Below are 55,198 nucleotides of genomic sequence, written 5' to 3'. Positions count from 1 at the left end.
GACGCTCCTGCGCCTCATGGGGGAGATGGTCGCGGACGACCGGGGACTGGCGACCAGCATCGGCCGCGAGAACGAGCCGTTCGGGCTCGCCGAGGCATCCGTCGTCGCGGGGGACTACGACGCCGGCGGCTCGCAGGCGCGCGTGGGCGTGCTGGGTCCGACCCGCATGGACTACCCCACCAATCTCGCGGCGGTCCGTGCCGTCGCGCACTATCTGACGCGTCTGCTCGAAGAAGACGAGAAGTCGCGCTGAACGAATCGGCCTCCGGGCCGGAGAGGTGATTGTGGCTGACCACTACGAGGTCCTGGGTGTCGCGCGCGACGCGAGCCCCGAGGAGATCAAGAAGGCGTACCGCCGACTGGCGCGACAGCTCCACCCCGATGTGAACCCGGGAGAGGATGCGTCCGAGCAGTTCAAGCTCGTGACGCACGCGTACGACGTGCTGAGCGACCCCGACCAGCGCCAGCGGTACGACCTCGGTGGCGACTCCGGGGCGTTCGGCGGCGCCGGGGCCGGGTTCGGCGGCTTCAGCGACATCTTCGAGACGTTCTTCGGCGGAGGCGGCGGGGGCACGCGTGCCGGACGGCCGCGCTCGCGTCGCGAGCGGGGCCAGGACGCCCTCGTGCGCGTCGACCTGACCCTCGGCGACGTCGTCTTCGGCGTGCACCGCGACATCGAGGTCGACACGGCGGTGCTGTGCGAGACCTGCCAGGGCTCGTGCTGCCAGCCCGGCACCCAGCCGGTGACCTGCGACATCTGCCACGGCTCGGGGCAGATCCAGCGGACCGTGCGGAGCCTGCTCGGCAACGTCGTCACGTCGCAGCCCTGCACGACCTGCCAGGGCTACGGCACGACCATCCCCTACCCGTGTTCCACGTGCCAGGGCCAGGGCCGCGTCCGCGCGCGCCGCACCGTGTCGATCGACATCCCCGCCGGCGTCGAGACGGGACTGCGCCTGCAGCTGCCCGGATCGGGCGAGGTCGGCCCCGCGGGCGGCCCCAACGGCGACCTGTACCTCGAGGTGACGGTCGCGCCGCACGACGTCTTCAGCCGTGACGGCGACGATCTGCTCGCGACCCTCGAGGTGTCGGTGATCGACGCGATCCTCGGCACGAGTGTGACGATCGATTCGCTCGACGGCCCCGTCGACCTCGAGATCCGCCAGGGTGTCCAGGCGGGCGACGAGCTGACCATCCGCGGGCGCGGCATCACCCCGCTCCGCGGCGAGCAGCGCGGCGACCTCCGCGTCGCCGTGCAGGTGGTCACCCCGTCGCACCTCGACCCCAAGTCGCGGGCCCTCGTCCAGGAGCTCGCCAAGCGCACGCGCCCCGCGCCGCCGCACCTCGCCGAGTTCCACCCGGGCCTGTTCTCCAAGCTCCGCGGCAAGTTCAAGCGCTGACCGTGGCCCTGCACTTCCTGATCGAGGATGCCGGTGCCGCCCGCCCGGGCGACGTCGTCCGGCTGACGGGCGCCGAGGCGCACCACGCGGCCGCCGTGCGCCGCATCCGGGTCGGGGAGGGGGTGACCGTGGGCGACGGCCGCGGCCTCTGGCTCACGGGAACCGTCGCCTCGGTCGCACCGAAGGAGGTCGTCGTCGAGGTCGTCGAGCGGCGGGAGCACCCGGCGCCGTCGCCGCGCACGGTGCTCGTGCAGGCGCTCGCGAAGGGTGATCGCGACGAGCTCGCGGTGCAGGCCGCGACCGAACTCGGCGTCGACGCGATCCTCCCGTGGCAGGCAGCCCGGTCCGTCTCGCGGTGGGACGGCGCGAAGGTCGCCAAGGGCGTCGCACGCTGGGAGTCGATCGCCCGCGAGGCGGCCAAGCAGGCCCACCGTGCCTGGCTGCCCGAGGTGGGCGACCCGGTGACGACGCGGCAACTCGTCTCGCAGGCCGAGTCGGCACGGATGCTGGTGCTCGAACCCACGGCATCCGCTGCGCTCTCCGCGGTCGACCTCGACGCCGCAGACACCCGTGACGTGCTGCTCGTCGTCGGTCCCGAGGGTGGGATCTCGCCCGACGAGCTCGACGCGTTGCAGGCCGCGGGCGCGACCCTCGTGCGGCTCGGCGACACGGTTCTGCGCACCTCGACCGCCGGTCCCGCAGCGCTCGCGCTGGTCAACCGGGCGCTCGGCCGCTGGTGAGTCGGCACCGGCCGACGCCGGGAGCCGCTGACTAGACTGGGGGGATGAGCGAGTCGTCGGTGTTCACCCGCATCCTCCGGGGTGAGATCCCCTCCGAGATCATCGCGGAGACCGAGAACGCGTTCGCGATCCGCGACATCGCCCCGCAGGCTCCCGTGCACCTGCTCGTGATCCCCAAGAGCGAGCAGTACCGCGACGTCGTCGAGCTCGCCGCGGGCGACCCCGCCCTGCTCGCCGAGCTGGTGGGGCTCGCGAACAGCCTGGCCGCCGAGCACGCCGACGGCGACTTCCGCCTGATCTTCAACACCGGCCCCGGCGCCGGTCAGACCGTCTTCCACGTCCACGCCCACGTGCTGGGCGGCGGGCTCAGCGAAGGGAGCCTCGGTGGCTGACAGCACCGAACCCACCGTCGACCGCATCTACGCGGACGGCGTCGCGATGGTGCAGCTGCTGGGTCCTCAGGACCGCCTGCTGCGCACCGTCGAACGCGAACACCCCGACGTGCAGGTGCACGTCCGCGGCAACGAGATCACGCTCACCGGCGAGGGCGACGCCGTGGCGCGTGCCCGCGAACTCGTCGACGAGCTCATCGGCATGGCGCGGGCGGGGCAGGGCCTCGACCCGAGCGACGTCACCCAGTCGAGCCGCATCCTGCGGGACAACGGCGGGATGCGTCCCTCCGAGGTCCTCGGCGAAGCCATCCTCTCCTCGCGCGGCAAGGTCATCCGTCCGAAGACGCTCGGCCAGAAGGAGTACGTCGACGCGATCGAGGAGAACACGATCGTCTTCGGCATCGGCCCCGCCGGCACCGGCAAGACCTACCTCGCGATGGCCAAGGCCGTCCAGGCGTTGCAACGCAAGGAGGTCAGCCGCATCATCCTGACCCGTCCCGCCGTCGAAGCGGGGGAGCGTCTCGGATTCCTGCCGGGCACGCTGACCGACAAGATCGACCCGTACCTGCGGCCGCTCTACGACGCGCTGAACGAGATGATGGACCCCGAGCTCGTCCCGAAGCTCATGGCGTCGGGAACGATCGAGGTCGCCCCCCTCGCCTACATGCGCGGGCGCACCCTGAACGACTCCTTCGTCGTCCTCGACGAGGCGCAGAACACGACGCCCGAGCAGATGAAGATGTTCCTCACCCGTCTCGGGTTCGGCACGCGAATGGTCGTCACGGGCGACATCACGCAGGTCGACCTGCCGCAGGGCGCGTCGGGCCTCCGGCTCGTCACGCGGGTGCTCAAGGACATCGACGACATCCACTTCGCGCGCCTGACGAGCGACGACGTCGTGCGCCACACCCTGGTGGGCCGCATCGTCGACGCCTACAGCGCGTACGACGAGGAGAAGCTCGCCGCACGCCGTGAACGCGACGAGGCGAGCGAGTTCGCGAACCGCGCCGAGCGCCGCGCGGGCCTGCGGCCCGCCGGACCCCGCGACCGACAGCCCAAACGAGGACGATCATGACCATCGAGATCACCAACGAGTCCGGTGTGGAGGTCGACGAGACCGTCCTGCTGCGCCTCACCGAGCACAACTTCGCCGAACTGCACGTCAGCCCCGACGCGGACGTCGCGATCCTCCTCGTCGACGAGGGCGCGATGGAGGCGCTGCACGTGCAGTGGATGGACGAGCCCGGTCCGACCGACGTGCTGAGCTTCCCCATGGACGAGCTGCGCCCCGGGACCGAGGAGGCGCCCACTCCTCCCGGGCTCCTCGGCGACATCGTGCTGTGCCCGCAGGTCGCCGAGACCCAGGCGCAGGCGGCGAAGCACTCCACGATGGACGAGCTCATCCTCCTGACGACGCACGGACTGCTCCACCTGCTCGGCTTCGACCACGCCGAGCCCGAGGAGGAGCGCGAGATGTTCGGACTCCAGAAGGAACTCATCGGCGCGTTCCACTCCAGCGAGCGCCGCCGGCGCGCATGACCGAGATCCTCCTCCTCGTCGCGGCGGGCCTGCTCGTCGCGCTCGGCGGGCTGATGGCCTCGCTCGAGGCCGCGCTCGACGTGACGGGTCGCGCCGACCTCGCCGACCTCGCCGACGAGGCGCGCTCGGGAACGGCCCTGCGGCGGATCGCCGCCGACCCCGACGCCCACCGCACGGCGGTCGTGTTCATCCGCATCCTCGTCGAGACGGCGGCCGCGGTGCTCGTGACGGTCGCGTTCACGCTGATCTTCGACAACATCTGGTGGGCGATGCTCGCCGCCGTCGTCCTCATGACGATCGCCTCCTTCGTCCTCGTCGGCGCCTCGCCGCGCGCCGTCGGGCGTCAGCACGCGAAGGGCTTCCTGCGGGCCTGCGCCCCGCTCATCCGCGGCGCGCGCATCGTGCTCGGGCCCCTCGCGCACCTCCTCGTCCTCGTGGGGGACCGGCTGACCCCCGGCATCCACCGGGGTGCTTCGTTCGCCTCCGAGGAGCAGCTCCTCAGCATGGTCGACGAGGCCGCCTCGCAGGACCTCATCGAGGCGGACGACCGCGACCTCATCCACTCCGTGTTCGACTTCACCGACCGGTTCGTGCGCGCTGTCATGGTGCCGCGCACCGACATGGTGACGATGGATGCCGCGGCCACGACGCAGCAGGCGATGACGCTCTTCCTCGACAAGGGCGTCTCGCGCATCCCGATCGCCGACGGCGAGGCCGACGACATCACCGGTGTCGTGTACCTGAAGGACCTCGTCCAGTTCGCCTACCGCGACGAGACCGCGTGGCGCGGCGTCCCGGTCGCCCAGATCGCCCGACCGGCGGTCTTCGTGCCCGAGTCGATGCGCGCCGAGACGCTGCTGCAGCAGATGAAGCGCGAAGCCGTGCACGTGTGCCTCGTCGTCGACGAGTACGGCGGGGTGTCGGGGCTCGTCACCCTCGAGGACCTCATCGAGGAGCTCGTCGGGGAGATCGCCGACGAGTACGACCTGCGCACGAGCGAGGTCACGGACCTCGGCGACGGCCGCTTCCGCGTGAGCACGCGCCTCGGGCTCGACGAGGTCGGCGACCTCTTCGGCATCGAGCTCGAGGACGACGACGTCGACTCGATCGGCGGCCTGTTCGGCAAGGCGCTCGGCAGCGTCCCGGTGCCGGGCGCCCGCGTCGAGCACAGCGGCCTGATCCTCACCGGCGGCACCTCCCTCGGTCGCGGCCGCGGTCTCGCCACCGTGTTCGTCGAGCGCGCCGAGAGCCTGGAGGCCGCCGAGAGCGCCTTCGCACCCACCACCGGAGAGATCCGCGTCTCGCGGGGATCGGAGTGACCGTGACCGACCGTTCCGGTTTCGTGACGTTCGTCGGACGCCCCAACGTGGGCAAGTCGACGCTGACCAACGCCCTCGTCGGCGAGAAGGTCGCGATCACGAGCGACAAGCCGCAGACGACCCGAAAGGCGATCCGCGGCATCCTGAACCGCCCGAGCGGACAGCTCGTCATCGTCGACACCCCCGGCATCCACAAGCCGCGGACGCTGCTGGGCCAGCGCCTCAACGACCTCGTCGAGCAGGTGCTCGGCGACGTCGACGCCATCGGATTCCTCGTGCCGGCCACCGAGAAAGTGGGACCCGGCGACCGGCGGATCGCGGCATCCCTCGACGGATACGGTCGCGCGAAGAAGGTGGCCATCGTCACGAAGGTCGACATCGCAACCCGCGAGGAGATCACCGAGCGCCTCATGGAGGTCGACGCGCTGCGCGAGGACTGGGCCGCTGTCATCCCGCTCTCGGCCGTCACCGACGACCAGCTCGACGTGCTCGCCGACGAACTGCTGAAGCTCATGCCCGAGGGCCCCGCGCTCTACCCCGAAGGGGTCGTCACCGACGAGAGCGTCGAGGATCGGATCGCCGAGATCATTCGCGAGGCGGCGCTCGACGGCGTCCGCGACGAGCTGCCCCACTCCATTGCCGTGACGGTCGAGGACATCTCGGCCCGCGAGGACAGTGACCTGACCGACGTGTACGCGAACATCGTCGTCGAGCGCGACAGCCAGAAGGCCATCATCATCGGCCGCGGCGGGTCCCGTCTGAAGGAGGTCGGGGCGCGGTCGCGAGCGGGCATCGAGCCGCTCGTCGGCGGCCGCGTGTTCCTGTCGCTGCGCGTCCGGGTGGCCAAGGAGTGGCAGCGCGACCCCAAGCAACTGGGGCGCCTCGGATTCTGACCGGCGACGGCGCCGGCATCTCACGGAAGGACGACGGCATGGCACAGGCATGGTTCGCGACGGGGCCGGAGGGTCTGTCGCAGTGGGAGCTCCGCGAGGTCGAGGTGCCGGCACCGGGCCCCGGCGAGGTGACCATCCGGGTGCACGCCGCCGGGATGAACCCCGCGGATGTGAAGTACCCCACTCGTCCTGGCGCGTCGTTCCCCTTCCCGATCGGGTACGAGGTGGCCGGCGAGATCACCGCGCTCGGTGCCGACACGCGGATCGGCTCGGGCGCGGCGACGGTCGGCGACGAGGTGCTCGCGTTCCGCGTCAGCGGCGGGTACGCGACCGAGGTGACGGTCCCCGCCGAGAAGGTCTTCGCGAAGCCGTCGAGCCTCACGCATCCCGAAGCCGCGAACCTGCTCCTGGCCGGGGCGACGGCCGCCGAACTGCTCGAGCTCAGCGGTGCGCGAAGCGGCGACACGGTGCTGTTCCACGCCGCCTCCGGCGCGGTCGGCGTGAGCTTCCTGCAGCAGGCGGCGATCCGCGGTGTCCGCGTGGTCGGGACGGCGAGCGAGCGGAACGCCGACGTCGTGCGGCGCTACGGCGGCATCCCGATCGCGTACGGCCCGGGTCTCGTCGACCGGGCGAAGGATGCCGCGGCGGGCGCCTCCTTCGTCGCGTCGCTCGACGGGGTGGGGACCGACGAGGCGATCGAGGCCTCGCTCGCGCTCGTCGAGGACCGGACCCGCATCATCACGATCGTCCGTCGCGACCTCGAGTCCGAGGGCATCGTCGCGATCGGCGGCATGCTGCGCGCGAGCGCGGCCTTCCGTGACGCCGTCCGCGGCGAGCTCGTCGACCTCGCGCAGCGCGGACTGCTCGAGGTGCCGGTCGCCCGCACCTTCCCGTTCGCCGACGCGGTCGAGGCGGCGCGTTTCCTCATGGAGGGGCACCCGGGCGGCAAGCTCGCGTTGCTGCCCTGACGGAGAGCGACGCCGCTCAGTCGACGGAGCGCAGCGCGGACCGGACGATCACCTTGCCGGGACCGAAGTCCTCGTTCGCCGCGCGCTGCCAGGTGCCGTCGTCCCAGATCACGTCGACGTACACCCAGCCGTCCTGTTCGTACGAACCGAGGTAGCCCGAGCCGAGGGCATCGGGCACGATCGACTGGATCGTCGCGGCGTCCTGAGCGGATGCGGCGCCCGCCTTCCCGCCGGTGGGGTCGGGCAGTGCGATCGGGTCGAACAGTGCGAGGGGGACGGGTGTGTCGCGGACGGTGAAGCTCTCGCCGTCGTAGACACCGCGCACCGCGTACGTCCCCCAGGTCGTGCCGCCGGCAGAAGCCGCGTCCGTGAGGCCCTCCCAGGACCATCCGACGAGGGGGATGCCGCTGCACTGCGGCGGCGCGGACTCGGCGACGGCCCCCAGGCACAGCTTCGCCGTCGTCCCGTCGTCGAGGACGGTTCCCTGTGCGAGCACCTCGCCGGTCGGGTTCTCCGGTGTCAGCGCGGCGAGGGCGGCCCCGGGAGGCGCAGCGGAGCCGCCCGCATCAGCCGCGGCGGCGCAGGAGGTGAGCAGCAGGGTGGCGCCGGCGAGCAGGACGGCGGCGGATCGGCGGAGCGTCATACCGGGAGAGTGTCGGGGCCGCGGCATCCGTCTCGGATGTCGGCGCTTCGGATCGGGGTGTAACGTGTCGGTATGCGCTTCTGCGGCCTCCTTCTTCGTCGCCGCGACGAGTCCTCGATCTAGGACCAACTCGTCGCGGAGGTTGTCGTGGGTCCGCACCAGTGACGAGAGAAGAAGCACCCATCATGCGAAACACCCAGAAGCCCTCCGGCGCCCCGATCCACAAGTACCGCCCGTTCCACGAGCAGATCCGCGTCGAGCTGCCCGATCGCACCTGGCCGGGCAAGCGCATCGAGGTCGCGCCCCGCTGGTGCGCCGTCGACCTGCGCGACGGCAACCAGGCGCTCATCGACCCGATGAGCCCCGAGCGCAAGCGGATCATGTTCGAGCTGCTCGTGAAGATGGGCTACAAGGAGATCGAGGTCGGCTTCCCGAGCGCGAGCCAGACCGACTTCGACTTCGTGCGCCAGCTGATCGAAGAGGACCTCATCCCCGAGGACGTCACGATCCAGGTGCTGACGCAGGCCCGCGACCACCTCATCAAGCGCACGTACGAGTCGATCGCCGGTGCCAAGCAGGCGATCGTCCACCTGTACAACTCCACGAGCGTGCTGCAGCGCGAGGTCGTCTTCCGCACCGACCAGCAGGGCATCATCGACATCGCCCTCGAGGGCGCCCGCCTGTGCCGCGAGTACGAGAAGACGATCCCCGAGACGACCGTCTACTACGAGTACTCGCCCGAGAGCTACACGGGCACCGAGCTCGAGTTCGCCGTCGACGTCTGCAACCAGGTCATCGAGGTCTTCGAGCCGACTCCCGAGCGCAAGGTCATCATCAACCTGCCGGCGACCGTCGAGATGGCGACGCCCAACGTGTACGCCGACTCGATCGAGTGGATGAGTCGGCACCTGGCGCACCGCGAGAACGTCATCCTGTCGCTGCACCCCCACAATGACCGCGGCACCGCGATCGCCGCGGCGGAGCTCGGCTACATGGCCGGGGCCGATCGCATCGAGGGATGCCTCTTCGGCAACGGCGAGCGCACGGGCAACGTCGACCTGGTCGCCCTGGGGATCAACCTGCTGACGCAGGGCATCGACCCGCAGATCGACTTCAGCGACATCGACCACGTCAAGCGCACCGCCGAGTACTGCAACCAGCTGCCCGTGCCCGAGCGGAGCCCCTGGGCGGGCGACCTGGTCTTCACCGCGTTCAGCGGGTCGCACCAGGACGCCATCAAGAAGGGCTTCGAGGCGATGGAGGCGCGTGCCCAGGCGGCGGGCGTCTCGGTCGACGAGATCGAGTGGGCCGTGCCGTACCTGCCGATCGACCCGAAGGATCTGGGACGCTCCTACGAGGCCGTCATCCGGGTCAACTCGCAGTCCGGCAAGGGCGGTGTCGCGTACCTGCTGAAGACCGACCACGCGCTCGACCTGCCGCGCAAGCTGCAGATCGAGTTCTCGGGGGTCGTGCAGGCGAAGACGGATGCCGAGGGCGGCGAGGTCTCGAGCCGTCAGATCTGGTCGATCTTCTCCGACGAGTACCTGCCCGCTGCCGCCGCCGACGAGAAGTGGGGTCGCTTCGAACTGCTGTCGACCCGTACGCAGAGCGACATGTCCGGGGAGGTCGCGCTCGAGGTGACGCTCCGCGACGGGGACGAGCGCGTCGCGGCGACGGGCGCCGGCAACGGTCCCATCGCGGCTTTCCTGAAGGTGCTGGGCGAGCGCGGTTTCGAGATCTCCCTCTACGACTACGTCGAGCACACCCTGGGCGCCGGCGGCGACGCGCACGCGGCCGCGTACGTCGAGCTGCAGGTCGGGGACCAGCGCCTCTGGGGCGTCGGCATCGACGGTGACATCTCGACGGCGAGCCTGAAGGCGGTCGTCTCGGCGGTCAACCGGGCGATCCGCAGCCGCGTGTCCGAGAGTGAGCTCGCCGGCGTCTGAGTCCGCGCGGTCGCCGTCGGGACCGGATCACGGTCTGATGATCGGGATGGTCGAGGTCTCGACGGCGACCTTGCGCCGGTAGAGGGCGCGCTGCTCCGGCAGCGAGATGTCGAACGCGACGGCGAGGACCCGGATGACGGCGGTCACCGCGATGCAGGTGATCGCCGCCGGCACCGCCGCGACGCCGACGAGGTCGAGGACGGCCAGGACGGCGCATCCCACCGCTGCAGCGACGGCGTAGAGCGAGCCGACGTGCATCATCGCGACGGGGAGACCCATGAACACGTCGCGCAGGAGGCCCCCGCCGACCGCCGCGCACGCGCCGACGAAGACGGACGGGATGAGGGGGAGGCCGAGCGCCAACGCCTTGGTCGTCCCCAGTGCGCCGAACATGCCGATCGCGACGGCGTCGAGCGCCACGATGACGGCGTTGAGCCGCTGGAAGAGGTTCGCCAGCAGCATCCCGACGAGGGCCGCGGCGGTGACGGTGATGAGGTATCCGTCGCTCTGGAGGGCGACCGGTGTCGTGTTCAAGAGCAGATCGCGGATCATGCCGCCGCCGAGGCCCATGACGACGCCGATGATCGCGACCCCGAGCAGATCGAGTCGGCGCTGACCCTGGAACCCCGAGGCGAACAGGGCGCCCTGTACGCCGCCGAGCCCGACGGCGGTCAGGTCGGCCCAGAGGGGGATGAGGAACTGCGGCTCGGTCACGCCTTCATTGTGCCCGCTCGCGGGATAATCGAGGGGTGCCCACTTACCGCGACGAGGTCGTGGTCCTTCGCACCCACAAGCTGGGCGAGGCGGACCGCATCGTGACGATGCTCAGCCGTCGTCACGGCAAGGTGCGCGCCGTCGCGAAGGGTGTCCGGCGGACGTCGTCGAAGTTCGGCGCCCGGCTCGAGCCGTTCATGGTCGCCGACGTCCAGATGTACAAGGGCCGCTCGCTCGACATCGTGCAGCAGGCCGAGTCCCTGGGCGCCTACGGTGCGGACATCGCTACCGATTACGACCGGTACACAGCGGCATCCGCCATGTCCGAGACCGCCGACCGGCTCAACGAGGCCGAGACGACGCCGCAGCAGTACCTCCTCCTCGTGGGCGGGCTCCGCGCCCTCGCCCGCGGCGACCACGCCCCGCGGTCGGTGCTCGACTCGTACCTCCTGAGGGTCATGTCGCTCTCGGGGTGGGCGCCGTCCCTGCGGGAGTGTGCGCGGTGCGGTGCTCCGGGGCCGCACGAGTGGTTCGTCGCGCAGCTGGGTGGCATCGTCTGCGCTGCGTGCGCGCCCACCGGTGCTCCGCGGGTGAGTGTCGAGACCGGCGATCTGCTGCGGGCGCTGCTGGCGGGGGAGTGGGATGTGGTGGATGCCGCCTCGTCCGGCGCCACCGCGGCATCCTCCGGCCTCATCGCCGCCTACGCGCAGTGGCACACCGAGCGCGGCATCCGTTCCCTGTCCCACCTGGAGGCGCCTCGGTGAGTCCCAAGCCGTACACGCATCGCGACGCGGTGCCCTATCGACCGCTCGACTGGACCGGGCTGTACCCGCCGGAGTTCCCGAAGGGGGCGGTGCCGGGCCACGTCGCGATCGTGATGGACGGCAACGGCCGGTGGGCGAACCGCCGCGGGCTGACCCGGATCGAAGGGCATCGCGCCGGCGAGGAGGTGCTGCTCGACGTCGTCGCCGGGGCGATCCAGGCGGGCGTCAGGCACCTCAGCGTCTACGCGTTCTCGACGGAGAATTGGGCGCGTTCGCCCGAGGAGGTGCGCTTCCTCATGGGGTACAACCGCGACGTGCTGCACCGTCGCCGGGATCAGCTGAACGAGTGGAACGTGCGCATCCGCTGGGCCGGACGCAAGCCGCGGCTGTGGGGATCGGTCATCAAGGAACTGCAGTACGCCGAGCAGCTCACGTCCGGCAACACCGGCCTGACCCTGACGATGTGCATCAACTACGGCGGGCGGCTGGAGATCATCGACGCGATGCGGGCGATGGGTGAGGAGATCGCACGCGGAAAGCTGAAGCCCTCGGCCATCACCGAGAAGACGCTCCGGCGCCACCTGTACGTCCCCGACATGCCCGACGTCGACCTCTTCGTGCGGTCGAGCGGTGAGCAGCGGACGTCCAACTTCCTGCTGTGGGAGGCGGCGTACGCCGAGATGGTGTTCCTCGACACGCTGTGGCCCGACTTCTCGCGGACCGACCTGTGGGGCGCGATCGAGCTCTATCTGTCGCGCGACCGCCGCTTCGGCGGGGCCAAGGACGCCCCGACGTCCTCCTGAGGTCAGTCCGCGGCTCGCGCGGCGGGGCCCGCGAGCCAGCGCTCGACCTCCCGCGGATGCCGGAGGCGCACGACGGGCAGGCCGTACTCGGCGGCGACCCGCGGCATCCGTTCCCGCCAGGTGCCGTGCGTGCGCATCTCCCAGCGCAGGATGTGGTCGGGGTCGCGGAGGACCGTCCACAGGGGAGGCTCGACGTTCCCGTTCCAGAGGGGCTGCCGCAGGATGCTGCGCCGCAGGGTGCGTCGCACGAGCCGGGTGCGCGCGATACGACGGGGGAGGTCGAGCCACACCGCGAGGTCGGCGCGCTCGCCGAGCACCTGCCCGCCGCCCGCGCTGAAGTAGTTCCACTCCGACACCCACCGCTCACCGGCGGCGACGCGGCGCACGTCGTGGAGGAACTCGGGCCGGGGCGTCCAGCCCGGTCCGTGGAAGAGCGAGTCGAGCTCGGTGTACTCGAGGTGCCACAGGTCGGCGAGCCGTCGTGCGAGGGTGGATTTGCCCACCCCCGTCGTGCCCGCGATCACGACGCGACGCGGCGGGGCCGGCAGCGGGTCGTCGGCGGAGAGCATCCCGTCAGCCTAGGACGGCGGCGGGAATAGATGCGAGTGCCCGGCGCGTTGCAGGCGATGTGACGGATGCCATCAAGATCGACGTGTGGAGTGACATCGCCTGCCCCTGGTGCTACATCGGCAAGCGCAACCTCGAGACGGGGCTCGCGGCGACGGCGGACGACGCCGACGCCCCCCGCGTGGAGGTGACGTTCCACTCGTACGAGCTGTCCCCGGACACCCCCGTCGACTTCGACGGGAACGAGGTCGACTTCCTCTCGCAGCACAAGGGCATGACGCCCGAGCAGGTCAAGCCGATGCTCGACCGGGTGACGGGTGTCGCCGCCGAGGCGGGCCTCGAGTACCGGTTCGACCTGCTGAAGCACACGAACACGGTGAAGGCGCACGAGCTGCTCCACTTCGCCAAGGAGCAGGGTCTCCAGAAGGAGATGACCGAGCGGCTCATGTCGGCCTACTTCACCGAAGGCCGTCACGTCGGTCGCATCGACGACCTCGTCGATCTCGCCGCCGAAGCAGGACTCGATCGGGAGGCCGCGCGCGACGCGCTGGAGTCCGGCCGCTACCTCGAGGCGGTGCGGGCCGACCAGGCGCAGGCGCAGGCCTACGGCATCCAGGGTGTGCCGTTCTTCGTCATCGACGGCAAGTACGGCGTCAGCGGGGCGCAGCCCGCCGAGGCGTTCGCGCAGATCGCACGTCAGGTGTGGTCCGAGCGCGCGGAGGCGTCGGCCGCGAGCTGATCAGGCCAGCGCGTCCTCGATCGCCGCGACCACCTCGGGCTCGTTCGGCTTGGTCTGCGGACGGAACCGGTGCAGCTCGCCGTCCCGCGTCACGAGGAACTTCTCGAAGTTCCACATGACGGGGCCCTTCGCGCGCTCCGCGTTCGGGGTCTTCTTCAGCGCCTTGTAGAGCGGAGCGGCGTGCGAGCCGTTCACCCGGATCTTGTCCATGATGGGGAACGTGATGCCCCAGTTGACGGCGCAGTAGTCGAGGATCTCCTCCATCGACCCGGGCTCCTGCCCCATGAACTGGTTGCACGGGAACCCGATGACCTGCAGGCCGCGCTCGCCGTACGTCTTCTGCAGCTCCTCGAGCTGCTCGTACTGCGGGGCCAACCCGCACTTCGACGCGACGTTGACGATGAGGAACGCCTTGTCGCCGAAGTCGCCCAGTGTCGCCTCCCTCCCGTCGGCCGTAGTGAACGGGATGTCGCGGAGGGAGGGGGTCTCGGTCATGTCTCCACGATAAGACGCGCGCCGATGCCGCAAGCGCTCGCCGTCTGGGAGAATGGGAAGGATATGTCCTCGACCCTCGCACCCCCCGCGCCCCTGCGTATCGGGCCGATCACCCTCGACGCCCCCGTCGTCCTGGCACCCATGGCCGGCATCACCAACACGGCCTTCCGTCGCCTGTGCCGCGAGTACGGTGCGGGCCTCTACGTGAGCGAGATGATCACGACGCGCGCTCTGGTCGAGCGCAACGCCACGACGATGCGGCTCATCCGCCACCACGAGTCCGAGACCCCCCGGTCGATCCAGCTGTACGGCGTCGACCCGGCGACCGTCGAGGCCGCGGTCCGGATCATCGTCGAGGAGGATCACGCCGACCACGTCGATCTGAACTTCGGATGCCCCGTGCCCAAGGTGACCCGCAAGGGCGGCGGCGCGGCGCTGCCGTGGAAGACCGAGCTGTTCCGCGAGATCGTCGAACGCGCCGCGAAGGCCGCCGGCGACATCCCGTTGACCGTCAAGATGCGCAAGGGCATCGACTCCGACCACCTGACCTACCTCGAGGCGGGCCGGATCGCCGAAGGCGCCGGCGTCGCCGCCGTCGCGCTCCACGCGCGGACGGCATCGGAGTTCTACTCGGGCCACGCGGACTGGTCCGCGATCGCGAAGCTGAAGGAGACGGTCACGAGCGTCCCCGTGCTCGGCAACGGCGACATCTGGTCGGCGGAGGACGCCCGCCGGATGATGGCCGAGACCGGTTGCGACGGTGTCGTCGTCGGACGCGGATGCCTCGGCCGCCCCTGGCTCTTCGGTGACCTCGCGCGCGAACTCGGCACCGGCCACGCCGCTCCGCCCGTCGATGCGACCCTCGGGTTCGTCGCGGCCGCGTTCCGTCGCCACGCGGAGCTGCTGGTCGAGTTCTTCGAGGACGAGGACCGCGGCTGCCGCGACATCCGCAAGCACGTCGCCTGGTATTTCAAGGGCTACGCCGTCGGGGGTGACCTGCGGGCTCGCCTCGCGACCGCGTCGAGCCTCGCGGAGATCGACGAGCTGCTCGCGACGCTCGACCTCGACGCGCCGTACCCCGGTGCCGCCGCGGAGGGTCAGCGCGGGCGTGCGGGCACGCCGAAGCGGCCGGCCCTGCCCGACGGGTGGCTCGACTCGCGCGAGATCGGACACGCGGCATCCACCGCCCTTGCGGATGCGGAGCTCGACACCAGTGGCGGCTGAGTCGGTGGTCGGCGCGAGCGTGGGCATCGCCGCCGGACGTCCCACGGGCTACGACGACCACGACGCCGAGCGTTTCCACCCGGAGAAGCACCGTTCCCTGCGCGACGGGTTCGCCCGTGACCGTGCCCGGGTGCTGCACTCCGCGGCGTTCCGGCGGCTCGCGGCCAAGACGCAGGTGCTGAGCCCCGCGAGCCCCGACGACTTCGCCCGCAACCGGCTGACCCACTCGCTCGAAGTGGCACAGGTGGGACGTGAGCTCGCGATCGCGCTCGAGCTCTCGCCCGACGTGGTCGACACGGCGTGCCTGAGCCATGACCTCGGGCATCCGCCCTTCGGGCACAACGGCGAGCGGGCGCTCAACGAGTGGGCCGAGGACATCGGCGGGTTCGAGGGCAATGCGCAGTCGCTCCGGATCCTCGCCCGTCTCGAGCCGAAGGTCGTCGACGACGACGGCGAGAGCTTCGGGCTGAACCTCACCCGCGCGAGCCTCGACGCGACCTGCAAGTACCCGTGGACGGCGGATCACGCGATCCCGGATCCCGGAGGACGCCAGAAGTTCGGTGTGTACGCCGAGGACGAGGCGATCTTCCGGTGGATGCGGCAGGGCGCGCCCGGTCGGGTGCGGTGCATAGAGGCCGAGGTCATGGACCTCTCCGACGACATCGCCTACTCGGTGCACGACTTCGAGGACGCCGTCCTGAACGGCTACCTCGATCCCCGCCGACTTGCGGATGCCCGGGAGCGCGAGGCGCTGCTGACGGCGATCCAGTCGTGGGTCGGGCTCGGGTTCAGCCGCGATGAACTCGCCGATGCGCTGTACCGACTCGTGCGACTTCCCGAGTGGATGACCGACTTCGACGGCACGCGGGCGTCGGTGGCCCGGCTGAAGAACCTCACGTCCGACTTCATCGGGCGCTTCGCTCGTGCCGCGACGGCGGCGACGCGCGAGCACTACGACACGCCCGCGCTGACCCGCTACCGGGGACGGATGATCGTGCCGCGGGTGATCGAGGCCGAGATGGCGGTGCTGAAGGGCACGATCGGGGCGTTCGTCGTGTCGATCGACGGTCGTAAGGGGCTCTACAAGGAGCAGCGTCGGGTGCTGAAGCGCCTCGCGTCGGCTCTGCTGGAGCGTCCGGAGCACCTCGATCGGGTGCACGCGGTGGACTTCGCGGCGGCATCGAGCGATGTCGAACGCAAGCGCGTCGTGGTGGATCAGGTGGCGACGCTCACCGACCGTTTCGCGATCGAATGGCACTCGGCTCTGGTCGGGCCCGTGGACCTGCGCGAACTCGGCTTGTGGCCGGCGGGGTCGCGGGTCGTCGCGAACGCGAGCTTCGCCCTTCCCGAGCCGATCGAAGGTCTCTGATGGCCCGCATCCGGCAGTCCGACGTCGACGAGGTGAAGGCCCGGACGAACATCGCGGACATCGTGGGGGAGCGGGTCGCCCTGAAGTCAGCGGGGGTGGGGTCCCTCAAGGGGCTCTGCCCGTTCCACGATGAGCGCAGTCCGAGCTTCAACGTGCGGCCGCAGGCGGGGTACTACCACTGCTTCGGCTGCGGGGAGTCGGGCGACGTCTACTCGTTCCTGCGTGCGATGGACCACCTGTCGTTCACGGAGGCGGTCGAGCGTCTCGCGGCTCGCATCGGGTATCAGCTGCACTACGAGGACGGCGGTGCTGCGCCCGAGACCGGCGGCCGCACGCGGCTCTACCAGGCGAACACGGCCGCGGCCGAGTACTTCCGCGCGCAGCTCGCGACAGCGGAGGCCGACGCGGGTCGCCGGTTCCTCGGCGAACGCGGGTTCGATGCCGGTGCCGCCGCGCACTTCGGTGTCGGATACGCCCCGAAGGGGTGGAACAACATGCGCGACGCCCTGCGCGCGCAGGGCTTCACCGACGAGGAGTTGGCGACGGCGGGGCTCGTGTCGCAGGGGCAGCGCGGCGTGTACGACCGGTTCCGCGGACGGGTGGTGTGGCCGATCCGCGACCTCACGGGCCAGACGATCGGCTTCGGGGCGCGGAAGCTGTACGAGGACGACCAGGGGCCCAAGTACCTGAACACGCCCGAGACGCCGATCTACAAGAAAGCGCAGGTCCTCTACGGTCTCGACCTCGCGAAGAAGGACGTCTCCCGCTCGCACCGTGTCGTCGTCGTGGAGGGGTACACCGACGTGATGGCGTGCCACCTCGCCGGGGTGACCACGGCGATCGCGACGTGCGGCACCGCGTTCGGGTCGGACCACATCACGGTGCTGCGCCGGGTGATGGGTGACGACAGTGCCTCGGGCGAGGTGATTTTCACGTTCGATCCGGATGCCGCGGGGCAGAAGGCGGCGTTGCGGGCGTTCTCGGAGGAGAAGCGGTTCGCGGCGCAGACGTACGTGGCGGTCGCGCCGGACGGTCTCGACCCGTGCGATCTGCGGCTCAATCGCGGCGACGGCGCCGTGCGGGCGTTGATGGACGCGAAGGCGCCGATGTTCGAGTTCGTGATCGACCAGAAGCTGGCCGGGTTCGATCTCAGGAGCGTCGAGGGCCGGGTCGGCGCGTTGCGCGCGGCCGCGCCGATCGTCGCGGAGATCCGCGACTCGTCGCTGCGGCCGGGGTACACGCGGGTGCTGGCGCGCAAGCTCGGGATGGACCTCGGTGAGGTCACTCCGGCGGTGGAGCGCGCGGCGCGCGGGCCGCGCGGCCCGCGGGAGCCGGAGGCGGCTCCGGTCGAGAGGTCCTCGGATGGGGCGGCTCCGTCGTTGCGGGTGACGGTGGCGAGCCTTCCGCGGACGGCGAGCGTGACCCTCGAGCGGGATGCGCTGATGGGTGTGCTGCAGTACGGGCACGTCATCGACCGGGAAGAGGTGGATGCCGCGTTGCAGATCCCGATGGAGCATCCGGCGCTCGACGCGGTGCGCCAGGCCGTGGCGGCGCAGCCGGACCGTTCGCGTGTCGGGTGGTCGACGGCCGCCGTGGACGCGACGCGGGAGCCGTATCGCGGGCTCGCCGCGGAGCTGTTGACGGCGTCGTTCCCGGCGTTGACGGAGGTGGAGGCGACGACGTCGGCGCGTGCGCTGTGCCGTCGACTTCGGCTGCGGGCGATGGATCGGGAGAAGGCGGAGCTGCTCGGCGCCGTCCAGCGCGTGCCGGCGGACTCCGAGGAGGGTCGCGCGGTTCGGGTCGCGCTGCGCGACCTCGACCAGCGGCGCCGGACGCTGGCTGATCTCGTCTGACGCTTCGTGTCGCCGCGCAGAAACGCGGGATGGTGGGATGCGGGGCGTTCTCGCACCGCCGCGCGACGGTGGGCTGCGCGGGCGACGCTCTCTCCCCGCGCCTCACGCTCAGGCGTGTTTGCCGGTCTACGAGAGCGACGCGCTCTGATTGCCGCGTGATGCTCAGAAGGGTGCGGGTGCCGCTGGTGCGGGTGGTGGTGATGGTGGTGCGGCAGGGGTGAAGGCGACGGCCGGGGTGGGTGCGTCTTCGCGGTACATCCTGCCGAGGGGTGAGGTCCATTCGAGGACGCCACCCTGGAGTTGTCGGACCCTCCACGCGGTGAACTGCTTCATCGAATGGTGCCGTTGGCACAGGTGAGCCAGGTTCGAGAGTTCCGTTCGTCCGTCGAGCGCGTGGTCGTGGGTGTGATCGACTTCGCAGCGGATGGCGGCGACGCGGCATCCGGGGAATCGGCAGTGCTGGTCGCGGGCTTGCAGGAACCGCCGCATCCCGGTCGGGACACGGTACGAGTCGGTTGAGACGGTGACCCCGGTGGTGGGGTCGTGGAAGAGCCGTTCCCACATCCCGGTGTCGCCCGCGAGGGTGCGGGCGGTCGCGGGGTCGATGGGGGACCGGCCGGTGAGGTCGCTCGGTCCATCGTCCTCGCCGGTGAGTGTCGCTGCGGGAATGAGCACCTGCACACGCGCGCGGATCGCACCCAGCGGACCGGCAGCGGTGTCGCGGGTGTCGTCGAGCGCTGGTGTTCCCGCGAGGAGGAGGTCGGCGAACACGTCGGCCCGGACCTGGTCGGTGGACCGGTTGTCAGTGGCGACGATCACGGCAGCGTCCTCGCTGTCGCGCCGCGTGACTGCGGCCCCGAACGCGACACCGATACCGCCGCGCGCAGCGATGCGTTCGTCGCGGGTGTCGATGATCGCCCTCGCCTGCTGCGTCAGCCGGTCATGGATGCCCTCGGCGATCACCGTCGGGACGGTTGCGATCACGTCGGACATCCCGTCCCGTCCCGGCACGATGCGCACGCATCGCGTCGCGGCGGCCTCTTCGTGTCGTTCCGCGAACGAGCGAGGATGCATCCGGTACGCGAGGATCTCCAACTCTCCCCGGACACGGTTGGGGGTGTCCCGCTCGCACCGTGAGATCGCAACCTGTTCGAACTCGGACCACATCTCCGCCGGCAGGCTCGTCCCGGTCTCGACGATCGCGATCGCGTGACCGCGCACGATCCGCCCTTGCTCCCATGCCTCGACCGTCGCGGGGAATCCTTCGACCAGAGTCCGCGCCTCACCGATCCGCCGTTGCACGGTCCGATCGGTGACGCGCATGACCCCGCCGACCTCGGCCGCGATAGACCGCAACGCCATGTCGTGGACCTGCACGCGGGCGTTCCGTTGCGCAGTCTGCGCCTCCGCCAACCGGCCCGCGGCGGCCAGCGCGCGCAGTTCCTCGATCTGCGCGGCGGCGATCCGCCGGGCCGCGGAATCGACGTCCGCAACGACCCCCGCCAGAGCAGCGAGATAGTCCTCGCCACCGGGGGTTTCCGCCGCATCCGTCATACCTGAACTCTGCCACTGGCCACCGACATCCACCCCGGCGAAACCGGCTCAGAACACGCGTTATGCACACCTCGAGAATGAGAGTCTTCTCATCCTCGGTGGGCGACCGCGAGCGGATGATGCGCCACGACACCCTGCGCCCCCAAAAGCCCCGGCGGAACAACGCACCGGACCCGCCGCAGTTTCCGCACCGCCCCGGACTGGCGCCCGCGTCCCCGACGGATGAGGATGGAACGCATGCCTCGAGTGACCGAACCGGATGCCGCCATCTACTGCTCCGACCTGTCGATCGCTCGTGTCTCCGCAGACACGCGTGTCGTCGACGGCGTGTCTCTGCGGGTCGCGCCGGGCGAGGTCGTCGCGGTGATGGGCGCGACGGGTTCCGGCAAGTCGAGTCTCGCCTCGTGTCTCGCGGGGGCGGACCACCGCGACCTGCGCATCGTCGGCGGGGTCGGGGAGGTCACCGGCATCTCCCTTCGTGCACGGGGTCGCGCCCGGCGGGTCCTGACCTATCGCACCGGGCACCTGCGTCAAGGGGCGAACTCGGATCTTCCGGCGCGGCTCACCATCTCGGAGATCGTCGCGGAACCGATCACAGCCCGTGATCGCAAGGTCAACGAGCGCGCCCTCGCGCTGCGGGTCGCCGCGCTGCTCGACGAGTTGCAGCTCCCCATCGGGGCGTCGGAGAAGTACCCCTACGAGCTGAGCTCCGGCATGCGTCAACGCGTCGCAATCGCGCGCAGCCTCGTGCTCGATCCCACGGTCCTCATCGCGGACGAGCCCTACGCGAACCTCGACGTCGACGTCCGGCCCGCCGTCCTCGACGCTCTCCGGCGACGTGTCGACGACGGGATGGCTCTGCTCGTCGTCACGAACGAGCGCGAGCTCGTGGCCGACCTCGAGGCCCAGGTCCTCGTCCTGCGCGCCGGTCACCCGATCGGTGTCGGCCCCACCCTGGACGACGTGCTCTGGACCCCCGACGAAGCGACACGCATCGGCGGCTGATGTCACGAGCACCCCTCGGGCTTTGCTACGATTGTGTGGTTGCCCGGTCGCGGGTGGCTGATCCTCGGTAGCTCAATTGGCAGAGCAATCGGCTGTTAACCGATAGGTTCTTGGTTCGAGTCCAAGCCGGGGAGCCATTGAACGAAACCGCCGGTCCCGCCGGGGGTTTTCGCTTTCGCGGCACGGATGCCGGGGCGCGGCATCCGCTCTTCCGAGAAGTTTTCTTGCGCGGGGGGCCCGGAGCGGCCTCATCCTGGAGCCATGAGCACCGTCGTCGGAGGCTGGAAGGTGTGGAGCTGGGGCGAACGCGCGGGCGTGATCGTCCTCGCCGCCTCCGTGGTCCTGCTGGTCTGGGCCGCGTTCCCGTACGGCGGCGGCCAGGACGTCGCCTTCTTCGCCCTCTTCGGCGCGCTCGTCGCGGGCATCACGGGACTCGGCGTCCACGTCGCGTCCTGCGAAGCCCGGTTCCGCCGGCAGTCGCGCTCGCGCCGGCGCTGACCGTCAGCGCAGGACGCTGACCCCGCGCCGTTCGAGAGCGGACAGCGTCGCGGCGCCGGCAGCATCCTCCGCGTCGACGATCACCCCGTCGACCGCATCCCACGTCAGAACCCGGTACCGCGACGCGGCCCCGATCTTCTCCGCACTGCCGAGGACGAACGTCTCCGCCGCGCGGCTCGCGAGCGTGCGCTTCATCGCGGCCTCGTCGGCGTCGCCGGTGGTGAGACCGACGTCCTCGTGGACACCCGTGACGCCGAGCAGGAACCGGTCCGCGGAAACGGTCATCGCCGCCTCGACGGCGGCGGCGCCCGAGGCGACCGCCGAGTGCTTGAACAGGCGGCCCCCGAGGATGATGACCTCGGCTGTGTGGTGCAGCAGCGCGGCCGCCACGGTGGGACTGTGCGTGATGATCGTGCACTCGCGTCCGGGGTCGAGGGCGCGCACGGTCGCGAGCGCGGTCGTCCCACCGTCGAGGATGACGGTGCTGCCTGGTTCGATCAGCTGGGCCGCACGCCGCGCGACGCGTTTCTTGCTGTCGGTCGCGACGGTTTCGCGCACACCGTAGTCCGCGACGGCGGGGGACGCGGGAAGGGCGCCGCCGTACACCCGGACGGCCAGACCGGCGGCATCCAGTTCGCGGAGATCGCGGCGGATGCTGTCCTCGGAGAGCCCCAGTTCCGCGGCGAGCTCCTTCGCGACGATGCGTCCGTCCGAGCGGAGTCGGTCGAGCAGCAACTGCTTGCGGGTGGCGGCGAGCATTCTCGATCCTTCACGTTTCTGCATGTTTGTGCTTATTCTATCGGCATGGCCCCCTCAGACGCACCTCGCCCCCTCCTGATCCTCATCGCCGGCCCGTACGCCTCGGGCACGAACGGGGACCCTGACCTCATGCGGCGCAATCTCGAGCGCCTCGAGCAGGCCGCCTGGCCGATCTTCCGAGCCGGCCACATCCCGATGATCGGGGAGTGGGTGGCGCTGCCCGTTCTGCGCAGCGCCGGCGCCGGGGGTCCGCACGATCCCCTGGCCGCGCAGGTCATGTACCCGACGGCCGAGCGCCTGCTGCAGCACTGCGACGCCGTGCTGCGCCTTCCGGGCGAGTCCCGAGGCGCAGATCAGGACGTGGCGATCGCGCGGGAGCGCGGCCTCCCGGTGTACACCTCCCTCGCCGAGGTGCCGGGCGTCGCCGTCGCGACCTGACGACAGCTTTCCGAGCCGCTTTCTCACGGTGTTTCTGGTAGACAGATCAGGTCGTCAGTCCCTGGGGGCTCTGAGGAGCAGGGCTGACGGGAGCGAACGGGGATCGCGTGCGCGCGAACAGGGATCTTCTGGCCGATGCCGTCGACGTGGTCGTCCGCAACGACAACTGCACGGGCTGCGGTGTCTGTGCGCTGGTGTCCGACCGGATCACGATGGGACTGTCCGCCGACGGATTCATGCGACCCACCGTGGCACCGCGCGGCGGCGACGATGACGCGGCGCAGGCGCGCACCTTCCAGGTATCCTGCCCCGGCGTCCGACTGCGCGCACCCGACTCGGAGGGATCGACGCACTGGCTGTTCGGTCGCGTGGTCGCTGCGTGGGAAGGGCACGCGGTGGACGACTCTGTCCGACGAGCGGGAAGCAGCGGGGGCGTGCTGACGGCGTTGACCGCCTTTCTCGTCGACGTCGGAGAGGCTGCGGTCGTCACCGGTGCCGCGCAGGACGCTTCGCGTCCGAAGCGGACGGTGCCCGTCACGATCACCTCCCGGGAGGAAGCGCTTGCGGCTGCCGGCTCGCGATACGCGCCCGTCAGCGTGCCCTCCGCGTGGAACGGCGGCGGGATGGTCGGTAAGCCCTGCGAGGTCGCCGGTCTTCGCCAGTACCTCGACGCCACCTCCGGGGAGGACCCGATCCTGCTCTCGTTCTTCTGCGCCGGCACTCCGAGTCAGCACGCGACCGACGGTCTCGTGCAGAAGCTCGGCGGTGACCCCGAGCAGCTCACTTCGCTGCGATACCGGGGGGACGGGTGGCCGGGTCGGTTCGTCTTCACCGGTGCCGCCAGCGGATCCCAGGATTACAACGAGTCGTGGGGTCACCACCTCGGTCGGCAGCTGCAGTCCCGCTGCAAGATCTGTCCCGACGGCACGGGTGAGCACGCCGACATCGCGGTGGGTGACTTCTGGGCGACGGACGAGCGGGGGTTCCCGACCTTCGACGAGGGTGAGGGGTCGTCGGTGGTGATCGCGCGCACCCGTCGAGGTGCTGCGTTGATCGAGCGCGCCGTCGCGGCGAAAGTCCTGGCGCTCGCACCGATCGACCTCGACGACGTCGCACGCGTGCAGCCGCTGCAGTCCGAGCGCCGCGCGGTGCAGCTCGGACGATCGCTCGGGCGCCTGCTCGCGGGCTTCCGTGTCCCGCGATTCCGCGGATACGGAGCGCTCGTCCTGGCGCTGAAGAACCCGCAGCGGAACATACGCGCTGCGCGCGGAACATGGAGTCGAGCGCGGCGCTCACGCCGAGCCTGACCTCACCCGTCGCGGAGCACAGCGCCCGACCACACCCAGCACCGGCGCTCCTGATCGCCGACCCGGAATCGGATCGCCGCGGCCCGGTCGGTCCACATGCACAGATCCGCATCGACGAGCACCGGCTCGGCGCCGAAGCGCACCCACGCCTGCACCCGGGCGGGGCGCGGATCGGTCGTCACGGGCCTGCGGTCGAGCTCCAGCTCCTCGTTCGTGAGGGACTGCAGGATGCCGCGCGACGCCACCCGCTGCAGGATGCGGTCGTCCATCCGCGCATCGACGCTCGCCGCGTACCGCCTGTTCGCACCCAACCGGCATCCCTCTCTCCGGCCGACTCCGCGATCGTACGCAGAGCGGCGGACATCGGTGTCAGCCGGTGAGGTGGGCCTGTACGGCCTCGTCGCCCGATCCGGTCACGGCCACCACGCGTCCCGCCGTGATGCGCAGGAACAGGAACTCGGCGACGTTCACGTGCCGACGCGTCGGCGGGATGCCGCGCCACACCCCGGTGTGCGTTCCGCCGGCGCGCAGGTGCGCGGCGATCCGATCGTCCTCGGCGACCACCTGGATCGTCTTCCACCGCCAGTCCGGGAAGCCGTGGAACAGATCGGCCAGGTCATCGATCCAGGCGTCCGCTCCTGCCGGCAGGTGGGCGCGCCGGACACCCGGATCGAGAAGATCCCGGATCGCCGCCAGATCGTGCCGGTTGCAGGTGTCGACGAAGTCGTCGAACCACCCGTGCAGCTGCCACGGCTCCATGGCGGACGGCCGGTCAGGCGTCGAGGTCGTCGACGCCCGGCATCCAGCTCTGTCCGGGCTTGCCCCAGCCGCGCTTGCGGGCGATCTTCTGGGTGGTCTTCCAGTCGGAGTCCGACAGGCGGTCGATGTAGAGGATGCCGTTGAGGTGGTCGAACTCGTGCTGCATGATGCGGGCGCGCCAGCCCTCGACGCGGATCTCGACCGGAGCCCCGTCGAGGTCCGTGCCCGTCACCAGGACCGCGTCGGCCCGGCGCAGAGCGAACCGCTCGCCCGGGAAGGACAGGCACCCTTCGGACTCGTCGTCGGGGTCGGGGGAGCCGGGCTCGGGTGGCGTCATCCAGAGTTCCGGGTTGATGAGGACACCCCGCCACGGCTGCCCGTCGTCGTCCTGATACGAGTACGTGTAGATACGGAGCCCGACGCCGACCTGCGGGGCGGCGAGGCCGACACCCGGTGCCGTGTCCATCGTCTCGAACATGTCGGCGACGAGCGCGCGGATGTCGTCGGTCACCTCGTCGACGGGAGCGGCGACGGAATGGAGGACAGGATCGCCCATGATGCGAATCGGAAGTACGGCCACGTCAGAAGCCTAACGAGGCTCGCGCCCGGTATCGTCGAGGCGTGATTCTCCCCGGGACGCCGATCGACGACCTCACCGACGAGCTCGTCGGCGTCTTCGGCAACCCGGCGATCCTCATCGGCATCCCGCTCGCGATCATCGGCGCGGTGTTCATGTCGTTCGGTGCGCAGTATCAGCACCGCGGCGTGCAGAAGGTCGAGCAGCTCACCGCGCAGGCGGGTGTCTCCGGCCTGACCGGCGGTCAGCTTCTGCGGTTGCTGCGCCGTCCGTCGTGGGTCCTCGGGACCGTCATGCTGGGCCTCGCGATCCTCTGCCAGCTCGCGGCGCTGTCCTTCGCGCCGCTGATCCTCGTACAGCCGATCGGCGCGATCTCGCTCGTCATCACCACGCTGCTCAACGCGCGGGTCAGCGGACACAAGCCGACGCGACGCTCGATCACCTCGATCGCCCTGTGCGTCGGCGGCATCTTCATCTTCGTGACGGTCGCCGCGCTGTACGCGACCGAGCGCCCGATCAGCGACCCGCAGCTGCTGACGGTCCTCTGGATCCTCCTTGGCGTCGTCGTCGTGCTGGGCGTCCTGTGGGTGACCCTCCGCAAGCGGATGCGGGCCCTTTTCTACATCGTCGCGGCCGGCATCGTCTATGGCTTCGTCGCGACCCTCGCGAAGGTCGTCATCAACCGCATCGCCAACGGCGACTTCGAGTGGCTGACGGTCCTGTGCATCGTCGCGCTGCTCGCCGGAACGGCGATGGGCGCCTACTTCGTCCAGACGGCGTACTCGTCGGGCCCGCCGGACCTCGTCATCGCCGGACTCACGGTGATCGACCCGATCGTCGCGATCGTCATCGGCCTCGCCGTCCTCGACGAGGCGAGCGGTGCCCCGTTCTGGGCGTACATCGGGTTCACCGTGGCGGGCGCGCTCGCGATCGTCGGCGTCTTCCAGCTCGCCCGGCACCACCCGCAGGTGGTCAGCGACAGCCAGGAGATCCCGATCTTCCGCGGCAGCACCGAGTTCATCGACGGCAAGAAGCCCACGACGGGATCGATCCGGATCACCGAGACCGTCGCGAAGGTGTGGCCGGATCCGCCCGTCAAGGACGAGGAACGACCGAAACGATAGGCTCGTCCTCACAGGGGGCGGTGGCCAAGCTGGTCAAGGCAGCGGGCTCATAACCCGACGATCGTGGGTTCAAGTCCCACCCGCCCTACCGATCACCGCGTTGCACGGCGTCGTAGGACGGCTGACGCAGCGCCTCGAACCACGCGGGCATCCGCGCGCCGGGGATGAGGCGACGACCGGCATCCGCCCTCATCGCGTCCGGACTGTCGGCTGTCCGCAGGTCGACCAGGGCGAACGGATGCCACGGCCCCGCGGGTGTCGCATGCGAGAGCTCCACCCACCACGCCGTCCGACGCAGCGTGCGGTGCAGCTCGCCCAGCCGTGCGGGCAGACGCGGCCCGAGAGAGCGGGCACGCACCATCACACGGCCCTGATTGCTTTCGTACGGGACGAGCGTGCCGTACACAATCCGCGGGGATGGATCGGGCGTGGATGCCGCACCCGCTGCACGCCGAGGAACACGAGGGCGAATGCGCGGCCGACGACCGCGGATCCTCGCCCCATCAGGGGTGCGTGATCGACGGTCCCTGGGGGAAAGGGTCGTCCTCGCCGTCCGACACCTCGCCGTCCGACACCTCGTCGCCGGCTCGGGCCGCGTCGGCCTTGACCTCGTCGCTCGCGGCGTCGGTCGGCGGCGCGTCGTCGGCGTGGGCGTCGTCGGTGTCACGGTGGTGAGGGGTGTTCTCGCTCATGATCTTCCTTCCGTCGAGCGGCCACTGTGCCTCTGCACAGGGCAGCGTCCTACGGGGTTGACGGATGACCGGAGCCGTGAGTGTTACACGGTTGTGATTCGACGTCGACGTAGGCGATAATGGCGGCACAACCGGATATCCGGCCAGCACTCTCCATCAGGTCGTAGGGGAAGACGTACCTGAACGAAACGGAGAGATCGATGGCCACACCTCAGGCGCGCGGAGTGATCTTCATCCACTCCGCGCCACGCGCGCTGTGCCCCCACCTCGAGTGGGCGGCCGGGCGTGCCCTCGGGCATGCCGTCAACTTCGAGTGGGCGGACCAGCCCGTCCTCGACGGCAGCCGACGCGCGGAGTTCTACTGGGAGGGACCCGCCGGCACCGGCGCCGCCCTCGCGACCGCCATGCGCGGGTGGGAGCACCTGCGTTACGAGGTGAGCGAGGACCCGACGCCGCGCAGCGACGGCGGCCGGTGGCTGCACACGCCGAGCCTCGGCATCCACTACGCCCAGACGGACTCGGCCGGCAACGTCGTCATCGGCGAGGACCGCCTGCGGTACGCCATGGAGATCGCGGCCGGCGACATCACCGAACTCCAGCGAGAGCTCGACGTCGCGCTCGGCGTCGCCTGGGACGACGAACTCGAGCCGTTCCGTCACGCCAGCGACGACGCGCCGGTCGTCTGGCTGCACAAGGTCGGCTGAGACGACCCGTCCCGAGCGGACACTCCACGATCGGACAGGTCTTCAGGCGGGGCAGGAGAGCTTCGACCGGCTTCGGACGGCTTCCCGGAGACCGGGGCGGCCTCGGCCCCGCCTGGACAGAACGACAGACGCCCCCGGTGGCTTCCCGGGGGCGTCTGTCGTGTGTCGGATCAGACCGAGCGGAACGCGACGACGGCGTTGTGACCGCCGAAGCCGAACGAGTTGCTGATCGCCAGCTGGTCACCGTCGCCGAGCGGCACCGCGTCGCCGGACAGGCGGAACGGTACAGCCGGGTCGGGTTCGGTGATGTTGATGGTCGGCGGAGCGACACGGTCGCGCAGGGCGAGCACCGTGAACATCGCCTCGAGGGCGCCCGTACCGCCCAGCAGGTGGCCCGTGGAGGCCTTCGTAGCCGAGACCGGCATCTCCTCGACACGGTCGCCGAAGACGGACTTCAGTGCGACGTATTCGTTCGGGTCGCCGACCGGGGTGGAGGTCGCGTGCGCGTTGACGTGGGTCACGTCGTCCGGCGCGGCATCCGCCATCTCCAGGGCGAGACGGACGGCGCGCGCGGCGCCGGTGCCCTCGGGGTCGTTGGCGGTGATGTGGTATGAATCCGCCGTCACGCCGCCGCCGACGAGCTCGGCGTAGATCTTGGCGCCGCGCGCCTTCGCGTGCTCCTCGGTCTCGAGGATCAGTACGGCCGCCCCCTCGCCCATGACGAAGCCGTCGCGGTCGATGCTGCCGGGACGGGATGCCGTCTCCGGGGAGTCGTTGCGCCGCGAGAGCGCCTGCATCGAGGCGAACGACGAGATCGTGATGGGGTGGATCGCCGATTCGGTACCGCCGGCGATCACGACGTCGGCGAGGCCCGCGCGCATGTGCTCGAGGGCGTTGACGATCGACTCGGTGCTCGACGCGCAGGCGCTCGCGAAGGTGCGGGCGTAGGCGCGGGCACCGAAGTGCAGCGACAGGTTGCCCGCCGCTGCGTTGGGCATGAGCATAGGCACCGTCATCGGCATGACGCGACGCGGCCCCTTCTCGCGCAGGGTGTCCCAGGCATCGAGAAGCGTCCACACGCCGCCGATGCCCGTGGCGAACTCGACGCCGAGGCGCTCCGGGTCGACCTCGGGCGAACCCGCGTCCGCCCAGGCCTCCTTGGCAGCGACCATCGCGAGCTGCGACGACGGGTCGAGTCGCTTGGCGACGGGGCGTTCCAGCACCGTCTCGGGGCGCACCTTCGCCTCGGCGGCGAACGTGACGGGCAGCTGGTATTGCTCGACCCACTCGTGCTCGAGGGTGCGCGCGCCGGACTCTCCGGCGAGGAGGGCGTCCCAGCTCTCGCCGGCGGTTCCGCCGATGGGGGAGGTCGCACCGATGCCGGTGACGAAGATTCGCTTGTTGCTCATGGTTCCCTCGTGCTGCTCCGGTGGGGGCGAACCCCCACCGGACGCGCGGATCAGGCCTGGTTGGACGAGATGTAGGTGACGGCGTCGCCGACGGTCTTGAGGTTCTTGACCTCGTCGTCGGGGATGGTGACGCCGAACTTCTCCTCGGCGTTGACGACGATCGTCATCATCGAGATCGAGTCGATGTCGAGGTCGTCGGTGAACGACTTCTCGAGGGCGACCTCGTCGGACGAGATTCCGGTCTCGTCGGTGATGAGCTCGGCCAGGCCGGCGAGGACCTCGTCGTTGGTGAATGCCATGGGATTTCTCCTTCTGTGGGAATCGGGCCCAGCCGGGCCGGTAGTCAGTTTAGGTGGGGGAGCGCCGTCGTCACGGGAGGACGACGACCTGGGCGCCGAACACGAGTCCGGCTCCGAATCCGATCTGCAGGGCGAGGCCGCCGCTGAGTTCGGGGTGCTCTTCGAGCAGACGGTGCGTCGCCAGCGGGATGGATGCCGCGGAGGTGTTGCCCGTCGTCTCGATGTCTCGACCGATCACGACGGACTCGGGCAGCTTCAGCTGCTTGGCGAACTCGTCGATGATGCGCATGTTGGCCTGGTGCGGCACGAAGGCGGCCAGGTCGTCGGGGGTGATCCCGGCGGCTTCGATGGCCTGGCGTGCGACCTTGACCATCTCCCAGACGGCCCAGCGGAACACCGTCGGGCCCTCCTGACGGAGGGTGGGCCAGGGGGCGAGGCCGTCGCGGAACTCGGTCAGCGTGTGGTTCATGCCCACGGCATCCGCCTTCGAGCCGTCCGAGCCCCAGATGGTCGGACCGATGCCCGGAGTCTCACTCGGTCCGACGACGACCGCGCCCGCACCGTCGCCCAGGAGGAACGAGATGGAGCGGTCGGTGGGGTCCACGACGTCGCTGAGCTTCTCGGTACCGATGACGACCGCGTAGTGGGCGGCGCCGGCGCGGATGAGGGCATCGGCCTGGGCGACCCCGTAGGCGAAGCCGGCGCAGGCGGCGTTGAGATCGTAGGCGGCCGCCGGGTTCGCGCCCACGCGGTCGGCGACGATCGCCGAGACCGACGGCGTCTGCTTCGGGTTCGAGATCGTCGCGACGATGACGGCGTCGATCTTGTCGGCCGGGATGCCGGAGCGTTCGATCGCCTCGGCGGCGGCGTCGGCGGCGAGATCGATCGCCGAGGTGTCGGCATCCGCCCTCACGCGGGTGATGATGCCGGTGCGCTGACGGATCCACTCGTCGCTGGAGTCGATCGGTTCGATCAGGTCCTCGTTGGGGACGGCGTTCTGACCGCGCGCCGCACCGTAGGAGTAGATGCGGGTGTGGGCGGCGCCGGTCGGCTGGATCAGCTGGGGGGTCATGCGTTCTCTCCGGTCAGGAGGGCGTTCGCGGCGGCGAGGTCCTCGGGCGTCTTCACCGCAACAGACGGTACGCCGCGCAGCCCGCGTTTGGCGAGTCCGACGAGCGTGCCCGCCGGTGCGAGCTCGATGATCCCGGTGACGCCGTTGTCGGCGAACGAAGTCATGCACAGATCCCAGCGGACGGGATTCGCGACCTGCGCGACGAGCAGATCCAGCGCGGCGCGGCCGTCGGTGACGGTGCCGCCGTCGCGGTTGCTCCAGAGCGTGAGGGAGGGGTCGGATGCCGAGACGACGGCCGCAGCCGACCGCAGCGTCTCGACGGCCGGCGCCATGTACCGCGTGTGGAACGCTCCGGCGACCTGCAGCGGGATCACGCGGCTGCCGCGCGGGGCATCGGCGGCGAGCTCCGCGAGGGCGGGCAGCGCGCCGGCGGCGACGATCTGACCGCCGCCGTTGTAGTTGGCGGGGGTGAGGTCGAGCTCCTCGAGGCGGCCGAGCACCGTGGCCTCGTCTCCTCCGACGACGGCGCTCATGCCGGTCTCCTCGAGCGCGGCGGCCTCGGCCATCGCGCGGCCGCGGATGCCCACCAGGCGCATACCGTCCTCCTCGGTGAGGACGCCGCCGGCGACGAGCGCCGCGATTTCGCCCACGGAGTGGCCGGCGACGCCGTCCGGCCCGTGACCGGCGGCGACGAGCGCGCGCCAGGAGAGCAGGCTCGCGGCGACGATGAGGGGCTGGGCGACCTTGGTGTCGCGGATGCGGTCGGCATCCCACTCGGTTCCGGCGGCGACGAGGTCGACCTCGGCGAACGCGGAGTACTGCTCGAGCAGCTCGCTGGTGCCTTCGGTGTCGAGCCACGGGGTGAGGAACCCGGGGGTCTGCGAACCCTGGCCCGGGAAGACGGCGATGATCACGGTTTCCATCCTTGCAAGTTCGGGTCGGACGTGCTGTCGGTCGGCGCACAACAAAGTGCGGATCGTTTGTCTGTGTCGTACAGGATCAGCCGCGGCGCGGCGGGCGTCGGCGGGTCACCTCGGCGCCGATCGAGCCGAGGATCAGCGCCGTCTGGAGGATGAGCGCCTCACGGGGACCGGTGGCATCCCACCCGATCACGTCCGACACCCGCTTCAGGCGGTAGCGCACCGTGTTGGGATGGACGAAGAGCTCGCGGGCCGTCGCTTCGAGGGAGCGACCGTTGTCGAGGTAGCTCCAGAGGGTCGTCACGAGGTCCGTCGAGTGCGCCTGCAGCGGTCGGTAGATCTTGTCGATGAGGGCAGCCTTCGCGAGGGGGTCACCGGCGAGGGCGCGTTCGGGCAGCAGGTCGTCGGCGTCGACCGGCCGCGGCGCGTGACGCCAGGACTTCGCCACCGCGAAGCCGGCGAGCGCGGCACGCGCGCTGATGCCGGCATCCAACAGGGCGGGCGCCGTCGGGCCCAGCACGAGATGACCGCTCCCGAACCCCGGCTCGAGACGCGTCGCGATCTCGGTGAACGGGAGCTCCTCGGCATCCTCCCGGCCCGTCTGGTCGGCCCGCCCGATGACGAGCACCAGGCGCGAACCCTGCACGCCGATGAGGACGTCGACGCCGAGCTTGCGGGCCGTCCGGCGCACCTGGTCGACGTCCAGCTGAGGCGGTGTCGTCCCCACCAGGACGGCGACCTCGCCGTGGCCGTGCCAGCCGAGCGCCGCGATGCGGCTCGGCAGCTCCTCGTCGGCCTCGCCCGTCAGGATCGAGTCGACGACGAGCGCCTCGAGGCGGGCATCCCACAGTCCGCGCGCCTCGGCCGCGCGGGCGTACACGTCCGCGGCGGCGAAGGCGACCTCGCGCGAGTACAGCAGGATGCTCTCGCGCAGCCCGTTGCCGCGCCCCGCGACACGTTCCTCGGTCGTCTCCACCGTCACGCGGATCAGCTGGAGCGTCTGGGTCAGGCTGATGCTCCGCAGCAGCTCGCGGGGAGCGGAGGCGAAGATGTCGGCCGCGATCCACGGCGTCGAGTTCGGGTCGTCGTACCAGTCGATGAAGGACGAGATGCCGGACTGCGCGACGAGACCGACGGCCGACCGCCGCCCGGGGGGCATCTCGGCGTACCACGGCAGGGACTCTTCGAGCCTGCGCAGTGTGGTGCTCGCGAGATCACCCGAGATGCGACGGAGCCACGCCAGTGTCTCCGCCTTCTCCTGGGCGGTCGGCCGTTCGGTCATCGCGCGGGTCAGGCTTCGCCGCCCGCGTTGCCGGAGGTGCCGGCGTTGACGTCGTGCAGACGGTACTTCTCGATCGCCTGAGCCGACAGGCCGCGGTCGACGACGCCGTCCTCGGCCAGGGCCTGCAGCGTGCGCACGACGATCGACGGGCCGTCGATCTTGAACTGGCGACGGGCCGCGGCGCGCGTGTCCGAGAAGCCGAAGCCGTCGGCACCGAGCGTCGCGTACCGGCGGGGGATCCACTGGCGGATCTGGTCCTGCACGGCGTGCATGAAGTCGCTGACGGCGACGATCGGTCCCTCGGAGTCGCTCAGCTTCTCGGTGACGTAGGCCGTCTTGGGCTCTTCGGTCGGGTGCAGGAAGTTGTGCTCGTCCGCCGCCAGACCGTCACGACGCAGTTCGGTCCAGCTGGTGACCGACCAGACGTCGGCGCTCACACCCCAGTCCTTCTGCAGCAGCTCCTGCGCCTCGAGCGCCCACGGCAGACCCACGCCGGAGGCGAGGATCTGGGCGCGGTGGCCCTCTCCCGACCCGGTCGCGACGCGGTGGATGCCGCGGATGATGCCGTCGACGTCGACATCCTCCGGCTCCTTCGGCTGGACGATCGGCTCGTTGTAGACCGTGATGTAGTACATGACGTTCGGGTCCTCGTGCTCCCCGCCGTACATGCGCTCGAGACCCGACTGCACGATGTGCGCGATCTCGTAGCCGTAGGCCGGGTCGTAGGAGACCGTCGCCGGGTTGGTCGAGGCGAGCAGGTGCGAGTGGCCGTCGGCGTGCTGGAGGCCTTCACCGGTCAGCGTGGTCCGTCCGGCGGTGGCGCCGATGATGAAGCCGCGCGCCATCTGGTCGCCCGCCGCCCACTGGGCGTCGCCCGTGCGCTGGAAGCCGAACATCGAGTAGAAGACATAGACCGGGATGAGCGGTTCGCCGTGCGTCGCGTAGGAGGTGCCGACACCCGTGAAGGCGGCGACGGCGCCGGCCTCGTTGATGCCGACGTGCATGATCTGGCCCTGCGGGCTCTCCTTGTAGGCCAGGAGCAGCTCGCGGTCGACGGACGTGTAGTTCTGTCCGTTCGGGTTGTAGATCTTCGCGGTCGGGAAGTAGGCGTCCATGCCGAACGTGCGCGCCTCGTCGGGGATGATCGGCACGATGCGGTGGCCGAAGTCCTTCGTGCGCAGCAGGTCCTTGAGTAGGCGGACGAACGCCATCGTGGTGGCGACCTCCTGCGTGCCCGAGCCCTTCTTCGGCAGCGCGTAGACGCTGTCGTCGGGAAGGCTGATCGCGGTGTGCGTGCTGCGACGCTGCGGGAGCGTGCCGCCCAGCGCGCGACGGCGCTCGACCATGTACTCGATGGTCTCGTCGCCCTCACCCGGGTGGTAGTACGGCGGCTCGTATGGGTTCTCCTCCAGCTGCGCGTCCGTCAGCGGGATGTGCATCTGGTCGCGGAAGAGCTTGAGGTCGTCCAGGGTCATCTTCTTCATCTGGTGCGTCGCGTTGCGCCCCTCGAAGTGCGGACCGAGGCCGTATCCCTTGACCGTCTTGGCGAGGATGACGGTGGGCTGGCCCTTGTGCTCGACGGCGGCCTTGTACGCCGCGAAGACCTTGCGGTAGTCGTGCCCGCCGCGCTTGAGGTTCCAGATCTGCTCGTCGGAGTAGTCCTTGACGAGGGCGGCGGCGCGCTCGTCGCGGCCGAAGAAGTGCTCGCGGACGTACGCGCCGTTCTCGGCCTTGTACGTCTGGAAGTCGCCGTCCGGAGTGCTGTTCATGAGGTTCAGCAGGGCGCCGTCGGTGTCGCGGAAGAGCAGGTCGTCCCACTCGCGGCCCCAGACGACCTTGATGACGTTCCAGCCGGCGCCGCGGAAGAAGCTCTCGAGCTCCTGCACGATCTTGCCGTTGCCGCGCACCGGGCCGTCGAGTCGCTGCAGGTTGCAGTTGACGACGAAGGTGAGGTTGTCGAGGCCCTCGTTCGCCGCGACCTGCAGCTGACCGCGGCTCTCGACCTCGTCCATCTCGCCGTCGCCGAGGAAGGCCCAGACGTGCGAGTCGGAGAGGTCCTTGATCCCGCGGTTGGTGAGGTACTTGTTCGTCATCGCCTGGTAGATGGCGTTGATCGGACCGAGACCCATCGACACGGTCGGGAACTGCCAGTAGTCCGGCATGAGACGCGGGTGCGGGTACGACGGCAGACCGTGGGGGGCAGCGGATGCCTCCTGGCGGAAGCCGTCGAGCTGCTGGCTCGTGAGCCCGCCCTCGAGGAAGGAGCGGGCGTACATGCCGGGGGAGGCGTGGCCCTGGAAGAAGACCTGGTCGCCGCCGCTGGAGTGGTCGGGGCCGCGGAAGAAGTGGTTGAAACCGACTTCGTAGAGGGCCGCCGACGAGGCGTAGGTCGAGATGTGACCGCCGACGCCGATGCCGGGACGCTGAGCGCGGTGCACCGTCAACGCGGCGTTCCAGCGGATCCAGCGGCGGTAGCGACGCTCGATCTCTTCGTCACCGGGGAACTCGGGCTCGCTGTCTGCCGGGATCGTGTTGATGTAGTCCGTGGTGGGGACCTGCGGGACATTCAGGTGCAGTTCGCGCGAGCTCTGCAGCAGGCTCAGCATGATCTCGCGGCCGCGGCCGGCGCCCCGGGCGTCGACGAGCTGGCGCAGGGATTCCTGCCACTCCGACGTCTCTTCCGGGTCGCTGTCCTGCGGGCCCTGCGAGTACGGATCCTGATCGTTGACAGTCACAAGAGGCCTTTCGTCGCCTGGCAGATCGTGCCAGGAAGGAGGGTTCGAGCGAGGGCGCGCTTGTTCGCCGCGCACAACTCGCTTGTCCTCAGCCTACCCATTGCGCCCGGCGGCGTTCGCCGTTCGAGACGGCGAGATGAGACAGCGGAGGGCGGATGCCGGGAGTGGGCCCTGCCGGGATCGAACCGACGACATCCACGGTGTAAGCGTGGCGCTCTACCAGCTGAGCTAAAGGCCCTGACGGACCGAGTCTACGGGCGGAAGCCGTAGGCCCGGTGCGCCGTCACCGCGCGGTGGGCGCGGTGTACAGGTCGCCGCCCTTCGCCAGCCGCGAGTGCCGGCGCGAGTACGCGAAGTAGATGACGAAGCCGAGCGCGAGCCAGATGAGGAAGCGCAGCCAGGTCTCGACCGTGAGGTTCAGCATCAGGTAGATGCAGACGACGGCCGACAGGGCGGGCAGCCACGGGTTCAGCGGCACGCGGAACCCGCGCGGCAGGTCGGGACGACGCCGGCGCAGCATGATGACACCGACGGACACGAGGACGAACGCCGACAGCGTGCCGATGTTGACCATCTCCTCCAGCACGCCGACGGGGGTGAGCCCGGCGACCACGGCGACGATGACCGTCACGATGATCGAGATCACCCACGGGGTCCGGAAGCGGGGGTGCACCTTCGCGAGTCCGCGGGGCAGGAGCGCGTCGCGCGACATCGCGAAGATGATGCGGGTCGCGCCGATCATGAGCGTCAGGACGACCGTCGTGAGCCCGGCGACGGCGCCGGCGGAGATGACGGTGGCCATCCAGGTCTGGCCGTGGAAGGCGAAGGCGTTCGCGAGCGCGGCGGCCGGGTCGAGGTCCTGGTACGGCACCATGCCGGTGACGACGAGGGCGACGGCGCCGTAGAGGATCGTGCAGATGACGAGCGAGGCGATGATGCCGATCGGGAGGTCGCGCTGCGGGCGCTTGGTCTCCTCGGCCGTCGTGGCGACGACGTCGAACCCGATGTAGGCGAAGAAGACGAGCGCGGCGCCGGCGAAGATCCCGCCCACGCCGAAGGCGGTCGGCTCGATGCCGGAGAAGAACTGCAGGAGGGGCTGCGTGAGCCCCGACGCCGTCTCGCGCGGCGCGGCATCCGGGATGAAGGGAGAGTAGTTCGCGGGGTTCACGAACAGGAGACCGGCGATGATCACGAAGAGGACGATGAAGAGCTTGACCGCGACGAGGACGAGGTTGACGCGCAGGGATTCCCGGATGCCGAGGGTGATGAGCACGCCCAGCACGACGACGAGCAGCACGGCCATCACGTCGACGGTGCCGCCGTAGCCGATGGCCGCGGGGATCGGTGCGCCGAGCTGTTCCATCAGCGACCCGAGGTAGGCGCTCCACCCCTGCGCCACGACGCTCGCCCCGAGGAACATCTCGAGGATGAGGTCCCACCCGATGATCCAGGCGAAGAGCTCGCCGAGGGAGGCGTAGGAGAAGGTGTAGGCCGATCCCGACACCGGGACGGTGGAGGCGAACTCGGCGTAGCACATGGCGGCCAGGCCGCACGCGATGGCCGCGACGACGAAGCTGATGACGATGGCGGGCCCAGCGACCTCGTGCGCGGCGCGCCCCGTCAGGGTGAAGATGCCGGCGCCGATGACGACACCGACGCCGAAGACGGTGAGGTCGAGCGCGGACAGCGACTTCTTGAGCCGGAACTCCGGCTCCTCGGTGTCGGCGGTCGACTGTTCGACCGTCTTGGTGCGCAGCATGCTCATGCTGATCTCCTCCCGCGCGATTCCGGCACGTCATGCTAGTGCGTTGCGGCATCCCGCTCGTCGCCGACGCCCCGGCGGTCCGTCGGCCGAGGGTAGGTTGGAGGGCGTGAAAGCCAGCTTCGCCGACCAGCGCCGCCTCCTCGATCTCGCCGATGCGGACCTCGCCGCGCAGCAGGCGGATCACGCTCGCCGCAACCCCGCGCAGGCCGCCCGCGTGAAGGAGCTGCTCGCCGAGCGCGCGACGCACTCGGCCGAGCTCACCCGTCGACTCGGTGCCCGTGACGACGCGAAGGCGGAGCTCGCCCGCATCCAGTCCGACGTCGCCGTCGTCGACGCCCGGACCGCCCGCGACAACGAGCGGCTCGCGTCGACGTCGAGCGCGAAGGACGCGCAGGGGCTCGAGCACGAGATCGCCTCGCTCGCCAAGCGCAAGTCCGACCTCGAGGACGCCGAGCTCGAGGTCATGGAGCGCCTCGAGGAGGCGGAGGCCGCGGTCGCCGCCCAGGAGGCGCTCATCGCCTCGGTCAACGAGGAGGGTGCCCGCCTGAGCGCCGAGGCCAAGGAGGTCGTGGCCGACGCGACCGCCCGCCACGAGGCCGCCACGCGTGACCGCGCCGCGATCGCGGCGAGCCTGCCGGCCGACCTGGTCGCGATGTACGACCGCCTCGCGGCCCGGGGCGTCGGCGCCGGTCTCCTGCAGCACCGCACCTGCGGCGGGTGCCGCATGGTGCTGTCGGGGACCGACCTGAACACCGTCCGCGCGGCGGCCGAGGACGACGTCGTCACGTGTCCCGAGTGCGGCTGCATCCTCGTCCGCGGCGAGGACTCCGGGCTCTGACCGTCCCGGGCGCCTCCGCCGGGGACGCCGTCCCCTGGATCGTGGTGGGGGCCATCGGCGACGGTGTCGCCCTCGTCCCCGTCGCCGCCGACGGATCACGCGGCGACACGACCCACCTCGACAGGCGCGACTTCGCCGAGCGGGTGCGGCGCACGGAGGGCACCACCCGCTGGGTGTGGAGCGACACGACCGCGTGGTACCCGGCCCTCCTCGCGGGAGGCGTCCGCGTCGCGCGGTGTCACGACCTGCGCCTCGCGCACGCGATCCTGCGCGACAGCGCGCGTGCGGTGGCAGCGGACCGCCTGCGCTCTGCGACGGAGTGGGATGCCGCGGCATCCGTCGTCGATGACGGACCGAGCGCGCTCTTCGACATCGATCCGGGCACGCGCGAGGTGCCCCACGACCTGGACTCGGCCCTGGCGGAGTTCGAACGTCAGCGCGAGGTGATCGCCGCGAGCGCGGCGGGGCTGCGCCTGCTGGTGGCGGCGGAATCGGTCGGTGCCCTCGTCGCGACCGAGATGCACGCGGCGGGCGTTCCCTGGGACGCGGAGGTGCACGACGGGATCCTGACCGGGATGCTGGGGCCCCGGGAAACCGCCGGGCGCCTGCCCGCGCGCATCGAGGCGCTCGGCGCCGAGATCCGTGCGCTCCTCGGCGACCCCGGTGTCAGCCTCGACTCGCAGCCGAAGCTCCTGCGCGCGCTGCACCGCGTGGGGGTCGCGGCGGCGTCGACCAGCAAGTGGGAGCTGCGCGAGTACGACCATCCGGTGATCGCGCCGCTGCTCGAGTACAAGCGCCTCATGCGGCTGTTCACCGCGAACGGGTGGGCCTGGCGCGACGAGTGGGCACCCGACGGCCGGTTCCGCCCGGTGTACGTGCCGGGCGGCGTGGTCACGGGACGGTGGGCGTCGTCCGGGGGAGGTGCGCTGCAGATGCCGCGTCAGCTGCGCCCCGCGGTGCGGGCCGACCCCGGGTGGTCGCTCGTGGTCGCCGACGTGGCGCAGCTCGAACCGCGGGTGCTCGCCGCGATGTCGCGGGATGCCGCCCTGGCCGACAGCGCGAGGGACACGGACCTCTACGAGGGCATCGTCTCGCGCGGCGTCGTGAGCACCCGGTCCGAGGCGAAGTTCGCGCTGCTCGGCGCGATGTACGGCGCGACGACGGGGGACAGCGGACGACTCGTGCCGGCCCTCCGCCGCGCCTACCCGCGCGCCATGGGGCTCGTCGACGACGCCGCGCGAGTCGGCGAAGAGGGCGGTGTCGTCTCGACGTGGCTCGGTCGCAGCAGCCCGCCGCCGTCGCCGGGGTGGCGAGCGCTGCAGGGGAGCGCGGGGGACCCCGAGGCGACCGAGGCGGACAGGACGCGCGCCCGCCGCGCCGCGCGCGACCGTGGGCGCTTCACGCGTAACTTCGTCGTGCAGGGGACGGCAGCGGAGTGGGCCCTCGCGTGGCTGGGCGACCTGCGTGCGCGCCTCGCCGCGCTGCCGCTCGTCGACGAGGCGGATGCTGCGCCCCGGTCGGGTCCGCTCCACGCACGGCAGGCGCACCTGGCCTTCTTCCTGCACGACGAGGTCATCGTCCACACGCCGGCCGCGCACGCGGCGCTCGCGGCCGAGGCGGTGTCGCTCGCGGCCGACGCGGCCACGCGCCTGCTCTTCGGCGACATCCCGTTGGACTTCCGCCTCGACCTGCAGGTGCGGGTCGACGCCGCGAAGGAGTGACCGGCCGGCCGGGTAGACTCGACCCCGCGAATGGGTCGGCTGGACGGTCGCGTGGCGCGAGAGCGCACCGAGGAACGTCCGGGCTCCACAGGGCAGGGCGGTGGGTAACACCCACCCGGAGTGATCCGCGAGACAGTGCCACAGAGAGTAGACCGCCCCGGTTCCGACCGGGGTAAGGGTGAAAGGGTGGTGTAAGAGACCACCGGGGTCGTGGTGACACGACCCGCACGGTAAACCTCGCCCGGAGCAAGGTCAGACAGGGGATGCCGACGCGGCCCGCTGAGTCCCCGGGTAGACCGCTGGAGCGGCACGGCAACGTGTCGCCGAGAGAGATGACCGTCCACGGGGTCCGCGAGGACCCCCGGACAGAACCCGGCGTACAGGCCGGCCCATTCGCCCTCCGGACGACGCGTCAGCGCGCGGTGGTGTCCGCCAGGTCGCCGCCCTGCTCGGCCGACACGTCCTCACGCTCGCCCGCGAGAGCGAGCGCCGCCGCGCCGATGATGCCCGCGTTGTTGCGGTGCACGGCGGGGACGATCTCGGTCTTCAGATCGAGCAGCGGCAGGAACTTGTCGGCGTGCTTCGAGACGCCGCCGCCGACGACGAACAGGTCGGGCGTGAACAGGAACTCGAGGTGGCTGTAGTACTGCTGCAGACGGCCGGCCCAGGCATCCCATTCGAGTTCCTCGCGCTCCATCGCCGAGTAGGCGGCGAAGTGCTCGAAGTCCGTCTTGTGACCGGGGCGGTGCAGGTGGCCCAGCTCCGTGTTCGGAACGAGGACGCCCTTGTAGATCATCGCGGTGCCGATGCCGGTGCCGAGGGTCGTCAGCAGGACGAGGCCGTTGCGGTCCTTCGCGGCGCCGTAGCGCATCTCGGCGACGCCGGCGACGTCCGCGTCGTTGGCGAAGTGGATCTGGCGGCCGAGTCCCTTCTCGAAGAACGCCTCGGCCTCGAAGTCGATCCACGTGTCGGCGACGTTCGCGGCGGACAGGGTGCGGCCGTTCTTCACGATCGCCGGGAACGCGACGCCCAGGGGGACGTCGGCGTCGGTGACCTCGAGCTTCTCGAGCACCTCGCGCACGGCCGTGAGCACGTCGTCGGGTTCGGCGCCCTTGGGCGTCGGGACCTTGATCCGGTCGGTGAGGAGCGTTCCTTGCGAGAGGTCGACGAGGGCACCCTTGATGCCCGTCCCTCCGATGTCGATGCCGACGGCGGTGGTGGCGGTCCCAGTCATGCCTCCGAGCCTACTGCGACCGCGCGATGGGAATCGTAGGATGCGGGGCGCCGCCTTCGTAGGATGAAGCACACGAGGCCGAGGAGGACCCCATGAGCGACGCCGACAAGTACTGGTACAACCTGAAGACGGGCGAGGTGCAGCAGGGGTACGAGGTGCCGTCGGCCGATCGGGCCGGCCCGTTCGACACCGCCGAAGAGGCGGCGCGCGCTCCCGAGATCATGCGCGAACGCTCCCGCGCGTGGGCGGCGGAGGACGCGGCCGAAGACGACTGAGGCGCGCCCGCGTCGCGTGAGTGCGGCGCCGTGGCGGACCGATAGTCTTGCAGTCGGCTCGGCACCGGGAAGGATGCGATGGACAAGCAGCGTGACTTCGTTCTGAGGACGATCGAGGAACGGGGGGTCAAGTTCATCCGGTTGTGGTTCACCGATGTGACCGGAACCCTCAAGTCGGTCGCGATCGCCCCCGCCGAGGTGGAGGGCGCCTTCGCGGAGGGACTCGGCTTCGACGGGTCCGCGATCGAAGGTCTGACCCGTTCCTACGAGTCCGACCTGCTGGCCCACCCGGACCCCTCCACGTTCCAGACCCTGCCCTGGCGCGGCGAGATCGACCCGACGGCGCGCATGTTCTGCGACATCACGACCCCCGACGGGCAGCCCGCGGTCGCCGATCCGCGCAACGTGCTCAAGCGCGCCCTCGCCAAGGCGGGGGACGCCGGCTTCACCTTCTACACGCACCCCGAGATCGAGTTCTACCTGCTCAAGTCGTCGTCCTTCGGTCCCGAGGGACCCGAGCCCGTCGACTCGGCGGGCTACTTCGACAATGTCCCCGGCGGCACGGCGCACGACTTCCGCCGCCGCTCGGTGCGGATGCTCGAGGACCTCGGCATCTCCGTCGAGTTCAGCCACCACGAGGGTGGGCCGGGTCAGAACGAGATCGACCTCCGGTACGCCGACGCGCTGGCGACGGCCGACAACATCATGACGTTCCGCACCGTCGTGAAGGAGGTGGCGATCGAGCAGGGCGTCTACGCGACGTTCATGCCGAAGCCCCTCAGTGGCAAGCCGGGCAGCGGCATGCACACGCACATGTCCCTGTTCGAGGGCGACATGAACGCGTTCTACGAGGAGGGCGCGCAGTACCAGCTCTCCAAGACCGGCCGCCAGTTCATCGCCGGCCTCCTGCGTCACGCGAACGAGATCTCGGCCGTCACGAACCAGTTCGTGAACTCCTACAAGCGCCTCTGGGGCGGGGACGAGGCGCCAAGCTTCATCTGTTGGGGCCACAACAACCGCTCCGCCCTCGTGCGGGTGCCGATGTACAAGCCCAACAAGGGCCAGTCGACGCGCGTCGAGTACCGCGCACTGGACTCCGCCGCCAACCCGTACCTCGCGTACGCGCTCATGCTCGCCGCCGGCCTCAAGGGCATCGAGGAGGAGTACGAGCTCCCGCCCGAGGCCGAGGACAACGTGTGGTCGTTGACGGATGCCGAGCGCCGGGCCCTCGGCTACGGTCCGCTTCCCTCGAGCCTCGACCACGCCCTGGAGTACATGGAGGAGTCCGAGCTCGTCGCCGAGACACTCGGCGAGCAGGTGTTCAACTACGTGCTGCTGAACAAGCGCCGCGAGTGGCAGGAGTACCGGTCGCAGGTCACCCCGTTCGAGCTGCAGAAGAACCTCGAGATGCTCTGAGGCGATGGCCTCCACCGAGCGACGCGCAGCACTCACCGATCTGGCCCGTGCGGGCTTTTCCGACCTCGAGACATCCTCCGACGCCCTCGACGAGCTGAGCTCCCTCACCGGGATCGACCGCGGCCACCTCGTCGAGAGCGCCCAGCGAGCGGCGGATCCCGACGGCGCGGTTCAGGCCTGCGTGCGGATCGGCCGGCGCGATGCCGCCGCCCTGCGCACCGCCATGGACGACGCGGGCGCGGTGCTGTGGTCGCTGCTCGGTGCCTCGTCGGGGTTCGCGGACTTCTTCCTCCGCCACCCCGAGGAGCTCACCCACCTCGTCGGGGCCGGTCGCATGCTCCCCTCGCCGCAAGCGATGCGGGAGGGGCTGCTCGAGGCGATCGGAGCGGATGCCGACGGTTTCGCGGCGGCATCCGATGAATCCGCGTGGGTCGCCCTGCGCGTCCGCTACCGGCGGATCGTCGCCCTCATCGCGGCGTACGATCTCGCCGCGACCGACGCGACCGACGTCCTGCCCGAGGTCGCGGCCGCCCTCGCCGACGCCGCCGGCGCCGCCCTCGACGCCTCGCTGTGCGCGGCGCGGACGCGCGCAGCGGTCGCGATGTTCCCGCGCGAACAGGTGGCGGCGACGCGGCTGGCCGTCATCGGGATGGGCAAAACCGGGGCCCGCGAACTGAACTACGTGAGCGACGTCGACGTGATTTTCGTCGCCGGGGTCGCCGACGGCGCCGACCTGGCGGAGGGGCGCGCGATCGACATCGCGACCCGTCTCGCCACCCTCACGATGCGCGGCATCTCGGACGTCGAGATCGAACCGCCGCTGTGGGAGGTCGACGCCAACCTGCGACCCGAGGGCAAGCAGGGTGCGCTCGTGCGGACCCTCGACTCGCACCTGTCCTACTACGCCCGGTGGGCGAAGAGCTGGGAGTTCCAGGCCCTCCTCAAGGCGCGCCCGCTCGCGGGCGACCTGGCGCTGGGGGAGGAGTACTGCGCGGCCGTGCAGCCGCAGGTGTGGACGAGCAGCGCGCGCGAGAACTTCGTCGACAGCGTCCAGCGGATGCGCGAACGCGTGACGGATCACATCCCCGCCGACGAGGTCGCGCGGCAGTTGAAGCTCGGGCCGGGCGGGATCCGCGACATCGAGTTCACGGTGCAGCTGCTGCAACTGGTCCACGGTCTCGCCGACGAGGGGATCCGGCAGCAGAGCACGCTCGGGGCCCTCGTCGCGCTCGTCGGCGAGGGGTACATCGGACGGACGGATGCCGCGGCCTTCGGCCAGCACTACCGCACCCTCCGGGTCATGGAGCACCGACTGCAGCTGCGCCGACTGCAGCGCACGCACCTCATGCCGACCACGGACGACGAGCTGCGCGTCCTGGCGCGGGCCACGGGCCTCGCCACCGACGCGGCGGGCATCGGTGCGGTCTGGGAGCGGATCAAGCAGCAGGTGCGCGAGATCCACATCCGTCTGTTCTACCGGCCGCTGCTGTCGGCCGTGGCGGCCCTCCCGGCCGAGGAGCAGGGGGCGCTGTCGTCCACGCAGGCGCACGATCGTCTCGCGGCCATCGGCTTCCGCGATCCCGCCGGCACGCTCCGCCACATCGGCGCACTGACGAGCGGACTCAGCCGCAAGGCCACCATCCAACGGCACCTCATGCCGGTGATGATCCGGTGGTTCGCCGACGGCGTCGACCCCGACTACGGGATGATCTCGTTCCGCCGCATCAGCGAACGCCTCGGCGACACGCCGTGGTTCCTCCGCATGCTCCGGGACTCGTCGGGTGCGGCCGAACGGCTCACCCACGTGCTCTCCGGCTCCCGCTATGCCGCCGACCTCATGGAGTGGATCCCCGAGGCGGTCGCGTGGCTGGACTCGTCCGAACAGCTGCGCCCGAGGTCCGGGTTCGCCCTGCAGCAGGAGGCTCGCGCCATCCAGGCCCGTCACGAGTCGATCGGCGACGCGATGCGGTCGGTGCGTGCGCTGCGACGCCGGGAACTGCTGCGTCTCGCCCTCGGCGGCCTGCTCGGCGAGTTGACGATGGCCGAGCTCGCCGACGGTCTCACCTCCATCAGCGAGGTGACGATCCAGGCGACGCTGCGGGCCGTCTGGCGGGAGGTCGTGCCCCCCGAGGACGATTCGCTCGATTTCGCGGTGATCGCGATGGGGCGCTTCGGCGGCGGCGAGCTGGGCTTCGGATCGGATGCCGACGTCATGTTCGTCTACGATCCCAACGGTGTGCCGCCCCAGCGCGCACACGATCTCGCGCTGAAGATCGTGCAGGGTCTGCGCACGCATTCCGAGGACCATCGTGCGCCGTTCGACCTCGACGCGGGGCTGCGGCCCGAGGGCCGGAACGGGCCCATGGCGCGCTCGATCGACGCCTATGCCGAGTACTACCGGCGCTGGTCCCTGTCGTGGGAGGCTCAGGCCCTGCTGCGGGCGAGGGGCGTCGCCGGCAGCGTCAAGCTGATCGCGCGGTTCACGGCGTTGGCGGACGAGGTCCGTTATCCGCTCGATCCCGACCCGCAGGGCCTGCGCGAGATCAAACGCATCAAGGCGCGCGTCGAGAACGAGCGGCTGCCGCAGGGGGCCGACAGATCGCGTCATCTGAAGCTCGGCCCCGGCGGCCTCAGCGACGTCGAGTGGCTCGTGCAGCTGCTGCAGTTGCAGCACGCCGCGCAGGTCGAGGGTCTTCGCACGACTTCCACGACACAGGCACTCGCGGCGGCGCAGGGCGCCGGATTGATCCCGGATTCCGCAGCCGAGAGGCTGTCGTCCGCCTGGTGGCTCGCGAGTCGCCTCCGTTCGGCGAACACGCTCCTGTCCGGTCAGACGAGCGACGTGCTGCCGAGCGACCGTGGCAAACTCGACGGGATCGGCCGCCTCCTGGAGTATGAACCGCGCTCGGCCACGCAGGTGGAGGAGGATTGGCTGCGGACCGCGCGGCGAGCCCGCCGCGCCTTCGAGAATCTCTTCTACGGCTGAGCGCCGACCCACCGAAAGGCTTCCCCCATGTCCGTTGGACTGCTGGCCGTCGTCGACGACATCCTGAGCGCCGCCCTGAAGGCGTCGTCCAAGACTGCGGGCGTCGTCATCGACGACGCCGCGGTGACCCCGCAGTATGTGCAGGGTGTGACCCCGGCCCGCGAACTGCCGATCGTCGGCAAGATCGCCCTCGGCTCGTTGATCAACAAGTTCCTGATCATCATCCCGATCGCCCTCGTGCTGACCGCTTTCGCGCCGTGGGTGCTGCCCTACCTCCTGATCCTGGGCGGCGCCTTCCTCTGCTTCGAGGGTGCGGAGAAGGTCCTCGAGTGGTTCGGGTTCCACCTCCACGCGGAGGAGGAGGCGGAGCGCGACGAGAAGAAGCTCGTGCTGGGCGCCGTCCGCACCGACCTCATCCTTTCGAGCGAGATCATGCTCATCTCGCTGGACAGCCTGGAGGAAGGGCTCGGGATCTGGCAGACCCTCGCCATCCTGGCTGTCATCGGATTCATGATGACGCTGCTCGTCTACGGGGCCGTCGCCCTGCTCGTGAAGATCGACGACATCGGTCTGCGGATGGCGAAGAGCCCGGTCAGGCGCGTCCGCCACAACGGCGCCCGCATCGTGCGGTCCATGCCCGCGGTGTTCCGCGGGATCAGCATCCTGGGGACCGTGGCGATGCTGTGGGTCGGTGGACACCTCGTCCTGGAGAACGTGGGCAAGGTCGGATGGCACTGGACGACCGACCTCCTGCACGGCGTCGAGCACCTGCTCGAGGCTGCCGGTCCGGTCGTGGTCTGGGTCGGCGAGACGCTGGTCTCCGCGATCGCCGGCCTTCTCCTCGGCCTCGTGATCGTCGGGGTGATCATGCTCGTCGGCCGGCTCCGCGGAGGCCACAAGGAGCACCGCGGCAGTTCGTCCGCCTCCGTTCACTGACCTGTCAAGGGGTCCGGCGGCTGCCAAGCGGGGCCGTACCGTCCAGACATGACGAACGATCAGAACTCCGCTCCGGTCGAGCCCACCGAGGCCACCGACACCGCCCACTCGCAGGACGACCAGATCGATCACGACGCCGCGTACAGCCCCGGCAGCGAGACCGAGACGCAGCAGAAGCAGGACGAGCACGTCTCCGACGAGGTGGCGGGCGACATCGACGAGGATCAGGTGCAGGTCGCACCGGGCACCGGGGGACCCGACGACGTCGGCGAGGTCGAGGTCGACCCGAAGGAGATCAACCTCCCCGGGTTCTGACCCGCGGCCGCACACGTGAAAGGCCCGCCGGCGCGATGCCGGCGGGCCTTCACAGTCGGGCGATCAGACCCCGAAGTACAGCTCGTACTCGAACGGGTGCGGACGCGCCGCGATCGGCTTGATCTCGTTCTCGATCTTGTACTCGATCCACGTCTCGATGAGCTCGGGCGTGAACACGTTGCCCCGCGTCAGGAACTCGTGGTCGGCGCGCAGCGCCTCGAGCGAGTCCAGGAGCGAGTTCGGGACCTGCGGGATGTTCTTGGCTTCCTCGGGGGGAAGCTCGTACAGGTCCTTGTCGACCGGCTCGTGCGGCTCGATGCGGTTGATGATGCCGTCGAGGCCGGCCATCATCTGCGCGGCGAAGGCGAGGTACGGGTTACCGGAGGCATCCGGTGCGCGGAACTCGATGCGCTTGGCCTTCGGGTTCGACCCGGTGATCGGGATGCGGATGGCCGCCGAGCGGTTGCCGGCCGAGTAGACCAGGTTGACCGGCGCCTCGTAGCCCTTGACCAGTCGCTTGTACGAGTTGATCGTCGGGTTGGTGAACGCGAGGACCGCGGGGGCGTGAGCCAGCAGGCCGCCGATGTACCAGCGAGCGGTGTCCGACAGCCCGCCGTAGCCCTTCTCGTCGTAGAAGAGCGGCTTGCCGTCGAGCCACAGCGACTGGTGCGTGTGCATGCCGGAGCCGTTGTCGCCGAAGAGCGGCTTGGGCATGAAGGTCGCGACCTTGCCCCACTGCTCGCAGGTGTTCTTGACGATGTACTTGAACTTCAGGATGTCGTCCGCCGAGTGCACCATGGTGTCGAAACGGTAGTTGATCTCCTGCTGGCCGCCGGTGCCCACCTCGTGGTGCGAGCGCTCGAGGACGAAACCGGCCTCGATCAGCTTCAGCGTGATGTCGTCACGCAGGTCGGCGGTCTTGTCGACCGGGCTGACCGGGAAGTATCCGCCCTTGTACGGCGTCTTGTTGGCGAGGTTGCCGCCCTCTTCGGCGCGGCCGGTGTTCCAGGCGCCCTCTTCGGAGTCGACGGAGTAGAAGCTCGAGTTCTGCTTCACCTCGTAGCGGACGTCGTCGAAGATGTAGAACTCCGCCTCGGGCGCGAAGAACGCGGTGTCGGCGATGCCGGTCGACGCGAGGTACTTCTCCGCCTTCTTGGCGACCTGACGCGGGTCCTTGTGGTAGATCTCGCCGGTGCGCGGGTTGTAGATGTCGAAGATCATGACGAGCGTCTTCGCCTCGCGGAACTGGTCGAGGTAGGCCGTCGTGACATCCGGGATGAGCTGCATGTCCGACTCGTGGATGTTCGCGAAGCCGCGGATCGAGGAGCCGTCGAAGAGCTGGCCGACCGTGAAGAACTCCTCGTCGACGATCGAGGCCGGGATGTTGAAGTGCTGCTGCACACCAGGGAGGTCCGTGAAACGGATGTCGAGGAACTTGACGTCCTCGTCCTTGATGAACGCGAGCACCTCGGAAGAATCTTTGAACATGGAGTCTCCAAGATCGGGTGCGTTGTCGTCGCCCGTCGGATCAGGCGCTCCTCGAACCTATCGGGGTGCAGTTGCCCGGCAGTGTCCCCGATGTTTCGAGGATGTTACGCGGTCCGGATTACGCTGAGACGGTGTCATCGACCCTGCCCGACTACCCCGGCGAACGGCTCGGCCGTCCCGCCACCGGCCGCGGCAGCATCGGTCGGCCCGGCCGGCGCATCGGCGCCCTGTTCATCGACTACGCGGCGGCGACGGTCCTGGCGACGGCGTTCTTCGGATACGACCAGTTCGCCCTGCCTGAGAAGGCCGGCTGGACGTTGTTCGCGCCGATGATCGTGTTCGCCGCCCTCCAGATCCTGTTCATCCCCACGATCGGCGGGAGTCCGGGTCACCGGCTCCTCGGGATGCGGGTGGAGCTGGCGCGCGGCGGATGGCCCGGCCTCTGGCGTCCCATCGTCCGCACGGCACTGCTCGTGGTCGTGCTGCCCGCGGTGATCTGGGACGCCGACCAGCGTGGCCTCCACGACAAGGTGGTCGGAACCGTCCTCGTCCGCGGCTGACGCGGCGGCTTACCGGGGTCGCGGAGCGCGGGCGCGCGTCGGGTCGATGCCCTTGGGGATCGGCAGCGACGTCACCGACTGCGACACCGAGTCGATGCGCTTGACGACGGCCGCGAGGGTGGCTCGATCGACGGTCTTGGGCAGCGCCTTGATGGTCTTGGCGAGCTTGGAGATGTGGACGTCGCCCTCGCCGTCGCCGACGTAGAGGACCTCGATGTTGATGCCCGAGGCGACCCGCGCGACCTTCTTGCGCTCGTCGTTCACGAGGCGCGTCAGTCGCCCGCGCGCACCCTCTCCGATGATGACGACCCCGCCGCGACCGACGGCCCGGTAGACGGCGTCCTGCGTCCGCGGGTTGACGCCCACGGGCATGTCGGACGTCACCCAGCTGCGACCGAGACCGGTCGAGAGGATGTGGCCGGTGGCACCCGGCATCCCGTCGAGCTTCTTGTACATGACCCGCGTCGACAGGCGCGTCAGCAGGATCATCGCGAAGAGGAAGCCCATGAGCAGGCCGCTGACACCCCAGAGGATGACGCTCCAGATCTCCACCGGCGGCACGAGGAAGCCGAGGCCGACGCCCAAGGCGACACCGAGGAGCAGGGCACCGATCAAGGCCCACGGCAACCACCGGAACTCGCTCCGGGTGAACGTGTACAGCGAGCGGATCTGGGAGAAGAATCCGGGGCGCTTCTCAGGTGCGGTACTGCGGGATGCCATGTGCTCAGCCTACCTTCGCGGCCCGCGGACTTCTTCACACGTCGTCGGCCGCGGGCGGCTGTCCACCGGTCGTCGAAGCGCAGCCGATGATGGTGGGCGCGGGCGGAGGGTGGAGCAATGGAACCCGTCGCTCTGGACATCCCGCCGGCGCTGCGCGAGCTCACCGCAGCCGAGGCCCCGTTCGCCGGGGTACTGCGCGCCGGTGACCCGCCGACCGTGTGGGTGGACGCCGCTGCCTTCGGCGCCTCGCCCGCGTGGGCGGTGCACGGGGCCGAGCACCTCCTCGCCCCGATGGACGCCGCGGGGGCGCCGGAAGGTCCCCGTGTCGTCCTGCCGCACTGTCCCGTCAGGCTCGACGAGGTGCTGACGGACGGCTCGCCTCCGCCGGGTGTCCTCGTCACGCTGGCGGTCAGCGCCCTCCGAGGCGCACGCGAGGCGGACGGACTCGGTGCCGAGGCCGGACGATGGTGGGTCACCACCGAGGGCAGACCCGTCCTCGCGTTGACCGGCACGCTCGCCTGGCGCGAGGACACCGTGGACCTCCTCCGGCGGGTGGATGCCGCAGACCCGGCGCTGCAGCGAGCACTCGACAGCGCCGCAGCGGCGATCGGCGATCCCCGGCTCCTGCGCAGAGAGGGCGAGGCGATCGAAGGCGCGTTGTTCGCCGCGGCGGATCCCGAACCGCTTCCGACGGAACGGCGCGAGGACGGGCACCTGCCCAAGAGACGCGAACGCGCCGTGGCTCCTCCGCACGCGAGTGGGAGCGTCGCCGGCACCGTGCGGGACCTGCTCGCGCGCTTGGTGGACGTGGGGGTCGCCGAGCGGGTCGCGCGCGCGTGGGCCGCGGTCGTCCATCGCACCCGTGAGACGCCGCGCGCGGGTGATCGGCAGGCAGACCGGCCCACGGGGGGACGGCGCCGTGTCCTCCTCGTCGCGGCAGCCGTGGCCACGGCGGTCATCGTCGGGGGCGCCCTGTGGCCGTCAGGGGAGGGGGAGCGCCCGGCAGCGGCGGCCGGCGGGTCCGCTGATCCGACGCGCGCGGCGGCGCCGTCGGCATCCGCCACTCCGGTGCGCGACGAGGATCCTGCGACGGAGGACGCCGTCCGGTCCGATGAGGGGCCGGCGGAGATCGTCGACGCGGCTCGCGGCCTGGTGGACGCGCTGGCTGCCTGTGGTGACGACGCCTGTCTCGGAAAGCTCTGGGAGGAGCCCGGAGCGGCCCGACCGATCGACGCCGCGGGTGGGGACTACGCGGTGGAGGTGGTCGACGAGTACGGCGGTGCCGCGGCCGTCCGGATCGTGACGGCCGAGGTGACCCAGGTGCTCGTCATGGTGCGGGTGGAAAAGCGATGGCTGGTCCGCGAGGTGTACGACCTCGCGGACCAGCCATGATCCCGCTGGGGGTGTCAGACGCCGAGCTGACCTTCGAACTGCGCCGCCTCGAGGCGAGCCTTCACCGCGCTGAGGAAGCGCGCGGCGTCGGCACCGTCGATGACGCGGTGGTCGTAGGACAGCGCCAGGTAGACGTAGGAGCGGACGCTGATCGCGTCCTTCCCGTCGACCGAGACGACTCCGGGACGCTTCACGACGACGCCCGTGCCCAGGATGGCCGACTGCGGCAGGAACACCACGGGGGTGTCGAACAGCGCGCCACGCGAACCGGTGTTGGTGAGCGTGAACGTGCCGCCGGCCAGCTCGTCGGGCTTCAGCTTGTTGTTACGCGTCCGGTCGGCGAGGTCGGCGATCTCGTGCGCGATCTGTGCGATGTTCTTGTCGCCGGCGTCACGCAGGACGGGCGTCAGCAGACCCCGCTCGGTGTCGACCGCGATCGAGAGGTTCTCGCTCGCCGGGTAGACGATCTGGTCGCCGTCGACGGTCGCGTTGATGATCGGGAACGCCTTGAGGGCTTCGGCGGCCGCCAGCGCGAAGAACGGCAGGAACGACAGCTTGTCGCCGGTCTTCTCGAGGAACGAGTTCTTCACCGAGTCGCGGTAGTTCGCGAGCTTCGTGACGTCGACCTCGACGACCGTCGTCAGCTGAGCGGTCTGCTGCATCGACTCGACGGCACGGCTGGCGAGCACCTTGCGCAGACGCGACATCGCCTGGGTGGTCCCGCGCAGCGGCGAGACCTCGACGGCGGCAGGCGCCGGCGCGGCGGTAGCGACGGGCGCGGACTCGGCCTTGGGGGCCTCGGCGGCCTTGAGGACGTCCTCCTTGCGGATGCGTCCACCGACGCCGCTGCCACGCACGTTCGACAGGTCGACGCCGTGCTGCTGGGCGAGCTTGCGCACGAGAGGAGTCACGTAGGTGACGCCCTCGTCGTCCGACGCCGACTCGGCCGGCGCCGGTGCGGCCGGAGCGGGCTGCTCGGCCTTCGGCTGCTCGGCCTTCGGCTCCTCGGCCTTGGGCTGCTCGGCGGCGGGCGCCTCGCTCTGGGGCGCCGGGGCCTCGGGGGCCTTCTCCTCGGCGGGAGCCGCGGGGGCCGATTCAGCGGGTGCCGCGGCGGCGCCGGATCCGACGCGGGCCAGGACGGCGCCGACCTCGACGGTCTCGTCCTCCTGGACCAGGATCTCGGTCAGCGTGCCGGCGATGGGCGAGGGGATCTCGGTGTCGACCTTGTCGGTCGAGATCTCGAGGAGGGGCTCGTCGACCGCGACGTCGTCGCCGACCTGCTTGAGCCAGCGGGTGACGGTGCCCTCGGTGACGCTCTCACCGAGCTCGGGGAGGACGACGTCCTTCGCGTCGCCGGATGCCGCCGGTGCCGGTGCCGGTGCGGACTCGGCGGGAGTCTCCTGCGGGGCGGGCTCGGCGGGTGCGGACTGCTCGGGCGCGGACTGCTCAGGTGCGGACTCGGCCGGAGCGGACTCGGCGGGCTCGGACTCGGCCGGCGCGGACGAGCCGTCACCGATCTTCGCGAGCACGGCGCCGATCTCGACGGTCTCGTCCTCCTGCACGAGGATCTCCTCGATGACGCCGCTGACGGGCGAGGGGATCTCGGTGTCGACCTTGTCGGTCGAGATCTCCAGGAGTCCTTCATCGGCCTGGACGGAATCACCGACCTTCTTGAGCCAGCGGGTGACCGTTCCCTCGGTGACGCTCTCACCGAGCGCGGGGAGGACCACGGATGTGCTCATGACTGTGTCTCCTTCAAGAAAGTGCGATGTGCTGTCTAGCTTAGTGTCGCCCGTGCGACGGGGTCAGACGGTATGGAGGGGCTTGCCCGCGAGCGCGAGGAACGCCTCGCCGAGGGCTTCGCTCTGGGTCGGATGCGCGTGGACGAACGGTGCGATGTCCTCGGGGTGGGCTTCCCATCCGATCGCGAGCTGTCCCTCGGTGATGAGCTCGCCGACGCGGTCGCCGACGAGGTGCACGCCCACGACGGGGCCGTCCACGATGCGGACGACCTTGGCGAAGCCCGCGGTCCCGAGGATCTCGCTCTTCGCGTTGCCGGCGAGGTTGAACTCGTAGGCCGCGACGCGATCCCCGTGCGCGGCGCGCGCCTGCTCCTCGGTGAGGCCGACCGAGGCGACCTCCGGGTGGGAGTACGACACGCGCGGGATGGTCGATTCGGGGACGGCGACCGGCGCGAGACCGGCGATCCGCTCCGCCACGAAGATGCCCTGCTGGAAGCTGCGGTGCGCGAGCTGGAGCCCGGGGACGATGTCGCCCACGGCCCATACGTGGGGGACCGCGGTCTGCAGGTCGTCGCCCACGACGACGAACCCCCGGTCGCGGGTGACACCCGCCTCGTCCAGGCCCAGGCCGTCGGTGGCGGGACCTCGTCCGACCGCCACGAGGACGTAGTCCGCCTCGACGACGGCTCCGTCCGAGAGCGCGACGGCCACGCCGTCCTCGCGCTGCGAGACGCCCTCGCAGCGGGTCGAGAGGGCGGTCCGGATGCCGCGCTTGCGGTACGCGCGTTCGAGGGCCTTGCTCGATGCGGCATCCTCTGCCGGGAGCAGTCGGTCGAGGGCCTCGACGATGAGGACGTTGACGCCGAGCGAACGCCACGCGCTCGCGAACTCGACCCCGATGACCCCGCCGCCCAGGACGACCACCGAGCCGGGGACGGTGTCGAGCGTCAGCGCGGTCTCGCTCGTGAGCACCCGTCCGCCGACCTCGATCCCCGGGAGCGACCTCGTCTGCGAGCCCGTCGCGAGGATGACATCCGCACCCGCGTACTCGTCCTCGCCGACGATCACGGACCGGTCCGCGCTCAGCCGGCCCTCGCCCGCGACCACGGTGATGCCGCGCGTGGACAGCAGGCTCTGCAGGCCGCGGTACTTCTTGGCGACGATGCCTTCGCGGTAAGCGGTCATCCGCGCCGGATCGAACCCCGTCAGCGAGGCGTCGACGCCGACGGCGGCGGCTTCCCGCACGTGGTCAGCGATCTCCGCGGTGTGGAGGAGCGCCTTGGTCGGCACGCAGCCGCGGTGCAGGCAGGTTCCCCCGACCTTGTCCTTCTCGATGAGGGCGACCTTCTTGCCCAGCTCGCTCGCGCGGATCGCGGCGGCGTACCCGCCGCTGCCGCCGCCCAGGACGACGACGTCGAACTCGTGGCGGCTCATCGGATCTCCGCCTCGAGGAAGGCGAGCAGCGAACGGACCGTCGCCGCCGTGGGTCCCTTGTCGGTCGGGCCGAAGGGCGAGGCCTTGTTCTCGCCGCTGCCCGCGATGTCGAGGTGCACCCACGGGATGCGGGGGGCGTCGGCAGCCTCTCCCGTGCGGCCGACGAAGCGGCGCAGGAAGAGCCCGGCGAACATCGTGCCGCCCGCCGGGTCGCCGACCTTGGCGTTGCGGAGGTCCGCGATGGGGGAGTCGAGCTCGTCCTCCATGTGGTCGGGGAGCGGCAGCTGCCATGCGGCCTCACCGGCGGATGCTGCCGCCTCGAGGTAGCGCGCCACGGTCGCGTCGTCGCCCATGACCCCCGTGTGGCGGTTGCCGAGCGCGACGATCACGGCACCCGTGAGCGTCGCGACGTCGACGATGACATCGGGTCGCGTCCGGCTCGCCGCGACGAGTCCGTCGGCGAGGACGAGGCGGCCCTCGGCATCCGTGTTGAGGACCTCGACACTCGTCCCGTCGAGCATCCGCAGGACGTCGCCGGGGCGGGTCGCGCGCCCGGAGGGCATGTTGTCGGCGATGCACAGCCACGCGGTCACCGCGATCGCCAGTTCGCGTTGCGCGGCGGCGCGCACCACGGCGAGTGCGGTCGCCGCGCCCGCCATGTCGAACTTCATCCCGACCATGGATGCCGGTGGCTTCAGCGACAGTCCGCCGGTGTCGAACGTGATCCCCTTGCCCACCAGGGCGATGTGGCGGTCGGCGCCCGCGGGGGAGTAAGTCAGGCGGACGAGGCGGGGCGGACGGTCGGATCCTTTGCCGACGCCCAGGATGCCGCCGTATCCCTGCGCCGCGAGCTCGGTCTCGTCGAGCACCTCGA

55 protein-coding genes, 3 tRNA genes and 1 other RNA gene (2 of these 59 cut by a window edge) are annotated in these 55,198 nt (G+C 70.4%); 34 read left to right on the top strand and 25 right to left on the bottom strand.

Annotation, left to right across the window (positions count from 1 at the left end; translation table 11 throughout):
• The 9 genes in view from hrcA to ACPEH0_RS03655 are tightly spaced (at most 46 nt apart) and all read left to right on the top strand, a layout consistent with a single transcriptional unit that may run on beyond the window.
• Positions 1-253, top strand: partial view of a heat-inducible transcriptional repressor HrcA gene (gene hrcA / locus ACPEH0_RS03695; protein ID WP_253034724.1) — the final stretch only. Its footprint begins 782 nt before the window's first position; only the last 253 of its 1,035 coding nucleotides appear in the window; the start codon falls outside the window, past its left edge; its stop codon occupies positions 251-253.
• 31 nt (positions 254-284) lie between these two features.
• Positions 285-1,400 carry a molecular chaperone DnaJ gene (gene dnaJ, locus ACPEH0_RS03690; RefSeq protein WP_366212982.1) on the top strand — a complete coding sequence of 372 codons (1,116 nt, stop codon included), beginning with the start codon at positions 285-287 and terminating at the stop codon, positions 1,398-1,400.
• 2 nt (positions 1,401-1,402) lie between these two features.
• Complete coding sequence (locus ACPEH0_RS03685) at positions 1,403-2,140, top strand: 16S rRNA (uracil(1498)-N(3))-methyltransferase (RefSeq protein WP_359918864.1); 738 nt, start codon at positions 1,403-1,405, stop codon at positions 2,138-2,140.
• Between the two features lie 44 nt (positions 2,141-2,184).
• A complete protein-coding gene (locus ACPEH0_RS03680) occupies positions 2,185-2,532 on the top strand; it encodes an HIT domain-containing protein (protein WP_064002185.1) in 348 nt (115 codons plus the stop codon).
• A gap of 46 nt (positions 2,533-2,578) precedes the next feature.
• Complete coding sequence (locus ACPEH0_RS03675) at positions 2,579-3,607, top strand: PhoH family protein (protein ID WP_231872748.1); 1,029 nt, start codon at positions 2,579-2,581, stop codon at positions 3,605-3,607.
• Positions 3,604-4,071 (top strand): rRNA maturation RNase YbeY, encoded by a 468-nt coding sequence (gene ybeY / locus ACPEH0_RS03670; RefSeq protein WP_064002183.1) that lies wholly within the window; start codon positions 3,604-3,606, stop codon positions 4,069-4,071. The genes ACPEH0_RS03675 and ybeY overlap by 4 nt, the downstream gene beginning before the upstream one ends.
• On the top strand, positions 4,068-5,390 hold the full coding sequence (locus ACPEH0_RS03665; protein ID WP_217531464.1) for a hemolysin family protein: 1,323 nt from the start codon (positions 4,068-4,070) through the stop codon (positions 5,388-5,390). The genes ybeY and ACPEH0_RS03665 overlap by 4 nt, the downstream gene beginning before the upstream one ends.
• Complete coding sequence (era, locus tag ACPEH0_RS03660) at positions 5,387-6,283, top strand: GTPase Era (protein WP_423718589.1); 897 nt, start codon at positions 5,387-5,389, stop codon at positions 6,281-6,283. The genes ACPEH0_RS03665 and era overlap by 4 nt, the downstream gene beginning before the upstream one ends.
• Positions 6,284-6,321: 38 nt before the next feature.
• On the top strand, positions 6,322-7,251 hold the full coding sequence (locus ACPEH0_RS03655; RefSeq protein WP_366212983.1) for a quinone oxidoreductase family protein: 930 nt from the start codon (positions 6,322-6,324) through the stop codon (positions 7,249-7,251).
• A 16-nt stretch (positions 7,252-7,267) separates the two neighbouring features.
• Here ACPEH0_RS03655 and ACPEH0_RS03650 read toward each other — a convergent pair whose 3' ends face one another.
• Positions 7,268-7,894 (bottom strand): hypothetical protein, encoded by a 627-nt coding sequence (locus tag ACPEH0_RS03650; protein WP_217531461.1) that lies wholly within the window; start codon positions 7,892-7,894, stop codon positions 7,268-7,270.
• Between the two features lie 185 nt (positions 7,895-8,079).
• Between ACPEH0_RS03650 and leuA the strand changes: the two genes are divergently transcribed.
• Positions 8,080-9,840: a 2-isopropylmalate synthase gene (gene leuA / locus ACPEH0_RS03645; protein ID WP_366212984.1), complete on the top strand. Its 1,761-nt coding sequence runs from the start codon at positions 8,080-8,082 to the stop codon at positions 9,838-9,840.
• A gap of 27 nt (positions 9,841-9,867) precedes the next feature.
• Here the strand turns inward: leuA and ACPEH0_RS03640 are convergent, their stop codons facing one another.
• Entirely contained in the window at positions 9,868-10,554 is a 687-nt protein-coding gene (locus ACPEH0_RS03640; RefSeq protein ID WP_217531459.1) for a trimeric intracellular cation channel family protein, read from the bottom strand.
• Positions 10,555-10,589: 35 nt separating this feature from the next.
• Here ACPEH0_RS03640 and recO point away from each other — a divergent pair, with 35 nt between their 5' ends.
• Together recO and ACPEH0_RS03630 are read left to right on the top strand one after the other, a co-directional pair.
• A complete protein-coding gene (gene recO, locus ACPEH0_RS03635; RefSeq protein WP_311283652.1) occupies positions 10,590-11,318 on the top strand; it encodes a DNA repair protein RecO in 729 nt (242 codons plus the stop codon).
• Positions 11,315-12,121 carry an isoprenyl transferase gene (locus tag ACPEH0_RS03630; RefSeq protein WP_363380212.1) on the top strand — a complete coding sequence of 269 codons (807 nt, stop codon included), beginning with the start codon at positions 11,315-11,317 and terminating at the stop codon, positions 12,119-12,121. Before recO ends, ACPEH0_RS03630 begins: the two co-directional genes overlap by 4 nt.
• Before the next feature lie 2 nt (positions 12,122-12,123).
• Here ACPEH0_RS03630 and ACPEH0_RS03625 read toward each other — a convergent pair whose 3' ends face one another.
• Positions 12,124-12,690, bottom strand: a complete 567-nt coding sequence (locus tag ACPEH0_RS03625; RefSeq protein ID WP_366212985.1) for an AAA family ATPase — start codon at positions 12,688-12,690, stop codon at positions 12,124-12,126.
• Positions 12,691-12,749: 59 nt separating this feature from the next.
• On the opposite strand from ACPEH0_RS03625, the gene ACPEH0_RS03620 reads away from it, so the two are divergent.
• Positions 12,750-13,427 (top strand): DsbA family oxidoreductase, encoded by a 678-nt coding sequence (locus ACPEH0_RS03620; protein ID WP_253034732.1) that lies wholly within the window; start codon positions 12,750-12,752, stop codon positions 13,425-13,427.
• On the opposite strand, the gene ACPEH0_RS03615 is transcribed toward ACPEH0_RS03620, so the two are convergent.
• Entirely contained in the window at positions 13,428-13,922 is a 495-nt protein-coding gene (locus ACPEH0_RS03615) for a glutathione peroxidase (RefSeq protein WP_311283655.1), read from the bottom strand.
• Between the two features lie 63 nt (positions 13,923-13,985).
• Between ACPEH0_RS03615 and dusB the strand changes: the two genes are divergently transcribed.
• The 3 genes from dusB to dnaG are packed head-to-tail and all read left to right on the top strand — an operon-like array spanning position 13,986 to position 18,368.
• Positions 13,986-15,146, top strand: coding sequence for a tRNA dihydrouridine synthase DusB (gene dusB / locus ACPEH0_RS03610; RefSeq protein ID WP_366212986.1), 1,161 nt, complete (start codon positions 13,986-13,988; stop codon positions 15,144-15,146).
• Positions 15,118-16,515, top strand: a complete 1,398-nt coding sequence (locus ACPEH0_RS03605) for a deoxyguanosinetriphosphate triphosphohydrolase (RefSeq protein ID WP_311863229.1) — start codon at positions 15,118-15,120, stop codon at positions 16,513-16,515. Before dusB ends, ACPEH0_RS03605 begins: the two co-directional genes overlap by 29 nt.
• The gene (gene dnaG / locus ACPEH0_RS03600) at positions 16,515-18,368 is read left to right on the top strand and encodes a DNA primase (RefSeq protein WP_366212988.1); all 1,854 of its coding nucleotides are present in this window, start codon (positions 16,515-16,517) and stop codon (positions 18,366-18,368) included. The genes ACPEH0_RS03605 and dnaG overlap by 1 nt, the downstream gene beginning before the upstream one ends.
• A 162-nt stretch (positions 18,369-18,530) precedes the next feature.
• On the opposite strand, the gene ACPEH0_RS03595 is transcribed toward dnaG, so the two are convergent.
• Positions 18,531-19,922 carry an HNH endonuclease signature motif containing protein gene (locus ACPEH0_RS03595; protein WP_366212989.1) on the bottom strand — a complete coding sequence of 464 codons (1,392 nt, stop codon included), beginning with the start codon at positions 19,920-19,922 and terminating at the stop codon, positions 18,531-18,533.
• Between the two features lie 237 nt (positions 19,923-20,159).
• Between ACPEH0_RS03595 and ACPEH0_RS03590 the strand changes: the two genes are divergently transcribed.
• From ACPEH0_RS03590 to ACPEH0_RS03580, 3 genes are all read left to right on the top strand, one after another.
• Entirely contained in the window at positions 20,160-20,927 is a 768-nt protein-coding gene (locus ACPEH0_RS03590) for an ATP-binding cassette domain-containing protein (protein WP_366212991.1), read from the top strand.
• Positions 20,928-20,988: 61 nt separating this feature from the next.
• Positions 20,989-21,064, top strand: a tRNA-Asn gene (locus ACPEH0_RS03585).
• Between the two features lie 124 nt (positions 21,065-21,188).
• The gene (locus ACPEH0_RS03580; protein ID WP_366212993.1) at positions 21,189-21,425 is read left to right on the top strand and encodes a hypothetical protein; all 237 of its coding nucleotides are present in this window, start codon (positions 21,189-21,191) and stop codon (positions 21,423-21,425) included.
• Between the two features lie 3 nt (positions 21,426-21,428).
• Here the strand turns inward: ACPEH0_RS03580 and ACPEH0_RS03575 are convergent, their stop codons facing one another.
• Positions 21,429-22,184, bottom strand: coding sequence for a DeoR/GlpR family DNA-binding transcription regulator (locus ACPEH0_RS03575; RefSeq protein WP_366212994.1), 756 nt, complete (start codon positions 22,182-22,184; stop codon positions 21,429-21,431).
• Between the two features lie 45 nt (positions 22,185-22,229).
• Between ACPEH0_RS03575 and ACPEH0_RS03570 the strand changes: the two genes are divergently transcribed.
• Both ACPEH0_RS03570 and ACPEH0_RS03565 read left to right on the top strand, forming a co-directional pair.
• Positions 22,230-22,622, top strand: a complete 393-nt coding sequence (locus ACPEH0_RS03570) for a DUF4406 domain-containing protein (RefSeq protein ID WP_366212995.1) — start codon at positions 22,230-22,232, stop codon at positions 22,620-22,622.
• A 107-nt stretch (positions 22,623-22,729) separates the two neighbouring features.
• The gene (locus ACPEH0_RS03565) at positions 22,730-23,929 is read left to right on the top strand and encodes a Coenzyme F420 hydrogenase/dehydrogenase, beta subunit C-terminal domain (protein ID WP_366212996.1); all 1,200 of its coding nucleotides are present in this window, start codon (positions 22,730-22,732) and stop codon (positions 23,927-23,929) included.
• 2 nt (positions 23,930-23,931) lie between these two features.
• Here ACPEH0_RS03565 and ACPEH0_RS03560 read toward each other — a convergent pair whose 3' ends face one another.
• The 3 genes from ACPEH0_RS03560 to def form a co-directional block, all read right to left on the bottom strand.
• Positions 23,932-24,198, bottom strand: a complete 267-nt coding sequence (locus ACPEH0_RS03560) for a hypothetical protein (protein WP_311283661.1) — start codon at positions 24,196-24,198, stop codon at positions 23,932-23,934.
• Between the two features lie 100 nt (positions 24,199-24,298).
• Complete coding sequence (locus ACPEH0_RS03555) at positions 24,299-24,688, bottom strand: ester cyclase (RefSeq protein ID WP_366212997.1); 390 nt, start codon at positions 24,686-24,688, stop codon at positions 24,299-24,301.
• A gap of 13 nt (positions 24,689-24,701) precedes the next feature.
• A complete protein-coding gene (gene def / locus ACPEH0_RS03550; RefSeq protein WP_366212998.1) occupies positions 24,702-25,268 on the bottom strand; it encodes a peptide deformylase in 567 nt (188 codons plus the stop codon).
• A 41-nt stretch (positions 25,269-25,309) separates the two neighbouring features.
• On the opposite strand from def, the gene ACPEH0_RS03545 reads away from it, so the two are divergent.
• Both ACPEH0_RS03545 and ACPEH0_RS03540 read left to right on the top strand, forming a co-directional pair.
• A complete protein-coding gene (locus ACPEH0_RS03545) occupies positions 25,310-26,389 on the top strand; it encodes a DMT family transporter (RefSeq protein WP_366212999.1) in 1,080 nt (359 codons plus the stop codon).
• A 14-nt stretch (positions 26,390-26,403) separates the two neighbouring features.
• Positions 26,404-26,477, top strand: a tRNA-Ile gene (locus ACPEH0_RS03540).
• Here ACPEH0_RS03540 and ACPEH0_RS03535 read toward each other — a convergent pair.
• Together ACPEH0_RS03535 and ACPEH0_RS03530 are read right to left on the bottom strand one after the other, a co-directional pair.
• Positions 26,475-26,750 carry a hypothetical protein gene (locus tag ACPEH0_RS03535; protein WP_366213000.1) on the bottom strand — a complete coding sequence of 92 codons (276 nt, stop codon included), beginning with the start codon at positions 26,748-26,750 and terminating at the stop codon, positions 26,475-26,477. The genes ACPEH0_RS03540 and ACPEH0_RS03535 overlap by 3 nt on opposite strands.
• Positions 26,751-26,892: 142 nt before the next feature.
• Entirely contained in the window at positions 26,893-27,081 is a 189-nt protein-coding gene (locus tag ACPEH0_RS03530; RefSeq protein WP_217531807.1) for a hypothetical protein, read from the bottom strand.
• 200 nt (positions 27,082-27,281) lie between these two features.
• On the opposite strand from ACPEH0_RS03530, the gene ACPEH0_RS03525 reads away from it, so the two are divergent.
• Positions 27,282-27,785, top strand: coding sequence for a DUF3145 domain-containing protein (locus tag ACPEH0_RS03525; RefSeq protein WP_064002159.1), 504 nt, complete (start codon positions 27,282-27,284; stop codon positions 27,783-27,785).
• A 170-nt stretch (positions 27,786-27,955) separates the two neighbouring features.
• Here the strand turns inward: ACPEH0_RS03525 and ACPEH0_RS03520 are convergent, their stop codons facing one another.
• The 8 genes from ACPEH0_RS03520 to ACPEH0_RS03485 form a co-directional block, all read right to left on the bottom strand.
• Complete coding sequence (locus ACPEH0_RS03520; protein ID WP_363380247.1) at positions 27,956-29,194, bottom strand: beta-ketoacyl-[acyl-carrier-protein] synthase family protein; 1,239 nt, start codon at positions 29,192-29,194, stop codon at positions 27,956-27,958.
• Positions 29,195-29,244: 50 nt separating this feature from the next.
• On the bottom strand, positions 29,245-29,493 hold the full coding sequence (locus tag ACPEH0_RS03515) for an acyl carrier protein (protein WP_036308817.1): 249 nt from the start codon (positions 29,491-29,493) through the stop codon (positions 29,245-29,247).
• 70 nt (positions 29,494-29,563) lie between these two features.
• A complete protein-coding gene (locus ACPEH0_RS03510) occupies positions 29,564-30,565 on the bottom strand; it encodes a beta-ketoacyl-ACP synthase III (protein ID WP_311861993.1) in 1,002 nt (333 codons plus the stop codon).
• Positions 30,562-31,479 (bottom strand): ACP S-malonyltransferase, encoded by a 918-nt coding sequence (locus ACPEH0_RS03505; RefSeq protein ID WP_366213001.1) that lies wholly within the window; start codon positions 31,477-31,479, stop codon positions 30,562-30,564. Before ACPEH0_RS03505 ends, ACPEH0_RS03510 begins: the two co-directional genes overlap by 4 nt.
• Positions 31,480-31,564: 85 nt before the next feature.
• Complete coding sequence (locus ACPEH0_RS03500) at positions 31,565-32,767, bottom strand: PucR family transcriptional regulator (RefSeq protein ID WP_366213002.1); 1,203 nt, start codon at positions 32,765-32,767, stop codon at positions 31,565-31,567.
• An 8-nt stretch (positions 32,768-32,775) separates the two neighbouring features.
• Complete coding sequence (gene aceE, locus ACPEH0_RS03495) at positions 32,776-35,502, bottom strand: pyruvate dehydrogenase (acetyl-transferring), homodimeric type (protein ID WP_366213003.1); 2,727 nt, start codon at positions 35,500-35,502, stop codon at positions 32,776-32,778.
• Positions 35,503-35,667: 165 nt separating this feature from the next.
• Positions 35,668-35,740 (bottom strand) — tRNA-Val (locus ACPEH0_RS03490).
• Positions 35,741-35,785: 45 nt separating this feature from the next.
• A complete protein-coding gene (locus ACPEH0_RS03485; RefSeq protein ID WP_366213004.1) occupies positions 35,786-37,267 on the bottom strand; it encodes an amino acid permease in 1,482 nt (493 codons plus the stop codon).
• Between the two features lie 106 nt (positions 37,268-37,373).
• Here ACPEH0_RS03485 and ACPEH0_RS03480 point away from each other — a divergent pair, with 106 nt between their 5' ends.
• From ACPEH0_RS03480 to rnpB, 3 genes are all read left to right on the top strand, one after another.
• Complete coding sequence (locus ACPEH0_RS03480; RefSeq protein ID WP_217531803.1) at positions 37,374-38,105, top strand: zinc ribbon domain-containing protein; 732 nt, start codon at positions 37,374-37,376, stop codon at positions 38,103-38,105.
• On the top strand, positions 38,102-39,826 hold the full coding sequence (locus ACPEH0_RS03475; RefSeq protein WP_423719417.1) for a bifunctional 3'-5' exonuclease/DNA polymerase: 1,725 nt from the start codon (positions 38,102-38,104) through the stop codon (positions 39,824-39,826). The genes ACPEH0_RS03480 and ACPEH0_RS03475 overlap by 4 nt, the downstream gene beginning before the upstream one ends.
• Positions 39,827-39,857: 31 nt before the next feature.
• Positions 39,858-40,222: RNase P RNA component class A (gene rnpB / locus ACPEH0_RS03470), an RNA gene on the top strand.
• A gap of 16 nt (positions 40,223-40,238) precedes the next feature.
• Here rnpB and ppgK read toward each other — a convergent pair.
• Complete coding sequence (gene ppgK / locus ACPEH0_RS03465) at positions 40,239-41,060, bottom strand: polyphosphate--glucose phosphotransferase (RefSeq protein WP_217531734.1); 822 nt, start codon at positions 41,058-41,060, stop codon at positions 40,239-40,241.
• Between the two features lie 92 nt (positions 41,061-41,152).
• Between ppgK and ACPEH0_RS03460 the strand changes: the two genes are divergently transcribed.
• The 5 genes from ACPEH0_RS03460 (at position 41,153) to ACPEH0_RS03440 (ending at position 46,988) form a co-directional block, all read left to right on the top strand.
• A complete protein-coding gene (locus tag ACPEH0_RS03460) occupies positions 41,153-41,335 on the top strand; it encodes an SPOR domain-containing protein (RefSeq protein WP_217531732.1) in 183 nt (60 codons plus the stop codon).
• A 78-nt stretch (positions 41,336-41,413) separates the two neighbouring features.
• Positions 41,414-42,751 carry a type I glutamate--ammonia ligase gene (gene glnA, locus ACPEH0_RS03455; RefSeq protein ID WP_064002148.1) on the top strand — a complete coding sequence of 446 codons (1,338 nt, stop codon included), beginning with the start codon at positions 41,414-41,416 and terminating at the stop codon, positions 42,749-42,751.
• Positions 42,752-42,755: 4 nt separating this feature from the next.
• A complete protein-coding gene (locus tag ACPEH0_RS03450; RefSeq protein WP_366213006.1) occupies positions 42,756-45,737 on the top strand; it encodes a bifunctional [glutamine synthetase] adenylyltransferase/[glutamine synthetase]-adenylyl-L-tyrosine phosphorylase in 2,982 nt (993 codons plus the stop codon).
• Positions 45,738-45,764: 27 nt separating this feature from the next.
• The gene (locus ACPEH0_RS03445; RefSeq protein ID WP_366213007.1) at positions 45,765-46,673 is read left to right on the top strand and encodes a DUF808 domain-containing protein; all 909 of its coding nucleotides are present in this window, start codon (positions 45,765-45,767) and stop codon (positions 46,671-46,673) included.
• A gap of 48 nt (positions 46,674-46,721) precedes the next feature.
• Positions 46,722-46,988 (top strand): hypothetical protein, encoded by a 267-nt coding sequence (locus ACPEH0_RS03440; RefSeq protein WP_366213008.1) that lies wholly within the window; start codon positions 46,722-46,724, stop codon positions 46,986-46,988.
• 63 nt (positions 46,989-47,051) lie between these two features.
• Here the strand turns inward: ACPEH0_RS03440 and glnA (ACPEH0_RS03435) are convergent, their stop codons facing one another.
• Positions 47,052-48,476 carry a type I glutamate--ammonia ligase gene (glnA, locus tag ACPEH0_RS03435; protein ID WP_366213009.1) on the bottom strand — a complete coding sequence of 475 codons (1,425 nt, stop codon included), beginning with the start codon at positions 48,474-48,476 and terminating at the stop codon, positions 47,052-47,054.
• A gap of 131 nt (positions 48,477-48,607) precedes the next feature.
• Here glnA (ACPEH0_RS03435) and ACPEH0_RS03430 point away from each other — a divergent pair, with 131 nt between their 5' ends.
• Positions 48,608-49,036: an RDD family protein gene (locus ACPEH0_RS03430; RefSeq protein ID WP_423719408.1), complete on the top strand. Its 429-nt coding sequence runs from the start codon at positions 48,608-48,610 to the stop codon at positions 49,034-49,036.
• 9 nt (positions 49,037-49,045) lie between these two features.
• Here ACPEH0_RS03430 and ACPEH0_RS03425 read toward each other — a convergent pair whose 3' ends face one another.
• Positions 49,046-49,756: a DUF4191 domain-containing protein gene (locus ACPEH0_RS03425; RefSeq protein WP_217531720.1), complete on the bottom strand. Its 711-nt coding sequence runs from the start codon at positions 49,754-49,756 to the stop codon at positions 49,046-49,048.
• A 117-nt stretch (positions 49,757-49,873) separates the two neighbouring features.
• Between ACPEH0_RS03425 and ACPEH0_RS03420 the strand changes: the two genes are divergently transcribed.
• Entirely contained in the window at positions 49,874-51,148 is a 1,275-nt protein-coding gene (locus tag ACPEH0_RS03420) for a hypothetical protein (RefSeq protein WP_366213011.1), read from the top strand.
• Between the two features lie 14 nt (positions 51,149-51,162).
• On the opposite strand, the gene sucB is transcribed toward ACPEH0_RS03420, so the two are convergent.
• The 3 genes from sucB to ACPEH0_RS03405 form a co-directional block, all read right to left on the bottom strand.
• Positions 51,163-52,890 carry a 2-oxoglutarate dehydrogenase, E2 component, dihydrolipoamide succinyltransferase gene (gene sucB / locus ACPEH0_RS03415; RefSeq protein ID WP_253034589.1) on the bottom strand — a complete coding sequence of 576 codons (1,728 nt, stop codon included), beginning with the start codon at positions 52,888-52,890 and terminating at the stop codon, positions 51,163-51,165.
• 63 nt (positions 52,891-52,953) lie between these two features.
• Positions 52,954-54,324: a dihydrolipoyl dehydrogenase gene (gene lpdA / locus ACPEH0_RS03410; protein ID WP_366213012.1), complete on the bottom strand. Its 1,371-nt coding sequence runs from the start codon at positions 54,322-54,324 to the stop codon at positions 52,954-52,956.
• Positions 54,321-55,198 carry the 3' portion of a leucyl aminopeptidase gene (locus ACPEH0_RS03405; RefSeq protein ID WP_366213013.1) on the bottom strand. It continues 595 nt past the right edge of the window, so 878 of the gene's 1,473 nt are visible here — the last part of the coding sequence; the start codon falls outside the window, past its right edge — the gene reads right to left on this strand; its stop codon occupies positions 54,321-54,323. The genes lpdA and ACPEH0_RS03405 overlap by 4 nt, the downstream gene beginning before the upstream one ends.

It is taken from the genome of Microbacterium sp. NPDC079356 (assembly GCF_049545465.1).
Classification (GTDB): domain Bacteria; phylum Actinomycetota; class Actinomycetes; order Actinomycetales; family Microbacteriaceae; genus Microbacterium; species Microbacterium gawkjiense.
Note: the sequence above shows the minus strand (reverse complement) of the source record. Positions and strands in the feature narration are given on the sequence as shown.

What these genes read in the sequence shown, in the direction of transcription:
- ACPEH0_RS03680 (WP_064002185.1), top strand. Translation starts at nt 2,185, where the DNA reads ATGAGCGAGTCGTCGGTGTTCACCCGCATCCTCCGGGGTGAGATCCCC.
- ACPEH0_RS03675 (WP_231872748.1), top strand. Translation starts at nt 2,579, where the DNA reads ATGGTGCAGCTGCTGGGTCCTCAGGACCGCCTGCTGCGCACCGTCGAA.
- ybeY (WP_064002183.1), top strand. Translation starts at nt 3,604, where the DNA reads ATGACCATCGAGATCACCAACGAGTCCGGTGTGGAGGTCGACGAGACC.
- ACPEH0_RS03665 (WP_217531464.1), top strand. Translation starts at nt 4,068, where the DNA reads ATGACCGAGATCCTCCTCCTCGTCGCGGCGGGCCTGCTCGTCGCGCTC.
- ACPEH0_RS03655 (WP_366212983.1), top strand. Translation starts at nt 6,322, where the DNA reads ATGGCACAGGCATGGTTCGCGACGGGGCCGGAGGGTCTGTCGCAGTGG.
- ACPEH0_RS03650 (WP_217531461.1), bottom strand. Translation starts at nt 7,894, where the DNA reads ATGACGCTCCGCCGATCCGCCGCCGTCCTGCTCGCCGGCGCCACCCTG.
- leuA (WP_366212984.1), top strand. Translation starts at nt 8,080, where the DNA reads ATGCGAAACACCCAGAAGCCCTCCGGCGCCCCGATCCACAAGTACCGC.
- ACPEH0_RS03625 (WP_366212985.1), bottom strand. Translation starts at nt 12,690, where the DNA reads ATGCTCTCCGCCGACGACCCGCTGCCGGCCCCGCCGCGTCGCGTCGTG.
- ACPEH0_RS03615 (WP_311283655.1), bottom strand. Translation starts at nt 13,922, where the DNA reads ATGACCGAGACCCCCTCCCTCCGCGACATCCCGTTCACTACGGCCGAC.
- dusB (WP_366212986.1), top strand. Translation starts at nt 13,986, where the DNA reads ATGTCCTCGACCCTCGCACCCCCCGCGCCCCTGCGTATCGGGCCGATC.
- ACPEH0_RS03605 (WP_311863229.1), top strand. Translation starts at nt 15,118, where the DNA reads ATGCGGAGCTCGACACCAGTGGCGGCTGAGTCGGTGGTCGGCGCGAGC.
- dnaG (WP_366212988.1), top strand. Translation starts at nt 16,515, where the DNA reads ATGGCCCGCATCCGGCAGTCCGACGTCGACGAGGTGAAGGCCCGGACG.
- ACPEH0_RS03595 (WP_366212989.1), bottom strand. Translation starts at nt 19,922, where the DNA reads ATGACGGATGCGGCGGAAACCCCCGGTGGCGAGGACTATCTCGCTGCT.
- ACPEH0_RS03590 (WP_366212991.1), top strand. Translation starts at nt 20,160, where the DNA reads ATGCCTCGAGTGACCGAACCGGATGCCGCCATCTACTGCTCCGACCTG.
- ACPEH0_RS03580 (WP_366212993.1), top strand. Translation starts at nt 21,189, where the DNA reads ATGAGCACCGTCGTCGGAGGCTGGAAGGTGTGGAGCTGGGGCGAACGC.
- ACPEH0_RS03575 (WP_366212994.1), bottom strand. Translation starts at nt 22,184, where the DNA reads ATGCTCGCCGCCACCCGCAAGCAGTTGCTGCTCGACCGACTCCGCTCG.
- ACPEH0_RS03570 (WP_366212995.1), top strand. Translation starts at nt 22,230, where the DNA reads ATGGCCCCCTCAGACGCACCTCGCCCCCTCCTGATCCTCATCGCCGGC.
- ACPEH0_RS03560 (WP_311283661.1), bottom strand. Translation starts at nt 24,198, where the DNA reads ATGGACGACCGCATCCTGCAGCGGGTGGCGTCGCGCGGCATCCTGCAG.
- ACPEH0_RS03555 (WP_366212997.1), bottom strand. Translation starts at nt 24,688, where the DNA reads ATGGAGCCGTGGCAGCTGCACGGGTGGTTCGACGACTTCGTCGACACC.
- ACPEH0_RS03535 (WP_366213000.1), bottom strand. Translation starts at nt 26,750, where the DNA reads ATGGTGCGTGCCCGCTCTCTCGGGCCGCGTCTGCCCGCACGGCTGGGC.
- ACPEH0_RS03530 (WP_217531807.1), bottom strand. Translation starts at nt 27,081, where the DNA reads ATGAGCGAGAACACCCCTCACCACCGTGACACCGACGACGCCCACGCC.
- ACPEH0_RS03525 (WP_064002159.1), top strand. Translation starts at nt 27,282, where the DNA reads ATGGCCACACCTCAGGCGCGCGGAGTGATCTTCATCCACTCCGCGCCA.
- ACPEH0_RS03520 (WP_363380247.1), bottom strand. Translation starts at nt 29,194, where the DNA reads ATGAGCAACAAGCGAATCTTCGTCACCGGCATCGGTGCGACCTCCCCC.
- ACPEH0_RS03515 (WP_036308817.1), bottom strand. Translation starts at nt 29,493, where the DNA reads ATGGCATTCACCAACGACGAGGTCCTCGCCGGCCTGGCCGAGCTCATC.
- ACPEH0_RS03510 (WP_311861993.1), bottom strand. Translation starts at nt 30,565, where the DNA reads ATGACCCCCCAGCTGATCCAGCCGACCGGCGCCGCCCACACCCGCATC.
- ACPEH0_RS03500 (WP_366213002.1), bottom strand. Translation starts at nt 32,767, where the DNA reads ATGACCGAACGGCCGACCGCCCAGGAGAAGGCGGAGACACTGGCGTGG.
- ACPEH0_RS03485 (WP_366213004.1), bottom strand. Translation starts at nt 37,267, where the DNA reads ATGAGCATGCTGCGCACCAAGACGGTCGAACAGTCGACCGCCGACACC.
- ppgK (WP_217531734.1), bottom strand. Translation starts at nt 41,060, where the DNA reads ATGACTGGGACCGCCACCACCGCCGTCGGCATCGACATCGGAGGGACG.
- ACPEH0_RS03460 (WP_217531732.1), top strand. Translation starts at nt 41,153, where the DNA reads ATGAGCGACGCCGACAAGTACTGGTACAACCTGAAGACGGGCGAGGTG.
- glnA (WP_064002148.1), top strand. Translation starts at nt 41,414, where the DNA reads ATGGACAAGCAGCGTGACTTCGTTCTGAGGACGATCGAGGAACGGGGG.
- ACPEH0_RS03450 (WP_366213006.1), top strand. Translation starts at nt 42,756, where the DNA reads ATGGCCTCCACCGAGCGACGCGCAGCACTCACCGATCTGGCCCGTGCG.
- ACPEH0_RS03445 (WP_366213007.1), top strand. Translation starts at nt 45,765, where the DNA reads ATGTCCGTTGGACTGCTGGCCGTCGTCGACGACATCCTGAGCGCCGCC.
- ACPEH0_RS03440 (WP_366213008.1), top strand. Translation starts at nt 46,722, where the DNA reads ATGACGAACGATCAGAACTCCGCTCCGGTCGAGCCCACCGAGGCCACC.
- glnA (WP_366213009.1), bottom strand. Translation starts at nt 48,476, where the DNA reads ATGTTCAAAGATTCTTCCGAGGTGCTCGCGTTCATCAAGGACGAGGAC.
- ACPEH0_RS03425 (WP_217531720.1), bottom strand. Translation starts at nt 49,756, where the DNA reads ATGGCATCCCGCAGTACCGCACCTGAGAAGCGCCCCGGATTCTTCTCC.
- ACPEH0_RS03420 (WP_366213011.1), top strand. Translation starts at nt 49,874, where the DNA reads ATGGAACCCGTCGCTCTGGACATCCCGCCGGCGCTGCGCGAGCTCACC.
- sucB (WP_253034589.1), bottom strand. Translation starts at nt 52,890, where the DNA reads ATGAGCACATCCGTGGTCCTCCCCGCGCTCGGTGAGAGCGTCACCGAG.
- lpdA (WP_366213012.1), bottom strand. Translation starts at nt 54,324, where the DNA reads ATGAGCCGCCACGAGTTCGACGTCGTCGTCCTGGGCGGCGGCAGCGGC.